The organism is Curtobacterium poinsettiae (genome assembly GCF_047226435.1).
In the GTDB taxonomy this organism is placed as follows: Bacteria; Actinomycetota; Actinomycetes; order Actinomycetales; family Microbacteriaceae; genus Curtobacterium; species Curtobacterium poinsettiae.
This window is the reverse complement of sequence record NZ_CP178434.1, coordinates 2046973-2104643: the sequence shown is the minus strand read 5'-3', so window position 1 is coordinate 2104643 and position 57671 is coordinate 2046973. Positions and strand designations below refer to the sequence as shown.

Here is a 57671-nt window from a genome sequence, read left to right as displayed (position 1 = left end):
CTGGCGACCGCGGAGCGGCTGACGGACGAGGACGGCCGCGAGGGCGTCAGCGCCCGCGTCTACCCGGCCCTCGTGCCCGAGTCGCACCCGCTCGCGAGCGTGCACGGAGCGAAGAACGCCGTGTTCGTCGAGGCTGAAGCCGCCGGTGACCTGATGTTCTACGGCGCGGGTGCCGGTGGCGTCGAGACGGCCTCGGCGGTCCTCGGCGACCTGGTCTCCGCGGCTCGTCGGCACGTCATCGGTGGCCCGGGCGTCGCCGAGTCGACGCAGTCCGAGCTGCCGGTGTTCCCGATCGGCACCGTTCGCACGAGCTACCAGATCACCCTGCACGTCACGGACGCACCCGGCGTGCTGTCGACCGTCGCGGGCGTGCTCGCCAAGCACGGCGTCAGCGTCGAGACGGTCGAGCAGACCACCACCGGCGCAGCCGAGGGGACCGCGACGCTCGTCATCGGCACCCACCTGGCGCGCGAGGCCGACCTCGCGGACACCGTCGTCGCCCTCCGCGGCGAGGACGTCGTCCTGGACGTCACCAGCGTCCTGCGCGTCGTCGGTCGCTGACGCGACCACGGGCCTCCAGGCCGACCAGCAGGCTCGCCGAGCCGAACCACCACCAGATCCACCCCACCGGACAGAGAGAGAAGCCTGATGGCCCACCAGTGGCAGGGAGTCCTGCGCGAGTACGCCGACCGACTCGACGTGACCGAGGCGACGCCCATCGTCACCCTCGGTGAGGGCGGCACGCCGCTCATCCCGGCTCGTCGGCTCTCCGAGCGCACCGGCGCCGAGGTCTACGTGAAGTTCGAGGGCATGAACCCGACGGGCTCGTTCAAGGACCGCGGCATGACGATGGCGATCTCGAAGGCCGTCGAGCACGGCGCGAAGGCCGTCATCTGCGCCTCGACCGGCAACACCAGCGCCTCGGCCGCCGCGTACGCGACGCACGCCGGCATCACCGCCGCGGTGCTCGTGCCCGAGGGCAAGATCGCCATGGGCAAGCTCAGCCAGGCCGTCGCCCACGACGCCCAGCTGCTGCAGGTGCAGGGCAACTTCGACGACTGCCTCGACATCGCCCGCGACCTGGCGGCGAACTACCCGGTGCACCTCGTCAACTCCGTCAACAACGACCGCATCGAGGGGCAGAAGACCGCCGCGTTCGAGGTCGTCGACGTCCTCGGTGACGCACCGGACTTCCACTTCCTGCCCGTCGGCAACGCGGGCAACTACACCGCGTACTCGCGCGGCTACCGCGAGGACGTCGCCGCCGGTCGGAGCACCAAGCTGCCCCGCATGTTCGGGTTCCAGGCCGCCGGCTCCGCCCCGATCGTGCACGGCGAGGTCGTCCGGCACCCGGACACCATCGCGTCGGCCATCCGCATCGGCAACCCGGCCTCGTGGCAGTTCGCGCTCGAGGCGCAGCAGGAGACCGACGGCTACTTCGGTGCCATCAGCGACGAGGCCATCCTCGCCGCGCACCGCATCCTGTCGGCCGAGGTCGGCGTCTTCGTCGAGCCCGCGTCGGCGATCGGTGTCGCCGGGCTGCTCGAGCGCGCCGACGCCGGTGTCGTGCCGAAGGGCGCGAAGGTCGTCATCACGGTCACGGGTCACGGCCTGAAGGACCCGCAGTGGGCCCTCCGCACGCCGGACGGCGGCGAGGTCACCCCGACGAGCGTGCCGGTCGACACGAAGTCGATCGCCGACGTGCTCGGTCTGGTCAGCGAGCAGTGATCTCCGACCGTTCGTCCGGACCGGGGGAGGGCGTCACCGCCCGCAGCGCTGTACCGGCCGGACGGGCGGTCCGGACACTGCCGGCCGGATCGACGGTCCGCGTCCGGGTGCCGGCCACGTCGGCGAACCTCGGCCCCGGCTTCGACTCGCTCGGCCTCGCGCTCTCGCTCTACGACGAGGTCGTGGTGCGCGTGCGCCCCGAACCCGGCGCGACCGTCACGGTCGAGGGCGTCGGCGCCGGTGAGGTCGCCACCGACGACTCGAACCTGGTCGTCCGTGCTGTCCGCCGAGGGTTCGAACACGCCGGTGTCGACCAGCCCGGCCTCGAGCTGCACGCGACGAACGCGATCCCGCACGGGCGCGGTCTCGGCTCGTCCGCCGCGGCGATCGTCGCGGGGCTGATGGCGGCCCGCGGCCTGCTCGAGGGCATCGTCGACCTCGACGCCTCGACGCTCCTGACCCTGGCCACCGAGATGGAGGGCCACCCGGACAATGTCGCGCCGGCGCTCTTCGGCGGCCTGACGATCGCGTGGATGACCGCCGAGGGCCCGGCGTACAAGCGGCTCCTGGTGCACCGCGGTGTCGCCCCGGTGGTGTTCGTGCCGACCTCGACGCTCTCGACGAAGCTCGCGCGCTCCCTGCAGCCCGAGCAGGTCCCGCACGCCGACGCCGCGTTCAACGTCTCCCGCTCGGCGCTGCTCGTCGCGGCGCTCATCCAGAGCCCCGAGCTGTTGCTCGCCGCGACCGAGGACCGTCTGCACCAGGCGTACCGCGCCAGCGCCATGCCCGAGACCGACGCCCTGATCCGGCTGCTCCGGCAGCACGGCCTGGCCGCGGTGGTCTCCGGTGCGGGGCCGAGCCTGCTCGTCCTCGGCAGTGACCCGGCACAGCGGCTGACCGCCGCCGACCTGGTCCAGCGACACGCCGAATCCGACTGGCGGCCGCTCATGCTGGCCGTCGATCTCGGTGGTGCTACAGTGGCAGCGCACTCGGCGCTCGAAGCCGAACCCGCGTAACCGTACGGATCGCTCGTCCTCCAGGACAGCTCCTACGACGTCGCAGGGTCCGGTGCGCGAGTGTGCATCTCTTTCTGATCACCGAATCCCGATCCGTCGTCTGAACGGCGGTCGATGCTCACTGCATCCGGGACGGTGGAAACTCTCCGCGTTCTGCGGTTCGAAAGGAAACACCGACCTTGACCGACAACAACTCCGCCCAGGTGGAGATCCCCAGCGACCTGCGTGCCCTCCGTCTCCCGGAGCTCCAGCGCATCGCCTCCTCGCTCGGCATCACCGGGCTCTCCAAGCTCCGCAAGGGCGACCTGATCGCCTCCATCGAGGACAAGCGCCCCGTCGACGAGACGCCGGCCGCCCCGGCCGCCGTCGTCCCCGAGACCCCCGCCGAGCCGGCTGCCACCGAGCAGCCGACCCTGCCGGAACCCGCCGAGACGCCCGCGCAGCCCGCTGCCGAGGCCCCCGTCGCCGACTCCGAGGCACCCGCCGAGTCGGCAGCCCCGAGCCGTGCCCGTCGTTCGCGCCGTGCGTCGTCCGGTGGCACCGTGAACGCCGCACCGACCTCGGCCGCCGAGCACACCAACCACGGTCAGACCGGCACCGAGGACCTCCTCGCCGGGCTCGACCAGGTCCGCGCCGAGAAGGACGCGCAGGAAGCCGCGCAGTCCGGCTCGCAGCGCCGCGGCCGTGGCCAGCGGAACGCCGAGCAGCGCACCGAGCAGCGTGGCGCCGAGCAGGGCCAGCAGGCGTCGGCACCGGCCGAGGCCGAGCAGCCGAACCAGGCTGCCCAGCAGCAGGGCCAGCAGAGCCAGCAGGCCCCGACGTCCGCCGTGCAGGCCGACCAGGACCAGAACGAGTCCGGCGACCAGAACGACCAGGGCGACCAGAACTCCGAGCAGGGCGAGGGCGGCTCGCGCCGCGGTCGTCGCAGCCGTGGTCGCGGTCGTGGCCGTGGGCAGAACGCCGAGAACGGCGAGCAGCAGAACGGCGCCGACCAGCAGAACGGTGGCCAGAACGGCGGCCAGCAGAAGCAGAACGGCGCCGACCAGAACGGCCAGCAGAACGGCGGCCAGCAGAACGGCGGCCAGCAGAACCAGCAGAAGCAGAACGGCGGCGAGCAGCAGAACGGCAAGCAGAACGACCAGCCGAAGCAGGCCGACGCCAAGCAGGACGACAAGTCCGACCAGAAGCAGCAGAACGCCGGTCAGCAGAAGCAGCAGACCAGCGGCCAGCAGAAGCAGCAGCAGCAACAGCACGCCGACGAGGCCGAGAGCGGCCGCAGCCGTCGCCAGCGCGACCGCAAGCGCGGCCGTGGCGGCCAGAACGACGACTTCGAGCCCGAGGTCACCGAGGACGACGTCCTGATCCCGATCGCGGGCATCCTCGACGTCCTCGACAACTACGCGTTCGTCCGCACCACCGGCTACCTGCCGGGCCCGAGCGACGTCTACGTCTCCCTCGGCCAGGTGAAGAAGTACCACCTGCGCAAGGGCGACGCCGTCGTCGGTTCGATCAAGCAGCCGCGTGACGGCGAGCAGCAGAGCCGTCAGAAGTACAACGCGCTCGTGGCCGTCGAGTCGATCAACGGCCAGTCCGCCGACGAGGCCGCGGCCCGTGTCGACTTCAACGACCTCACCCCGCTGTACCCGAACGAGCGCCTGCGCCTCGAGACGGAGCCGGGCAAGCTGTCGACCCGCATCATCGACCTCGTGTCGCCGATCGGCAAGGGCCAGCGCGGTCTCATCGTGTCCCCGCCGAAGGCCGGCAAGACCGTCGTGCTGCAGGCCATCGCGAACGCCGTCGCCAAGAACAACCCCGAGGCGCACCTGATGGTCGTCCTCGTCGACGAGCGGCCCGAAGAGGTCACCGACATGCAGCGCACGGTGAAGGGCGAGGTCATCGCCTCGACCTTCGACCGTCCCGCCGAGGACCACACCACCGTCGCCGAGCTCGCCATCGAGCGTGCGAAGCGCCTGGTGGAGCTGGGCCACGACGTCGTGCTGCTGCTCGACTCGATCACCCGCCTGGGCCGTGCGTACAACCTGTCGACCCCGCCGTCGGGCCGCGTGCTCTCCGGTGGCGTCGACTCGGCGGCGCTCTACCCGCCGAAGCGCTTCTTCGGCGCCGCGCGCAACATCGAGGACGGCGGCTCGCTGACCATCCTCGCGACCGCGCTCGTCGAGACCGGCTCCAAGATGGACGAGGTCATCTTCGAGGAGTTCAAGGGCACCGGCAACATGGAGCTCCGCCTGAACCGTCACCTCGCCGACAAGCGGATCTTCCCCGCCGTCGACGTGAACGCCTCTGGTACCCGTCGCGAGGAGCAGCTGCTCTCCGCGGACGAGGTCAAGATCACCTGGCGTCTGCGCCGGGCCCTCGCCGGGCTCGACCCGCAGCAGGCCCTCGAGATCGTGCTGCGGAACCTCAAGGAGACGCAGTCGAACGTCGAGTTCCTGGTGCAGGTGCAGAAGTCGGTCCCCTCGACCGGCGCCCACCACAACGGCCACCAGGAGTAACGCGTGTTCGAGTCGGTAGCGGGGCTGCTGGCGGAACACGAGGACCTGACGCAGCAGCTGTCGGACCCCGCGCTCCACGCCGATGCGGCCCGGGCGAAGAAGGTGAACCGGCGGTACGCCGAGCTCAACCAGATCAAGTCCGCGTACGAGGCCTGGCAGGCGGCGGGGGACGACCTCGCCGCCGCCCAGGAACTCGCGCGTGAGGACGCGGCGTTCGCGGACGAGGTCCCCGGGCTCGAGGAGCAGCTGTCGGAGCGCCAGGAGCGTCTCCGGCGGCTGCTCATCCCGCGCGACCCGGACGACGGCCGCGACGTCATCATGGAGATCAAGGGCGGCGAGGGCGGCGAGGAATCGGCGCTGTTCGCGGCCGACCTCCTGCGCATGTACTCGCACTACGCCGAGACCAAGGGTTGGAAGGTCGAGCTCCTCGAGCGCACCGAGTCCGATCTGGGTGGCTACAAGGACGTCCAGGTCGCGATCAAGTCGAACACGACCGACCCGTCCCAGGGCGTCTGGGCACACCTGAAGTACGAGGGCGGTGTGCACCGCGTCCAGCGTGTGCCGCAGACCGAGTCGCAGGGGCGCATCCACACCTCGACCACCGGCGTGCTGGTGTTCCCCGAGGTGGACGAGCCCGAAGAGGTCCAGATCAACCAGAACGACCTGAAGATCGACGTCTACCGGTCCTCCGGTCCGGGCGGCCAGTCGGTCAACACGACGGACTCCGCGGTCCGCATCACCCACCTGCCCACGGGCATCACGGTGGCGATGCAGAACGAGAAGTCGCAGCTGCAGAACCGTGAGGCCGGCATGCGCGTGCTCCGTGCACGCATCCTCGCGCGCCAGCAGGAGGAGCTCGACGCGATCGCCTCGGACGCGCGCAAGTCGCAGATCCGCGGGATGGACCGTTCGGAGCGCATCCGCACGTACAACTTCCCGGAGAACCGGATCGCGGACCACCGCACCGGCTACAAGGCGTACGACCTCGACCGCGTGATGAACGGTGCCCTCGAGCCCGTCATCCAGTCCGCCATCCAGGCGGACGAAGAGGCGCGGCTGGCCGCCATCGGCGACCAGGACGCGTAACCGCACACCCAGCCTGGAGGCCCGTATCACCGCCGACACGCCCCTCACGTACGCCGCGGATCGCCTGCTCGAGCAGGCGACCGCGGCGCTCGTCGCCGTCGGCGTCCCCACGCCCCGGGTCGACGCCGAGCTGCTGCTCGCGTGGGCGACCGACACCTCGCGCGGTGCTGTCCAGGCCCGGGCGCTGATCGGCGGCGGCATCGCCCCGGAGCACGTCGAGCGCTTCCGGCACGCGGTCGCCCGCCGAGCCACCCGTGAGCCGCTGCAGCACATCACTGGGCATGCGTACTTCCGCGCGCTCACCCTGGCGGTCGGACCGGGCGTGTTCGTGCCCCGTCCGGAGACCGAGGGCGTCGTCCAGTTCGGCATCGACGCCCTGCGCGCGACCGCCGTGCCCGAGCCGATCGCCGTCGACCTGGGCTCCGGAAGCGGTGCGATCGCGATCGCGATGGACACCGAGGTGCCGAACGCCGTGGTCTACGCGGTCGAGCGGTCGCCCGAGGCACTGCCCTGGACCCGGCGCAACGTCGATGCCCACGGCGGGACCGTGCGGCTCGTCGAGGGCGACCTCGCCGACGCGCTGCCGGAACTCGACGGCACCGTCTCCGTCGTCGTGTCGAACCCGCCGTACGTGCCGGACGACGCGATCCCGGTCGACCCCGAGGTCCGCGACCACGACCCGGCGATGGCGCTCTACGGTGGGCCGGACGGCCTCGACGCCGTGCGCGCCCTCGCCGAGACGGCCTGGCGGTTGCTGGTGCCCGGGGGAGCACTGGTCATCGAGCACGCCGAGCCGCAGGGCGCCGGCGTTCGGCAGGTCCTGGCGGGCCGGGGGTTCCGCACCCCGGAGACGCACGTCGACCTGACGGGTCGCGACCGCACGACCACCGCGACGCGCTAGGCGGGGGTGAGCCGCGCCTCCAGGCCGTCCTCGCCCGCCGTCGGCTGCGGTGAGACGCCGTCGTGTCGGTGAGACGCCGCGATGTGCGCGAGACGCCGCGGTGTCTGGCGGCGTCCCGACAAGACGACGGCGTGTCGGCGGGTGTGAGCGCTCGTCAGGCGACGGGGGAGGTCTCGCGCTGCGCCGCGACGAAGGCGCGGACGTGCTCGCGCAGGTCGGTGTCGTGCTCCACCAGCACCGCGTGGATGCCGACGCTCCGCGCACCGGCGATGTTCTCGGGCATGTCGTCGGCGAAGAAGGTGCGCTCCGCGGGGACCCCGTGGTGGGCGATCGCGCGCTGGAAGACCTCGGGTTCGGGCTTCCGGGCGCCGAAGTTGCTCGTCGTGTCGAGGTGCTCGCCGAAGACCTCGGGCAGGGACGGTGCCCACTCGTGGATCCACCGGCCGGCGAGCGGACCGTTGTTGGTGAGCAGCCCGACACGCCCGTGCTCGCTCGCGATCCGGACCGCCTCGATGCGTTCCGGCAGCTCGGTCATCGCGGCGCCGCGGATCCGGGCCCAGTCGGCCTCGGGGACGTCGCACTCCATCGCGCGCTCGAACGCGGCGAGGTACTCGTCGCCGTCCGCGAACCCACCGGCCTCGGCGCGCATCTCGTGGCCGCAGTCCCACCAGCGGCGTCGGAGCTCCTGGAACGCGTGTCCGGTGAACTCGGAGAGTGCGGCCATGCGCACCTTCCAGTCGTACCGGACCAGGACGTCGTCCATGTCGAAGAGGAACAGGAGCGGGGGTGCAGGCGTCTCGTTCACGATGTCCACCATTGTGTCGCACTATCATCGTCGAGTCATGGCATCCCGATACGACTGCACCGACTCCGACGGGCTCCTGACCGGGATGCGGCTCGCACGCGCCGCCCTCGGACGCGGAGAGCTCGTCGTGGTCCCCACCGACACCGTCTACGGCCTCGCCGCGGACGCCTTCAGCGCGACCGCCGTGCAGCGGCTGCTCGACGCGAAGGGCCGCACACGGCAGTCCCCGCCGCCCGTGCTCATCCCCGGTCCGCCCACGCTCGACGCGCTCGCCAGCGACGTCCCGCAGCCGGTGCGGGACCTGGTGGCCGAGTTCTGGCCCGGCGGGCTGACCGTCATCCTGCACGCCCAGCCGTCGCTCGACTGGGACCTCGGCGAGACGCGGGGCACGGTGGCCCTACGGATGCCGGACTCACGGATCGCCCTCGAGCTGTTGCAGGAGGTCGGGCCCCTGGCGGTCTCGTCCGCGAACTCCACGGGCGACCCGGCCGCGATGGAGGTCGACGCCGCCGAACGCATGCTCGGTGACAGCGTCGCGATCTACCTGGACGGCGGGCCGATCGAGGTGCACGACGGCTTCGAGGCCAGCACGGGGTCGACCATCGTCGACGCCACCGGGCTGTCGGACGGCGGGAAGCTCCGCATCGTCCGGCACGGGGTGATCCCCGACGAGGAGATCATCCGGGTCGTCGGAGCCGACCTCGTCACATGAAGTACTACCTGCTCGCGGGGGCCATCGCCGCGGTCGTGAGCTTCGTGATGAGCCTGATCGTCTGGAAGCTCGGGCTGAAGTACAAGTGGTACCCGCAGGTCCGCGAGCGGGACGTGCACCGCACCCCGACGCCGCGGCTCGGCGGCATCGCGATGTACATCGGCGTCATCGTCTCGCTGCTGGCGGCCTGGTTCCTGTTCCCGTCGATCGCGGGGACCGACTACTTCCGGTTGGTGTTCTCCGAGCCGGGCCGTGTGCTCGCGGTGCTCGGGGGAGCGACGATCATCGTGGTCCTCGGCGTCGCGGACGACATCTGGGACCTCGACTGGATGACGAAGCTCGCCGGGCAGATCATCGCGGCGGGCATCCTCGCCTGGCAGGGCGTCGCGATCGTGTCGCTGCCGATCGGCAACACGCTGGGCGTCGGCTCGTCGTACATGAGCCTGATCTTCACCGTGCTGGCGGTGGTGCTCGTGATGAACGCGGTGAACTTCATCGACGGGCTCGACGGGCTGGTGGCCGGTGTCGCGATCATCGCCGGCGGCGTGTTCTTCCTCTACACGTTCTTCATCAACCGCGTGGTCGTGCAGACCGAGTTCTTCTTCAACCTGCCGTCGCTGCTCACCGCGGTCCTCGTCGGGGCCTGCTTCGGCTTCCTCATCCTGAACTGGCACCCCGCGAAGCTCTTCATGGGGGATGCCGGCGCGCTGCTCGTCGGGTTCCTGATGGCCACGAGCGCGGTCTCGGTCACGGGCAACATCGACCCGGCGGCGGTCCAGACACGCCAGGCGCTGCTGCCGGCGTTCATCCCGATCCTGCTGCCGTTCGCGATCCTGATCGTCCCGATCCTGGACTTCGGGCTCGCGGTCACCCGACGGCTCAGCGCGGGGAAGTCGCCGTTCTCGGCCGACCGGAAGCACCTGCACCACCGCCTGCTCGACATGGGGCACTCGCACTTCCACGCGGTGCTGATCTTCTACGCCTGGACCGCGACCGTCGCCTTCGGGTGCCTGCTGTTCCTCTTCGTGGACTGGTACTGGGTCGTCGTCTTCGTGTCCGTCGGCTTCACCGTCTGCGCCGTCGCGACGTTCGCGCCGCTCGGCCGGAAGCGCGCCGAGATCGCCGCGCAGACCGCGAACCGCTCCGCCGCCGTGGTGGACGCCAGCCTCGACCCGCTCGACCGGGCCGCCAACGACCGCACGATCCCTGGAGACATCACGTGACCGCACCGAACGCGCTCGACCACGTCCGGCCGGTGTTCCGCCGCATCATCACCTGGGGAGCGGTCCTCGCCGTCGCCCTGGCGGTCGTCGGCGGACTCATCGGGTTCCTCGTCGCGGACGGCCCCGGGCTGGTCGGGGGACTGCTCGGCGCGGTGCTGAGCGTCGTAATCCTCGGCCTCACCGCGGTCAGTGTCCTCGTCGCGCTGCGGGTGTCGAAGGGCCAGATGATCTCGGGTGCGTTCTTCGGGATCGTGATGGGCACCTGGCTGCTGAAGTTCATCGTCTTCATCGTGCTGCTGGTCCTGCTCAGGGACCGCGACTGGGTCGACTTCCCGGTGCTGGCGATCGTGATCATCGCGGGGGTCGTCGGCTCCCTGGTGATCGACGTCGTCGCGGTCGCGAAGGCCCGCACCCCGATCGACGTCCGGCTGCCGGGCGACGGTCTCGACGACTCCGCGGACGCTGGGAACCCGACCCCCCGCGTCTGAGAAGCCGGGAAGCCTCTCGCACCTGATAGGCTTCTCGAAGTCCGCTACCGGAGCCTTTCGCTCGGGGCGGGCGAGCCTCCACAACGTCCACCATCGCGTGCCATGATGTGCGCGCGCCGACACAGGAGACAGCGCTGCTATCCCACGCTCTTCCCCTGTCCCTCTCCGCTGCGGTTGACACCGTCGCGGCGGGGAGCAGCAAGGCCGCCGAGTTCCATGGTCCGTCGATCAACGAGTTCTTCCCCGATGCTCTTCTGTGGGCAGGGACGCCGTTCGAGATCGATCGGCTCGTCCTCATCCGATTCTTCGCCGTCGCCGTGCTCCTGGTGTTCGCGTTCGTGGGTACCCGTGCACTGAAGCTCGTGCCGAACCGCGGTCAGGCGTTCATCGAGTACGCGTTCGACGTCGTCCGCCGCAACACCTTCGACAACCTCGGCGAGAAGGACGGCAAGCGCTTCCTGCCGCTCCTGGCGACGATCTTCTTCGGCGTGCTGTTCATGAACCTGACCGGTCTGGTGCCGTTCATGAACCTCGGCGGGACCAGTCGCATCGCGATGCCGATGATCCTGGCGATCGTCGCGTACGTCGCGTTCATCTACGCCGGTCTCCGCAAGCACCCGGGCACGTTCCTCCGGAACTCGCTCTTCCCGCCCGGTGTGCCGTGGTTCCTCTACATCATCGTGACGCCGATCGAGCTCGTCTCGACCTTCGTGCTCCGTCCCGTCACCCTGACGCTGCGACTCCTGATGAACATGGTCGTGGGGCACCTGCTCCTCGTGCTGTTCTTCTCGGCCACGCAGTTCTTCTTCTTCGACGCTTCGCTCGGCTTCAAGGCCTTCGGCGTCGGGACCATCGCGTTCGGCATCGCGTTCAGCTTCTTCGAGGTCCTCGTCGCGCTGCTGCAGGCCTACGTCTTCATGCTCCTCACCGCCGTCTACATCCAGCTGGCGCTGGCTGACGAGCACTGATTCCTCACTGACCCCCTACGGGACCGACGACCGTCGGACCCGCACCTCGAAAGGAAAACACGTGGACGCAACGACCGTTCTCGCGGAGATCAACGGCAACATCGCGACGGTTGGCTACGGCCTCGCAGCGATCGGCCCGGCCATCGGCGTCGGCATCGTCGTCGGTAAGACGATCGAGTCCGTCGCTCGCCAGCCCGAGCTCCAGGGCCGCCTGACGACCCTCATGTACATCGGTATCGCCTTCACCGAGGCCCTGGCCTTCATCGGTATCGCCACGTACTTCATCTTCACCGGCACCAACTAAGGCTCCTCGATGCACAACGCACTCATCATCGCGGCGGAGGAGACGCACAACCCGCTGATCCCGCCGTTGTACGACGTCGTCTGGTCGGCGCTTGCCTTCGTCATCATCTTCCTGGTGATGTGGCGTGTCGTCACGCCGCGCATCACGAAGATGCTCGATGAGCGCACCGAGGCCATCGAGGGCGGCATCAAGAAGGCCGAGGCCGCTCAGGAGCAGGCCGCTGCTGCGCTCGAGGAGTACAACAAGCAGCTCGCTGATGCACGTGCCGAGGCATCGCGCATCCGTGAGCAGGCCCGCGCCGACGCCACGGCGATCGGCAACGAAGTCCGCGAGCAGGCGACCGCCGATGCAGCACGCATCACGGCCAACGCCCAGGCGCAGATCGAGGCCGAGCGCCAGAGCGCCGTCCAGGCACTCCGGTCCGAAGTTGGCACCCTCGCGCTGGACCTCGCGTCCGGCGTGATCGGTGAGTCCCTCAAGGACGACGCCAAGTCCACCGCAGTGGTCGACCGCTTCCTCGCCGACCTCGAGGCCTCGCAGGCCACGAAGACGGGGGAGCACTGAGCATGCGCAGCGCTACCAGAGAAGCACTCGCGTCCACCAGGGCGGTGCTCTCGGACCTCGGTCCGAGCGCCGGCCTGGTCGCGGGTGCCGAGATCCTCGCCTCCGGGCGTGCGATCGCCGGTGCGCCGCAGCTGCTCGGGCTGCTGTCCGACCCCACGGCCGACGCGGCCGGCAAGAAGGTCCTCATAGACCGTGTCTTCGCCGGACAGTCGGACGCGACGCGTGCGGTCCTGACCGCGGTGGCCGGCTCGCGCTGGTCCTCGCAGCAGGACCTGCTCGCCGGCATCGAGGACGCGGGCATCCGCGCCGTCGCCGCCACCGCGGGTCCGGACTCGTCGATCGAGTCGGAGTTGTTCGCCTTCGAGACCGCCGTCCGTTCGGACGCCGGACTCGAGCTGGCGCTCGGCACCAAGCTCGGCAGCCCCGAGCAGAAGGGCGCGCTCGTCGAGCGGCTCCTCGGTGCCAAGGCGTCGGAGCAGACGGTCATCATCGTGTCGTCCCTGGTGCAGCAGCCCCGTGGTCGTCGCATCGGTGAGATCGTCCGCGACGCATCGCGCATCGTGGCCGAGCAGGCCGGCAAGCTCGTCGCGACGGTCGTCACGGCGACGCACCTGACCCCCGCCCAGTCGGCCCGCGTCACGCGCGGTCTGTCCGAGCGGTACGGCAAGGACATCAGCATCAACCAGGTCGTCGACCCCACGGTCGTCGGCGGGGTCCGGGTGCAGATCGGCGGCGACGTCATCGACGGCACCGTGTCCACGCGACTCTCGGAGCTCCGGCTCCAGCTCGCCGGCTAGGCGTACGGTCGAAGCCGCTCCTCCCCAAGTCCACAACGGGAACTGCCGAGTTCGGCAGCGTCACCCTCTCGGAGCCGAAGGGCCCCGGAAAACCACAAGGAAAATCCCATGGCAGACATCACCATCAGCCCCGATGAGATCCGTGATGCCCTGAAGGACTTCGTCTCGAACTACGAGCCGACGAAGGCCTCCACGGCCGAGGTCGGGCACGTCACCGACGCCGGTGACGGCATCGCCCACGTCGAGGGTCTCCCCGGCGTCATGGCGAACGAGCTCATCCGCTTCGCGGACGGCACGCTCGGCCTGGCGCAGAACCTCGATGAGGACTCGATCGGCGCCATCGTGCTCGGCGAGTTCGGCGGCATCGAAGAGGGCATGGAGGTCACCCGCACGGGTGAGGTCCTCTCCGCCCCCGTCGGCGACGCCTTCCTCGGTCGCGTCGTCGACCCGCTCGGCGCCCCGATCGACGGTCTCGGCGAGATCGCAGCCGAAGGCCGTCGTGCCCTCGAGCTGCAGGCCCCCGGCGTCATGGCCCGCAAGTCGGTCCACCAGCCGCTGCAGACCGGCATCAAGGCCATCGACGCGATGATCCCCGTCGGCCGTGGTCAGCGTCAGCTGATCATCGGCGACCGCCAGACCGGCAAGACGGCCATCGCGATCGACACGATCATCAACCAGAAGGCCAACTGGGAGTCCGGCGACGAGGACAAGCAGGTCCGCTGCATCTACGTCGCCATCGGCCAGAAGGGCTCCACGATCGCCTCCGTCAAGGGTGCGCTCGAGGACGCCGGTGCGATGGAGTACACCACCATCGTCGCCGCCCCGGCCTCCGACCCGGCCGGCTTCAAGTACCTCGCCCCGTACACCGGTTCGGCCATCGGCCAGCACTGGATGTACCAGGGCAAGCACGTCCTCATCATCTTCGATGACCTGTCGAAGCAGGCCGAGGCCTACCGTGCGGTGTCGCTCCTGCTGCGTCGTCCGCCGGGCCGCGAGGCCTACCCGGGTGACGTCTTCTACCTGCACTCCCGTCTGCTGGAGCGTTGCGCGAAGCTGTCCGACGAGCTCGGCGCGGGCTCGATGACGGGTCTCCCGATCATCGAGACCAAGGCGAACGACGTCTCGGCGTACATCCCGACCAACGTCATCTCCATCACCGACGGCCAGATCTTCCTGCAGTCGGACCTCTTCAACGCGAACCAGCGTCCGGCCGTCGACGTGGGCATCTCGGTGTCCCGCGTCGGTGGTGACGCCCAGGTGAAGTCGATCAAGAAGGTGTCCGGCACGCTGAAGCTCGAGCTGGCGCAGTACCGCTCGCTCGAGGCGTTCGCGATGTTCGCGTCCGACCTCGACCAGGCGTCGCGTCGTCAGCTGGAGCGCGGTGCACGTCTGACCGAGCTCCTCAAGCAGCCGCAGTACTCGCCGTACCCGGTCGAGGAGCAGGTCGTCTCGATCTGGGCCGGCACGAACGGCAAGCTCGACACCGTCCCGGTGCCGGACGTGCTCCGCTTCGAGTCCGAGCTGCTCGACCACCTGCGTCGCAACTCCGACGTGCTCACGACCCTGCGCGAGACGAACCAGCTCAGCGACGACACCGTCGCCGAGATGGACAAGCAGATCGACGAGTTCACGAAGAGCTTCCAGACGAGCGACGGCAAGACCCTCGGCTCCGAGCAGTTCGACGCGGCCGAGGCCGAGGACGTCGACCAGGAGCAGATCGTCAAGGGTCGTCGCTAGATGGCAGCGCAGGTCCGGGTCTACCGCCAGCGGATCAAGTCGGCGAAGACCACGAAGAAGGTCACCCGCGCGATGGAGCTGATCTCGGCGTCGCGGATCCAGAAGGCGCAGGCCCGTATGGCTGCGTCCGGTCCGTACTCGCGGGCCGTCACGCGTGCGGTGTCGGCCGTGGCGACGTTCTCGAACGTCGACCACGTGCTGACCACCGAGCCGGAGTCGTCGACCCGTGCAGCCGTCGTGCTCTTCACCTCGGACCGCGGCCTGAACGGTGCGTTCAGCACGAACGTCCTCAAGCAGGGCGAGGAGCTCGCCTCCCTGCTCCGCAGCGAGGGCAAGGACGTCGTCTACTACCTGGTCGGTCGCAAGTCCGTCGGGTACTTCGCGTTCCGTGAGCGTCCGTCCGAGCAGCAGTGGGTCGGCAACACCGACCAGCCGGAGTTCTCGACGGCCAAGGAGATCGGCGACGCCGTCGTGGCGAAGTTCCTCCAGGACACCGCTGCCGGCGGCGTGGACGAGATCCACATCGTGTTCAACCGGTTCATCAGCCTGGCGACCCAGGAGCCCCAGGTCGTTCGCCTGCTGCCCCTCGAGGTCGTCGAGGGCATCGATGAGCCCGAGGGCAACGAGCCCCTGCCGCTCTACGAGTTCGAGCCGGACGCCGACGCGGTGCTCGACTCGCTGCTCCCGGTCTACATCGAGAGCCGCATCTTCAACGCCATGCTGCAGTCGGCTGCTTCCGAGCACGCCGCACGGCAGAAGGCGATGAAGGCGGCCAGCGACAACGCCGACTCGCTGATCCGTGACTTCACCCGACTCGCGAACAACGCGCGTCAGGCGGAGATCACCCAGCAGATCTCCGAGATCGTCGGCGGCGCCGACGCCCTCTCGTCGAAGAAGAAGTAGTCCGCGTCGTTCGCGGACAGATACCCACCCTCAGGAAGGCACCAGCCATGACCGACACCGCAACCACCGCGGTCGAGACGTCGTCGGCGCCCGGTGTCGGCCGGATCGCCCGCGTCACGGGCCCCGTCGTCGACATCGAGTTCCCCCACGACGCAATCCCGGAGATGTACAACCTCCTGTTCACGACCATCACCATCGGTGACTCGTCGCAGGAGATCGGCCTCGAGGTCGCGCAGCACCTCGGCGACGACCTCGTTCGTGCCATCTCCCTGAAGCCGACCGACGGCCTGGTCCGTGGCCAGGAGGTCCGTGACTCGGGCGCTCCGATCTCGGTCCCCGTCGGCGACGTCACCAAGGGCAAGGTCTTCGACGTCCTCGGCAACGTGCTCAACACGGACGAGAAGCTCGAGATCACCGAGCGCTGGCCGATCCACCGCAAGGCCCCGGCCTTCGACCAGCTCGAGTCGAAGACCTCGATGTTCGAGACCGGCATCAAGTCCATCGACCTCCTCACCCCGTACGTGCAGGGTGGCAAGATCGGCCTCTTCGGTGGTGCGGGCGTCGGCAAGACCGTCCTCATCCAGGAGATGATCCAGCGCGTCGCGCAGGACCACGGCGGTGTGTCGGTGTTCGCCGGTGTCGGTGAGCGCACCCGTGAGGGCAACGACCTCATCGGTGAGATGGAAGAGGCGGGTGTCTTCGACAAGACGGCCCTCGTGTTCGGCCAGATGGACGAGCCGCCGGGAACGCGTCTCCGCGTGGCCCTGTCGGCGCTGACGATGGCGGAGTACTTCCGCGATGTCCAGAAGCAGGACGTGCTCCTCTTCATCGACAACATCTTCCGCTTCACGCAGGCCGGCTCCGAGGTCTCGACGCTGCTCGGTCGCATGCCGTCCGCCGTGGGCTACCAGCCCAACCTCGCCGACGAGATGGGTGTGCTCCAGGAGCGCATCACCTCGACGCGTGGTCACTCGATCACCTCGCTGCAGGCGATCTACGTGCCGGCTGACGACTACACCGACCCGGCTCCGGCCACCACGTTCGCGCACCTCGACGCGACGACCGAGCTCTCCCGTGAGATCGCGTCGCAGGGTCTGTACCCCGCGATCGACCCGCTGGCGTCGACGTCGCGCATCATGGACCCGCGTTACCTGGGTGCCGACCACTACGAGACGGCCACGCGCGTCAAGCAGATCCTCCAGAAGAACAAGGAACTGCAGGAGATCATCGCCATCCTCGGTGTCGACGAGCTCTCCGAAGAGGACAAGATCACGGTCGAGCGCGCTCGTCGTATCCAGCAGTTCCTCTCGCAGAACACCTACATGGCGAAGAAGTTCACGGGTGTCGAGGGCTCCACGGTGCCCCTCAAGGACACCATCGAGTCCTTCCGTGCCATCGCCGACGGCGAGTTCGACCACGTTGCGACCCAGGCGTTCTTCAACGTCGGTGGCATCAACGACGTGGAAGAGAAGTGGGCGCAGATCCAGAAGGAGAACCGCTGACATGGCGGGTCTCAACGTGAGCGTCGTCTCGGCTGACCGTGAGGTCTGGTCGGGCGACACCACCATGGTCGTCGCACGGACGACAGAGGGCCAGATCGGCATCCTCGCCGGACACGAGCCGATGCTCGCGATCTTGGCGCAGGGTCAGGTCCGCATCACGCGGGCCGATGGGTCGACCGTCGCGGTCGACGCTGAGGACGGCTTCCTGTCGGTCGAGCACGACACGGTGACGATCGTCGCGCGGCAGGCCGCGCTGGCGTCCTGACCGGACTGACCGTCCTGCTCCCGCCTTCGGAGACGAAGCGGGAGGGCGGGGACACGAGTCGCATGCTCGATCTGCGTGCGCTCTCGTTCCCGGAACTGGCCGATGAGCGGGCCGCGGTGATCACCGCGGCCCGCTTCGTCAGTTCCGAGGAGTCCTCGGCCAGGACGGCACTCAAGCTCGGTCCGAAGTCGATCGCCGAGCGTCTCCGGAACCTCGAGCTCGAGACCTCGGGCACCATGCCTGCGATCGAGCGGTACACGGGGGTCCTGTACGACCCGTTGGGCGCCCAGGACGCGGACGCTGCGACCCGGGAGTGGTGGGCGGAGCACGTGATCGTGCAGTCCGCGATGTTCGGGCCGATCGGTGCGGGGGACCCGATCCCGGCGTACCGGCTGTCGCACGACTCGCGGCTCGGTTCGATCCGGTTGGCCGCGCACTGGCCGGCGGTGTCGACCCGTTCCCTGCTGACCCGTGCGGACGGCCTGGTGCTCGACCTGCGGTCCGAGGGGTACCGGCAGCTCGGCCCCGTGCCCGGAGCGGTGGCACCACGGGTGGTGAGCGTCGACGGCTCCGGCCGTCGTCGAGCCCTGAACCACTGGAACAAGACGGCGAAGGGTCGCCTGGTGGCGCTGCTCGCCCGCACCGGTGCGAGCATCGGCAGCATGGGCGACCTGGTCGAGTGGGCTGCTGCGCACGGTGTCGTCGTCGAACCGAACGAGGGCGGCTGGGACCTGGTCGCCGAGAGCCTGGAGCCCGTCACGGCCTGAGCGGGACCCGCCCGGTCCGTCCTCCACAAGCGTCGTCAGCGGCGCTCCGGTCCACAGATGGCCGGGGCGCCCCTGCCTGGAGGCCCGCAGCACGTTTCGATGACGTGCATGATCCCTCTCACGGCACAGTCCGACCCCGGTTCCGCAGTCCGTTACCCTCGCGAGATCGCCGCTGCGGTCACCCTCCCCGCCGCGGCGGCCGCGCTGGTCGCGCCCGGTCGTGCCGACCTGTCGACGGCCGCTGCGACGGCCGTGGTGACAGCGTGCGGCGCGCTCGCGCCCCGGATGGCCCTGGTCCCCTTCATCGCGGCACAGGGCGCACCGGATCCCCGGTCGATCCGCGTGTTCGACCCCTTCGCCGATCCGACGCCGCCGGCGCTCCACGGGTTCGGCCCAGCGCCCGACCGTGCCAGGGTCCGGCTCGCAGGGGATCGGTGTGCTGATGCCTGGCGGCTCTGGCGGGCACAGGACGGCCCGTTCGACGGTTCGTCGGGCGCTGCTGGTGCCCTGTCGCTCGGGGCGTGGTGCGCCTGGGCGCTCGGATCGTGGGCACGGGCGGAGACCCGGGCACGCTACGCCCTCGAGACCCGCGCGGACGACCCGCTCGCGGGGCTGGTCCTGCGCTCGGTCATCGCCGGCAGTGGGCCGTCGTGGGAGCGGCGATGACCTGGGGTCGACAGGATCGTCTACGGTGGGGGAGACCACACTGGGAGGGCTCCGGTTGCGCGACGACGACATCGAGGACACCGTCATCCGGCGACCCCGACGATCGCCGGGCGGTGACCGGACGGCCGACGCCATCGGCGACACGGTCATCCGTGGCGCAGCACCGGGCGGTTCCGGCACCGGAGCGGACCCGGCGTCCGAGTCCGACGACGGGGTCCTCGGCGACACCGTCATCCGGCCCGGACACGACGGCGCCGTCCGGGTGCCGGCGCCGGCTGACGACGCCGATCCGGAGGACACCGTCGTCCGGCTGCCAGCGCGACCGGGCGCCGGGCCGGGCCCGTCCGTGGGTGCTGCCCCGGCCCTCCCGACCGTGCCGTCGGTCCCCGCAGCGCCGACGGCACGCGTGCCGTCCATCCGCATCGGCGACCGCACCTTCCGGCTCGACCACCCGGTGGTCATCGGCCGACGGCCGTCGCTGCCGCGGGTCACCCGCGGTCCGCAGCCCGAACTCGTGACCGTGCGGTCGGTGTACGGACAGGTGTCCTCATCGCACGTGCGGATGCACGCCGAGGGCGAGGCCGTCGTCGTGCAGGACCTCCGGTCCACCAACGGGACGGTCGTCCGCCCGGCCGGTGCACCCGCCTACCGCATGGCGTCGGGTGCGTCGATCGTCGCGCTGACGGGTACGGTAGTCGAGATCGGTGACGGCAACGCCATCGAGGTCCTCTCGCCGTACCTCCGGGTCGCACCGACGGCAGATGGGGCGCCTCCGGTTCTCCCGTTGCCCTCCGATCAGACAGCACACGGCACGCCCCGACCCACCAGAGAGCGATCCTGACACGTGACCGAACTCGGCCGAGCAGCCACTGCGCACGCCATCGACGTCCCCGGTGCCGACGGCGCCACCCTGACGCTCTCGTGGGGAGCCGCGACCGACGTCGGTCGACGGCGTGACCACAACGAGGACAGCTACATCGTCGGTGCGCCGTTCTTCGTCGTCGCCGACGGCATGGGCGGGCACCTGGCAGGCGACCGCGCCAGCGACGCCGTCGTGCGTCGGCTCGAACAGGTCACCGCGGAACCGTTCACCACGCGGCAGGGCATCCAGCGTGCCCTGCTCCTGGCGACGGCCGACATCGAGCGTGCAGCCGGCGGCAACGCCATCGGCGCAGGTACCACGGTCACCGGGATCGCACTCGTGGCGTCGCTCGGGCAGCCCGCGGCGCTCGTGTTCAACGTCGGCGACTCGCGTACCTACCGCATCGAGGACGGCGTGCTCCGTCGCGTCACCGTCGACCACTCGGTGGTGCAGGAGATGGTGGACGCCGGCCTGTTGCGGGCCGAGGACGCCGAACAGCACCCCGACAGCAACGTCATCACGCGAGCCGTCGGCTTCGGTGAGCCGCCGGCGCCGGACTGGTGGACCCTGCCCCTGCGGGCCGGTGACCGCTACATCGTCTGCTCGGACGGGCTGACCAAGGAGCTCGGCGACGCCGGCATCGCCCGGATCGCCGCACGCGAGCCGGGCGCGCAGGACCTGGCGGAGCGCCTGGTCGGCGACGCCGTCGTGGCCGGGGGCCGGGACAACGTCACCGTGGTGGTGCTGCAGGTCGACGCCGCACCGGACGACGGTGACCTCGAGGACACGCTGCCGCGGCACTAGCTGGCCCCCGAACTGGGGGAACACGTCGACCGGTGGGGGACCGACGTGCGGAATGTCGGTCACCCACGCTTCGTACAATGACATGGCCACGTCGAGAGAGCTGGCCGCTCGGCCGGGGGGAGGAGAGGACCATGGCGAGACGCCTGCCGTCCAACCCGCCCGTGATCGGCGGTTTCAGTCCCGTGCACGTCCTCGGGTCCGGTGGCTTCGCCGACGTCTTCCTCTACGAGCAGGACATGCCCCGGCGCCAGGTCGCGGTCAAGGTGCTGCTGGACGAGGTCGTCGACGACCGTGTCCGGCAGATGTTCCAGGCCGAGGCGAACCTGATGGCACGGCTGAGCACGCACCCGTCGATCCTCACCGTCCTGCAGGCGAGCGTCGCGGCGGACGGTCGCCCGTACCTCGTGATGGAGCTCTGCTCGTCGTCGCTCAGCGAGCGGTACCGTCGCGAACCGATCCCGGTCTCCGAGGTGCTGTCGATCGGCATCCGCATCGGATCCGCCCTCGAGACCGCACACCGCGAGGGCGTGCTGCACCGCGACATCAAGCCGTCGAACATCCTGCTGACCGCCTACGGCAACCCCGTGCTCTCCGACTTCGGCATCGCCGCGACCATCGGCGGCACCGACCCGGACGAGCCGATCGGCATGTCGATCCCGTGGTCGGCCCCCGAGGTCCTGATCGACGAGTCGCGCGGCACGATCCAGTCCGAGGTGTACTCGCTCGCTGCCACCGTCTACTCGCTCCTGGCGGGGCGCAGCCCGTTCGAGGTCCGTGGCGGCAAGAACGGTGCGAACGACCTGATGCACCGGATCGACAAGGGCGGGGTGAAGCCCACCGGACGCACCGACGTGCCGCCCTCGCTCGAGCGACTGCTCGCCTCGGCACTGTCGCGCAAGCCGCAGGGGCGCCCGGCGTCGGTGATCGAACTCGTGCGCGGGTTCCAGCAGGTCGAGGCCGAGCTCGGCATCCCGCAGACGTCCGCCGACGTCGCGGTCGAGGCCTGGGCGATCTCCACACCGACCCCACACGGCGACCGCACGATGATCCGTGAGCTGCAGCCGCCGACCCGTGTCGGTGGCCGCCGCCGGACCCGACGCGCCGTGCAGGGCGGTGTCGTGGCCGGCGGCGGCCACAGCGTCGGCACGGTGCACCGCACCGGTTCCGTGACGCGGAGCCGCCGCCGGAGCCGTTCGACCCTGGTCTGGGCGACCTCCCTCACCGTCGTCGTGGTCGCCGCCCTCGCCGTCGCCACGGTCGTCGTCGTCGGACGACTCGGCGCCGGGGCGATCCCCGTCGTCGCCGAACTCCGTGCCGAGACGTCCCCGCAGTCGGTGTCGTTCAGCTGGACCGACCCGGGCCTGCGCAGCGGCGACACCTACGTCATCTCGTCGAACGGCTCCTCGAGCCAGCAGACCGGCACGACCTTCGTCGTCTCCGGTGACCGGGGCGACGAGGAGTGCATCGCCGTCGCGGTGAACCGGGACGGCAAGACGGGCGCTGCGAGTGCGCAGAAGTGCGCGACGATCGGGAGCGCCGGGTGATCCGCGCCCTCCTCGCGAAGCACCGCTCCGCCGCGGTGACGACGGGCGTCTCGGTGCTCGTCGCCGCCGTCGTCGCGACCACCGCCATCGTGTCCACCGGGTACCACACGCAGCGCGTCGACCTCGGGGACGGCACCGTGTGGGTGCCCTCTGCCGAGTACGGCGCCGTCGGACGGGCGAACACCGGCATCCTGCAGCTCAACACCGCGGTCGAGACGGCCAGCGACGACCTCTCGGTGCTGCAGCGTGGATCCACCGTCTACAGCGTCGACGAGACGAAGGGCACCGTCGCACAGGTCAACGTCGCCGACGCCACCGTCGGTGACGCCATCACCCTGCCGGCGGGGACGCCACATGTCTTCTTCGCCGGTGACACCGCGGTCATCGGCAATGCCGACACGGGCGAGCTCTGGGCCACACCCGCGAGCGACCTCGCCGAGTTCGACGCGTCGGCCAAGGCCGACCTGACCCTCGGCGCCGACACCGTCTTCGACGCCTCCGACGGGCACGTCGCGGTCTACTCCGCGAAGACCGGGACGGCATCGCTCGTCGACGTCGGCACGACACTCACCGTCGACCAACGGTGGAAGGTCAAGATGGACCGCGGCGACGACTTCCAGGTCGCGACGTTCGACGGGCACCTCGCCGTGCTCGACCGCACGAGCGGTGCCCTGTCGGTCGACGGCCGCACCGTCGAGCTCGGTGACCGGGTGGGCTCGTCGCCGGCGCTGCAGCGTTCGTCGGACACGACGGCCCAGGTGACCGTCGCCGGCACAGCGGGCCTGGTCCGGGTCAGTGCCTCCGGTGCCGTGGACGCCACCGCGCTCCAGGTCTCCGGACGCGCCGCCCGGCCCTACGTCGACGGATCGTGCACCTACGCGGCATGGGCGGGCGGACAGGCGATCGACACCTGCGACGGCAACGCGCTGCAGCGGCTGGCGAGCACCGGCGGCACGAGCGAACTGCAGATCCTGCACAACGGCGACACCGTCGTCGCCAACGACCCGACGAGCGGCCGTTCCTGGGCCATCGACCGGAGCGGTCAGCTCATCGACAACTGGGCCGACCTGATCAAGCGGGACGACCAGCAGCAACGGGAGCAGGTCTCCGACGACGACCCCGAGGTCGACAAGGACCAGAAGCCGCCGGTCGCGGTCGACGACGAACTGGGCGCTCGTCCGGGACGCACCACGAGCCTCCCGGTCCTGCTCAACGACTACGACCCGAACGGTGACCCGATCATCGTGAGCAAGGTCGGCACCATCTCGAAGTCCGCCGGCCGCGTCGCGATCGTCGGCGACGGTCAACGCCTCCAGGTGACGCTGTCGTCGCGCGCCACCGGAACCGTGACGTTCCCGTACACGATCACCGACGGCAACGGCGGCTCCGACACCGCGACCGTCCGGGTCACCGTCCGCCCCGACAGCCAGAACGAAGCACCGCGGCAGGTGCGCGACACCTCTGCCGACGTCGTCCAGAACGGGCACGTCGTGACGAACGTCCTCGGCGACTGGGTCGACCCGGACGGCGACCCGGTGTACCTGGAGTCGGCCACGGCGTCGAACGGCGACCGGGTGTCCACCACGCCCGACGGTCTGCTCGACTTCCGGAACGACAGCGGTCGGACCGGCGAACGGTCCGTGCAGCTGGTCGTGAGCGACGGCCGCGCGGACGGCCGGGGCGCCGTGACGGTCCGGGTGGCCAAGCAGGGCACCGTCCCGCTGCGTGCCGATCCGTTCCCCGTGTCCGGCTACGCGGGCAAGGCGTTCACGGTCGAGCCGCTCGACCACGTGCGGGGCGGCAACGGCGCCGTGACGCTGACGAGTGTGTCCTCGGCGTCCGGCCTCACCGTCACCCCGAGCTACGACGCCGGCACGTTCCGCGTGCAGGGTGAACGGGCGGGCGACCACCAGCTCGAGTACACGGTGACCGACGGCGTGAAGACGTCGAGCGGCATCGTCCGTGTGACCGTCCTCGCGCCACCGGACGCGTCGACGGCGCCGATCACCACGCCGAAGACGGTGTTCGTCAACACCCTGTCCTCGAAGGACACCGACGTCACCGCGACCGACATCGACCCGGCGGGCGGCGTGCTGCTCGTGACGGCGCTCGACGGCCCCGGACGCGGCAGCGGCGTGCAGGCGAGCATCCTCGACCAGCACACGGTCCGGGTCACCCTCACGGCACCGCTCGACGGACCGGTCTCGTTCGGGTACACCGAGACCAACGGCCTGGCGTCGTCCCCTGGCACGATCACCGTCGTCGAGATCCCGAAGCCCGACCGCATCCAGCCACCGGTCGCCCAACCGGACAGCTCCACGGTGCGTGTCGGCGACGTCGCGAACATCGACGTGCTCGACAACGACACCCAGCCAGAAGGCGAGCCGCTGACGCTGCAGCCCGAGCTGGTGCAGAACGTGCCGGGCGACGGCGGGCTGCTGTTCGTCTCCGGTGACCACCTGCGGTACCTCGCCCCGAAGACGCCGGGCAACTACACCGCCGTCTACCGGGTCGCCGGGCCCGACGGCCAGTACGCCGACGCCGCCGTGTCGATCTCGGTGCGCGAGCGCGACGCCGCCACGAACAACCCGCCGGTCCCGCAGACCGTCACCGCGCGCGTCGTCGCCGGTTCGTCGGTGCGGGTCAGCGTGCCCCTGAACGGGATCGACCCGGACGGCGACTCCGTCCAGCTCGTCGGCGTGGGTTCCAACCCCGACAAGGGATCGGTCACCGACGTGGCCGCGGACGCCCTGACCTACGAGGCCGGCGACTACTCAGCCGGCACCGACGAGTTCACCTACACCGTGGTGGACGCTCTCGGCGCCCGTGCGAGCGGCACCGTGCGCGTCGGCATCGCGCCGCGCGCCGAGCAGGCGTCGAACCCCGTGGCCGAGGCCGACCACGTCACCATCCGGCCGGGCGGCTCGGTCACGGTGCGCGTCCTGCAGAACGACTCCGACCCCGAGGGCGGGCAGCTCACCGTCGCACAGGCGGAGCCCACGGCAGAGGACGTCACCGCGAAGATCCTCCGCAAGCAGCAGATCCGCGTCACGCCCCCGAAGTCGGCGAAGAGCGGTGACTTCGCGGTCCTGTACACCGTCGCGAACACCAGCGGGGGATCGAGCACGGCCTTCCTCACGGTGACCGTCGACCCGGACGCCCAGCCGCTCCGGCCCGAGGTCGACGACACCACGCTCGACCTGCAGGACATCCTGCACCGGCAGAGCGTGACCGTCGACGTGCTCGACAACGTCTTCTTCGCCGAGGGCACCGCGGCCGACCTGCGGGTCGGCGTCGTCCCCGGCTACGGCGACACGGCGAAGCCCACCGACGACGGCCGCATCACCGTGCGGTTGACCGACGACTCGCAGGTGATCCCGTTCTCGGTCGCTCGGATCGACCATCCGGACATCGTGTCCTACGGTTTCATCAACGTGCCGGGCTTCGACGATGCCCTGCCCCAGATCAACCGCAGCGCGGGCGCGGTCACGGTGAAGAGCGAGGCGACCGTGCGCATCCCGCTGCAGGACTTCGTCGTCACCGCGAACGGCAAGACCGCGAAGATCACCGACCGCGGCACGGTCAAGGCCACCCACGCCAACGGGCAGAGTCTCGTGGTGGACTCGTCGACGCTGCAGTTCACGTCGGCGAAGCTCTACTACGGCAGGGCGTCGATCTCGTTCGAGGTGACCGACGGGTCGTCGGCGAACGGCGGCAAGGGACGCGTCGCCACACTCGTGCTGCCGATCACGGTGACGCCCCGGTCGAACCAGCCGCCGGCGTTCACGGGCTCCTCGGTCGAGATGCAGCCGGGGGAGACCCGCAAGATCGACCTCACGAAGCTGACCGACTACCCGTACCCGAAGGACCTGCCGGAACTCCGGTACTCGATCGTCGGGCGGCCCGCAGCGGGGACGACCGCGTCGATCGCGAAGCAGCAGCTCACGATCTCGGTCGCCGACACCGCGAAGAAGAACACGACGGCGTCCGTCGGGATCGGTGTCGCCGACGACGCCAACGCCGGGCGTGCCGGGACGGTCACCGTCGGTGTCGTCGCCTCCACACGACCGGTGGTGCAGCCCGGTGCCGACCGCTCGGTGACCAAACGCGGGGCGACCACCACCATCGACGTGCTCACGAACGACCAGCCGACCAACCCGTTCCCGGGTGAGCGTCTGCGCGTGGTGAACATCCGCGGACTGTCCGGCGGGCTGCCGAGCGGTGTCACCGTCACCCCGAGCGGTGACCGCACCCGCCTGCAGGTCTCGGTCGCAGCCACCGCGAAGCCCGGCGACGCCCACCTGCAGTACCAGGTGGCGGACGCGACGAACGATCCCGACCGCTACGTCTGGGGCGACGTCACGATCTCGGTGCAGGACGTTCCCGATGCCCCCGGTGCGCCCAGCCGGACCGGCTCCTACGACGGTGGCCAGGCCACCCTCACCTGGTCGACGCCGCAGGGCAACAACTCGCCCATCACCGGCTACCGCGTCGTCGGGACCAACGGTGTCTCGAAGAACTGCGGCACCGCGACGGTGTGCACGCTCACGGGACTCGACCCGAAGGCGTCCTACCGGTTCCAGGTCGTGGCGACCAACGCGATCGGCGACTCGAAGCCCTCGGCCCGCTCGGCCCCGGTGAGCGCGGACTTCGTGCCGGCACCGCCGAAGGGCATCACCGTCACGCCGAGCAAGTCGACGCCGAACCAGCTCGACGTCAAGTGGGGCAAGGTGTCCGCGCCGAACAACGGCAGCGCGGTCGACGACTACATCGTGTCGATCGAGGGCCCGGGCCTGTCGACAACTCGCCACACCGGGACCGCCACGAACACCTCGTTCACCGGTGCCCAGAGTGCTGCTCAGTACAAGGTCACCGTGTCGGCCCGCAACGACGCCGACCGCAACGGCACCGTCGTGCAGTGGAACTCCGCGTCTGCGACCGGCAGCGCCGTCGGGACGCCCGGCAAGCCGACGAACCTGCAGGCGGTCGCCGGAGACCAGGCAGACTCCTCGGGTCGGTCGACCGTGACGGTGACCTGGAGCGCCGGTGATGCCGCGGGCGGCTCGGGGCTCCGCTACGCCGTGTTCCGTTCCGGCAACGTGAACTGCGCTTCGCCTTCCTCGAACTCACTCGGCAGCTCGAGTCCGACGCGCGACTCGGGTGTCGGCGGTGGGTCGACCCGGTACGCGGTGACCGTGACCAACGGCTACTTCTGCAACGTCGAGTACGTCGACGCCGTGACCTACGAACGCCCGTCGGGTACGAGCCGACCGGACGTCCGCACCACGGAGACGAGCGCCAACATCTGGAACGTGACCCTGACGGCGCCGTCACGGCCCGCGGACCACTACCAGCTCGAGACCGGGGGGCAGGCCGTGACGCTCCAGCCCGGCCAATCGTGGACGGGCGTTCCCGGCGCAGGTGGCCGGAACATCTCCTCCCAGCTGGTCCTCCGTGCCTGTGGAGGCCCGGGGAGCTCGTTCTGCACCACCGACGACCAATCGTGGACCGGCGCCGCAGCGGCGTTCGACACCCGGGTCTCCATCACGACGGCCCAGCAGGGCCAGCCCCTGTCGGTGACCGGTCCCAGCGGCGGGACCGTCCGGTACACCGCCTACTGGTACCTCGATGATGACGGCAACCTCCCGATCGGGTTCCCGGCAGGCTGGAACGCCGGTGAGACGGCACCGACTCCTCCGCTGGGGGCGAAGTCGGTGAAGGTCCGCGCCACCGTCACGACGTCCGACGGTTCGAACCTGTCGCAGACCGGTGAGGCGACCGAAGCCTTCGTCATCGCGGACGCACCCGACCCGGAACCGACCCCCGCGCAACCCGCCCCCGGCGGCTGACCCCCGCCGCCCCGACCAGCCCTCTGCCGCACCTCCCGCCACGACCGAAGGACCATCCCGCATGAGCATGACCCCGGAGCAGGCCACCTGGTTCGCCGACGTCGCAGGCCGCATCGTGACCAACGTCGAGCAGGTGCTCCTCGGGAAGACGTTCGTGATCCGCCTCGCGGTCACGGCGATGCTGAGCGAGGGGCACCTGCTCCTCGAGGACGTCCCCGGCACGGGCAAGACGAGCCTGGCCCGGGCGATGGCGCAGAGCGTGCAGGGCACCACGAACCGCATCCAGTTCACCCCCGACCTGCTGCCGGGTGACATCACCGGCATCAGCGTCTACGACCAGCGGACGCAGGAGTTCGACTTCCACCGCGGGCCGGTCTTCGCGAACATCGTGCTCGCCGACGAGATCAACCGTGCCAGCCCGAAGACCCAGTCCGCGCTGCTCGAGGCGATGGAGGAGTCCGCGATCACGGTGGACGGCGTCAACCACCGTCTCGCTGCACCGTTCATGGTCATCGCGACCCAGAACCCGATCGAGCAGGCCGGCACGTACCGCCTGCCCGAGGCGCAGCTCGACCGCTTCCTGATGAAGACGTCGATCGGCTACCCGGACCACGCCGCGACGGTGAAGATCCTGGAGACCTCGTCGGCTCCCTCGGCGTCGGTCCCGCTGGCGAGCGTCGTGCCCGCCGCGACCATCACCGAGATGGCGGCCCTGGCGCGCACCGTGCACGTCGACGCCGTGATCGCCGACTACGTCGCCCGCCTGGTCGACGCGACCCGCTCGGCGAGCGAGGTCCGACTCGGCGTCAGCGTCCGCGGTGCGATGGGCCTGATCCGTGCGTCCCGCGTCCTCGCGGCGCTGAGCGGTCGGCACTACGTCACCCCGGACGACGTGAAGGCGCTTGCGGTCCCGGTCCTCGCACACCGCCTGGTGCTCGACGCCGAGGCCGAGTTCGACGGCGTCAGCGCACCGAGCGTCATCGCACAGCTGCTGGTGGAGACCCCGCCGCCCGCCGACCGAGTCACGACGTGACGGACCGCCGGTCCGTCTCCACGCGCTCGCGCCGTCCGTCCTCGACGCGGTCGCGTCGTGGCACGACGGCGTACGAGCGCACGGGGACCGTCACCGGCATGACCAACGTCCGGACGCGCATCGTCGGTGACCGCGACGGCGTCGCAGCGGATGCGGTGATCGGGATCGTCCGGATCTGGGCAACGGCCTGGAGGTTCGTCCTGCGTCTCTGGGGCGAGGTCTCGTCCGTCGTCACCGGGCTCGGGTGGACGGTCGCCGCGCTGACGCTCGTCGCGTTCGTGGCCGGCTACCGGTTCGGCCTGCGTGAGATCGTCGTCGTCGGGTTCGCCGGTGCGGTGCTCGCGGTCGTCGCCGCGGTGGCGCTGATCGGCCGGTCGCGGCTCGCGATCCGGATGCGGTTGCCGCAGCACCGCGTCGCGGTCGGCGACGAGGCCGGTGTGATCGTCACGGCCGAGAACCCCACACGGTTGCCGTCGGTGCCGACGACCGTCGAGGTGCCGGTCGGATCGGGCCTCGTGGACGTGGCGATCCCCGCCATCGGGCCGCAGGGCACGTTCGAGCGGCAGGTTCCCGTCCCCACGCTCCGCCGCGGGGTGCTCGACGTCGGTCCCGTGACCGGGGTCCGCGCCGACCCGGTCGGGCTCGTCCGCCGCGAGGTCGTCTGGACCGCCCGCGAGCAGGTCATCGTGCACCCGCGCACGATCGCGATCCCGTCGACGAGCACGGGCCTGGTGCGCGACCTCGAGGGGCAGGCGACGACCGACCTGTCGCCGTCGGACATCGCCTTCCACGCGATCCGCGAGTACATGCCCGGTGACGACCCCCGCACCATCCACTGGAAGTCGACCGCCAAGTCCGGCGCGCTCATGGTCCGGCAGTTCGAGGACACCCGACGCTCGCACCTCGTGGTCGCGCTCGGCATCGCCCGCGGCGAGTTCGCCGACGACGAGGAGTTCGAGCTCGCGGTGAGCGCCGCGGCGTCGCTCGGTGCCCGTGCGATCCGCGACGGCCGTGAGGTCTCGGTCGTGGTGTCGCAGCGCACCCCGGAGTTCGCCAAGCGCGCCGTGTACGCCGTGCGGACGCTCCCGACCGTGACGCCCACGCGCCTGCTCGACGACTTCGCCTCGGTCGGCCTCGCCGACGCCTGCCTGCCCATCGCCGAGGTCTCACGGATCGTCGGCAGCGACACCGAGGGCATCTCCGTCGCGTTCCTCGTGGTGGGGTCCACCGTCGGCCTGCCCGCCCTGCGGCTCGCCGCCACCCGGTTCCCCGTCGGGGTCGAGGTCGTCGCGGTGATCTGCGAGCCCGAGGCCCAGCCCCGGTTCCTGCGGGTCGCCGGCCTGACCGTGATGACCATCGGCTACCTGGACGACCTCCGGCACGCCCTGCACCGATCGGCGTCGGCAGCGTGAGCGCCGCACCCGTGACCACCCCGGCACCCTCGGCGGACCGGGCGAGGCGTTCGACGCGACGGTCGGACCGTCGCGATGCCCGACGACTCGTCCCGTTCCGGCTCGCCGGCGGCACCCTGGCGGTCTGGCTGCTGCTGGCCGTCGCGAGCACGTCGTGGTGGCCGGTGTACCGCGACCCAGCGATGCTCACCGCGGCGGTCACCGCGATCGTCATCGGGACGGTCGTCGCGCTCCTCGGCACCCTGTTCCGGCTGCCGACGGCCGTCGTGGCGATCGCGACGGTCGCCGCCTTCACGGTGAGCGGTGTCCCCGCCGCCGTGCCGAGTCAGGCCAACGGCCTGCTGCCCACCGGGCGCGGATTCCTCGACCTCTTCGCGGGCGTCGCCCTCGGCTGGAAGCAGCTGGTGACCATCAGCCTGCCCGTGGGGTCGTACGAAGCGTTGCTCGTGCCGTACTTCGTGACGCTGCTCGTCGCCACGGTGACCGCTGTGAGCGTGGCGACCCGCGCCTCCAGGCAGGAACTCGCGAGCATCCCGGCACTCGTGCTCTTCGCGGTGGGCGTGGTCGTCGGGCCGAGCCGGCTCGACACGTCGATCGTGACGGCCGTCGTCCTGGTCGGCATCGCGCTCGTCTGGGCGCTGACGGTGCGGCACGCGCGTCGCGCGGTCGCGGTGGCCACCACCATCGGTTCCCGTGTGCCGGTCGCGCGATCGATCGTCCGTCCGGCGCTCGTCGGCACGGGGACCATCGTGGCCGCGGCGGTCGTCGCGACCGGTCTCGGCCTGGTCGCTCCGCCGTCCGGGGACCGCACGGTCGCGCGCACCGACGTCGTGAAGCCGTTCGACCCCCGCGACTACGTCAGTCCGCTCAGCGGGTTCCGTGCCTACGAGGAGTCGACGGCATCGGACGCCACCCAGCTCCGGGTGACCGGACTGCCGAAGGACGGGTTCGTCCGCATCGCGACGCTCGACACGTACGACGGCGTGGTCTACCGCGTCGGCGGGTCCGACGGTTCGGCCGGCTCGGGCACCTTCGAACGGGTGCCGACCGCGGTCGACGTCCGGGGTGTCCGGGGCACCACGGTCGACGTCGGGGTGACCGTCGACGGCTACCGCGGTGTCTGGTTGCCCACCGTCGGCGACCTGGAACGTGTGCAGTTCACCGGGAAGGACGCCGACGACGAGCGCGGCGCGTTCTTCTACAACGGGTCGACCAGCACCGGCGCGGTTGTGGGCGGCGTCGGCGACGGCACCTCCTACGACCTCACCGCGGTGCTGCCCGACCAGCCGACCGAACGGCAGCTCGCCACCGCCCGGCCGGGGAGCGCTGCCGTGCCCACCGCGCGGGACGTCCCCGACGCCGTCCGCGACACCGTGGAGTCGACCACGAAGGACGTGTCGGCGCCCGGGGCGAAGCTCCTCGCCGCGCTGCAGGCGATGCAGCGGAACGGGTACGTCAGCCACGGTGTCGGTGACGACCGGAAGAGCCGGTCGGGCCACGGCGCCGACCGGGTCCAGGAGCTCCTGACCGCACCCCTGATGATCGGCGACCAGGAGCAGTACGCCGCGGCCGCCGCACTCATGGCGGACGAGATCGGGTTCCCCGCACGGGTCGTGATGGGCTTCACCGCCGGGGGAGACTCGGGCCGGAACGGCACCGCACAGCGCGGGGGGACGACGACCTTCCGCGGGTCCGACGTGACGGCCCGCATCGAGGTGGACACCGCGCAGTGGGGATGGGTGATGCTCAACCCGAACCCCGAGGTGCGCGACATCCCGAACGAGCAGCAGCAGACCCCGCAGCCGGTGACCCGGCCGGAGACCGTCGTGCCGCCGCCTCCGGTGGACCAGCAGGACCAGGACCAGCAGGCGCCTCCGGAGAGCGACCGGAACACGCCGCCGGTGCAGCCGCTCTGGCTCCAGATCCTGCTCGCGGTGCTGCCCTGGGCACTCGGGACCCTCGGCGTGGTCGCACTCGTGCTCCTGCCGTTCGCCGTGATCGTGCTGCTGAAGCGACTGCGACGGCGCCGACGGCGGAACGCCGCCTCGCCGCGGGGCCGCATCGTCGGTGCCTGGGACGAGTACCGTGACCAGCTGCTCGACCGTGGGCACGACGTGCGGCGTTCCGCCACTCGTCGTGAAGCCGTCGTCGGCGCACCCGGCGAGGGCGGTACCGGACTCGCTGCGCTGGCCGACCGCGCGGTGTTCGGACCGAGCGACCCCGACCAGACCACCGCCGACCGCATGTGGTCCGCGACCGACGACGCGATCGGCTCGTTGCGCCGCGACCGCACCCGCCGGGAGCGGTTCCGCACGGCGGTCTCGCTCCGGTCCCTGCGGGGAACGCTGCGGCGTCCGACGGCGCGGGCTCGTCGGGGGACCGGCGGCCAGGGTGCACCGGGGCGCGGCGACTACGATGTCCAGAGGCCGGACGAGCGTCGTGGTCGGCCGAGTGAGGACAGAGGCACCACGTGATCAGATGCGAACACTGCGGATCGATGCTCCCGGACGGGGCGATCTTCTGCGGTGAGTGCGGCCGCGCGGTCACCGCTGCGGCGAGCCGTCGCCCGGTCGCGCCGACCCCCGTCGAGCAGGCACCGCCGCCGCCGTTGCAGCAGCCCGACGCGCACGGCCGACGATCCGACCCCGCCTCCGACGCCTGGTTGCCCGAATCCACGCTCGACCCCGCGACCCGTGCCTGGCTCACCGGTGCCGACCGCCGCGGCGAGGAACCGCCGGCCCCCGTGCCGGTGCAGCGTCCCGATGACCTCGCCCCACGACAGGCGCCCTCGCACGTGCACGGTGCCGGGTCGGGGCTCGACGACTGGTCGGGTGCGGCGGACCGGTCAGCGGCCGAGCCGGTCCTGGACCCCGACGCCTACGCGTCCGACCCGCTCGACGCCGACGACCCCGAGCGGACCCGGATCGCCCCGGCACCCGGTCGACCCGCGACACCCGCGGCGCCGGCGAACGACGCCGATGCGCCCACCGTGCAACAGCCGGTGCCGTCTCCGCCAGCCGCTCCCGTCGCTCCCGTCGCGCCTGTCGCGCCCGAGCCCTCGCTGCCCGTCTGGGCACCGCCAGCCGACTCCGCACCGCAGGCAGCACCCGCCGGTCCGTCCTGGTGGGTGGGCCGGGGCGCACCTGCCGCCGCCGAGTCACCCGCCGAGCCGGTCGTCCCGCCCATGCCAGGAGCACCGTCCGAACCGGTCGCCGAGCAGGACGCTCCGGCTTCCGCGCGTGCGTCCGAGGCGCCGGTCGTTTCCGCGCCGGAGCCAGACCACCTGACCGTCGCTGCCTCGGAGACCGCTGCCGACGACGACCAGTCGCCCGTCGTGTCGCCCCCGCAGCCCGGGGACACCGCCGTGGTCGAACCGCTGATCGACCGCCGTCCGCCGCGTCCGGCCCCGCTCGTCACACCGGGCATGCACGAGACGACCATCTGCCACGTCTGCGGCAACCGGCTCGAGCCGGACGACATCTTCTGCGGTGAGTGCGGGGCGGTCCGGCCCGCCGTGACCGCGGCCTTCACCGGCCCGGTCATGCCGTTGCCGATGACCCGGCCCGACTGGGCAGCGGACGACACCGCCGGCACCGAGACGTCCGAGGCGAGCACCGCCACGAACCAGGACGACGGGCACGACAGCAGTGCGGACGAGCCCGCGGACCCAGACGGGTCCGCCGACGTCGCCGCACTCGACGAGCCGGATGACGAGATCCAGGCGGACGACGAGTCCGTCCCCGCCGACGTGGAGCAGTCGAGTCCGGGCGGACGCCCCCGCGGGGCGCACGCTGCACCGGAGACCGAATCGGAGACACCGCGCGGGGCGCCTTTCGTCGCGGATTCGCCGATCCCACCCGTGCCGGGTTCCGTCGCCGCGCCGTCCTCGGCGCCGTCCACCACGACCACGGGCGCACCGCTCGCTGCGCCCCTGCCCCCGATCCCGGGCGTGACCGGACCGGCGCTGCCCCTGCAACCTGCTGACCGGCCGGACTCGAACGCCGGAGTCGACGACCTCGACGAGGACGTCGACGAGACCCGCATCGTCGCGAAGACCCCGACCCGGGCTCCGTTCGTGCTGCACTTCAGCACGGGTGAGCGACTCGGCGTGCACGGCACCGGGCTCCTCGGTCGACTGCCCCGACCGCAGCCGGGGGAGCGCTACGACGACCTGCTGACCGTGCACGATCCGGGCAAGTCCGTGTCGAAGACCCACCTCGAGCTCGGCCGGGACGGCGATGACCTGTGGGTCTCGGACCGGTTCTCCGGCAACGGCACGGTCGTCCGGCACATCGACGGATCCATCCGCCGCTGCGAGCCCGGTCGCCGGTACCGCGTCGAGCGGGGCGCGCGCGTCGACATCGGTGAGCAGTTCTTCCTGGTGCAGTAGGGCACTTCTCCACAGATCCGCTCCCGGGCCAGCGCCGGGCACCCGGTTCCTGGTGCGATGGGGACATGTCCCGGTTCACCGCTCGCTGCGTGGTCGTGGGGGCCGCGGTCGCGCTCGTCGTGGTCGGCGTCCTCGCGCCGCTCAGCAGCGTCGGGCACGGTGTCCTGCTCGGCGCAGGCGCGTGCTGCGCACTGGTCGACGTGGTGCTCCACCGTTCCGCGTCGGCGCTCCCGGCGGACCGTCCGGTCGTGGTCGTCGCGCCGTCGATCCCCGACCGGGTCGGTGCTCCGGGCACACCTCCTGACACGTCGGAACGCCTCCACGTGCTGCAACCGCCGGCGGCCCTCGTCCCCGACGCCGATGGTGGGTCACCCACACTCGTCCTCGGACACGGTCCCGGCGATCACGTGGTCCGGGTCGATGCGGCGTCACACGTCGCGGTCGTCGGGACCGGGGCACTGGCTCTCGCGGTGTTCCGCGGGCTCGCCGAGCAGCTCCGTGCCGCTGCCGTCCACGACGGGGACGACCTGCGGTGGGCCGTCGCGCCCGGACTCCTCGACGCCGGGGGACCGACCAGCGACGAGCCCTCGCCGTGCACCCTGCCGCGGGGCACCTCGGTCGCGGTGTGGATGGACGAGGGCGGCCGACCGCTCGGCACCGTGGTGCTCGTGGCCGGACTCGGATCGGTGCCCCGACAACGAGACGTCACCGTCGAGGTCACGCGGTACGGCTGTTCCGTCCGCCGATCCGACGACCACGACGTCGTCCGGGTCGCCCCGGCGCTCCCGCTGCTCGACCTCGACCCCGTCGGCATCGGCTGAGGAAGCGCGCCGGACGGGGGCGCCGATCGATCAGCGACGACCGAGCATCAGCGCAGCCCGGCGCCCGCGCGCACCGTCCCGACGGGCACACCGCCACCGAGGACCCGCTCACCGGTCGCCTCGAGCACGTCGGCCACCCCGTCGGCCGCGACGAGCCCGTTGCGCTCGAGCAGGGCCAGGGCTGCCAGGGTGCCGGCCCGTTGTGAGCCGTCGAGCACCTTCACCGCGACCGCCGCACCGCCGGGCAACCCCATGACCATGACGCCCTCGGCACCGAACTTCGCGAGCACCTGCAGCCGCTCGATGGTCACCGTGTTCGCACGTCCGACGCCGTCGATCGCCCACGGGTGGGCCAGGACCGCGTCGGTCAGGGCGGCGGAGTCGTCGTCGGCCCGTGCCACGACCCCGGCGAACCCGCGCGCGAGCCCGGTCAGGCTCAGCGGGAACACGGGAGCGCCGCAGCCGTCCGTGCCGACCAGGTCGACGGTCTCGTGCGTGTACTCCTCGACCACGGAACGCACCCGCTGCTGCAACGGGTGCTCCGTGTCCAGGTACGTGGCTTCGTCCCACCCGTTCACCCGGCAGGCGGCGAGCATGCCGGCGTGCTTGCCGGAGCAGTTCATGGCCAGTCGGCGGGGGCCGTCCATCGTGCGGGCGGTCCTGCGGTCGAAGGGCATGTCCGGCGGGCAACCGAGGTCGGCCTCGACGTGGTCGAAGGACTCGAGCATGTGCAGGGCGAGCGCCTGGTGCGCGGCGGTGCCGGCGTGGCTCGCGGTGGTGAGGACGAGCTCCTCGTCGGAGAACAGCGCACCGGCTCGTCGGACCGCCAGCGCCTGGAACGGCTTCATGGTGGAACGCGGGTAGATGCTCGCGGTCACGTCGCCGACGGAGTCGATCACCGTGCCGGTCGCGTCGACGACGACGCCGGCGCCGACGTGTCGGCTCTCGTCGAACCCTGAGCGTTCGAGCACCGCCAACTCGACGGAACCGTCGGCGGTGAGAGGATGGCGATCACTGCGGACTTCGGGGCTCACCGTCATGCCGCCATGCTAGCCAAGGCGAAGGGGCGCACCCGTGCACGACCACTCCTACGAGGTCTCCGTCAGCTGGACCGGCGACCGCGGGACCGGCACCTCCGGGTACCGCGACTACGGCCGCGAACACGTCGTCTCGGCCACCGGCAAGCCCGACGTCCCCGGCTCCGCCGACCCGACGTTCCGCGGGGACCGAGATCGCTGGAACCCCGAGGAGATGGTGGTCGCGGCACTGGCCCAGTGCCACATGCTCAGCTACCTGCACGTCGCGGTCACGAAGGGCTTCACCGTCGTCGACTACCGGGACACCGCGACCGCGTCGCTCCGCCTGAACCGCGACGGGTCGGGCGAGCTGACCGAGGCGACCCTGCACCCGGTGGTCACGATCCTCGAGGCCGACCGGGTGGCGGACGCCGAGGCCGCGCACACCACGGCCAACGAGCTCTGCTTCATCGCGCGGTCGGTGGCGTTCCCGGTGCACCACGAGCCGCAGCTGGTCGTCCGACCTGCGTCATTGGCAGGGGACTCTTCGGCTGGTGGGGCAGACTAGGTTCCCGTGAAGCGTCTCCGCCTGCTCCCGATCGCCATCGTCCCCGCCGTCGTGCTGGGACTCGCCGCCTGCTCCGGCTCCGGTTCGAGCGGGCCCTCGGCCTCGCCGACCCCGTCGGCCAGTGCCACGGCCTCGGCGATCACCTCGTGCCCCAACCCCGGCAAGTCGTCCGACTCGATCAAGGCGACCGGGGCGTTCGGGGGAGCGCAGGCGCCGACCGTGAAGTTCGCGTCCGGTCTGTCCGCCAAGACCCCGCAGGCCACCCGGCTCGTGCAGGGCAAGGGCGCGTCCCTCGACGAGGGCGACTACGCGCAGGTCTCCTACAGCGTGTACGAGGCGTCCGACGCCAAGAAGCTCGGCACCGTCGGCTTCGACGAGGGCAACCCGCAGGTGCTCTCCGTCGGTGGCAAGGGCTTCGGCGCGCTCCTGGCCTGCTCGAAGGTCGGCGACCGGATCGCCGCGGTCGGACAGTCCTCCGCACTCGGCTTCAACACCGGCGGCGAGATCGTCGTGGTCGCCGACGTCGTCGCGCAGACCCCGACCAAGGCGAACGGCACCCCGCAGGACCAGGACCCGGGACTGCCCACGGTCAAGGACAAGGCTTCCGGTGAGCCGGAGATCACGGTCCCGAAGGGCGTGAAGGCACCCACGAAGACCACGGTCGAGGTGCTGAAGCAGGGCGACGGCGCCGCGATCGCCGACGGCGACACCGCGCTCGTGCAGTACAAGGGCGTCGTCTACGACACCGGCAAGGAGTTCGACTCCTCGTGGTCGAAGGGCGTCCCCACCACCTTCACCGTCTCGGAGAGCGCGCTCATCAAGGGCTTCGTCACCGGGCTCGTCGGCCAGAAGGTCGGCTCGCAGGTGCTCATCGTCGCCACGCCGGAGGACGCCTACGGCGCCAACCCGCGGGAGGGCTCGGGCATCCCGAAGAACGCCACGCTCGTCTTCGTCGTCGACATCCTCGCCAAGGGCTGACCGTGACGGACGACCGCGTCGGCAGCGCCGGTCCGGAGCGTCGGCGCATCGTCGTCCTCGGCAGCACCGGCTCGATCGGCACCCAGGCGCTCGACGTCGTCGCCCGCAACCCCGACCGGTTCGAGGTCGTCGGGCTCACTGCCGGCAGCAACCGTGCACTGGTCGCCGAGCAGGCCGCCCGGTTCGGCGTCCGCGACACGGCGTTCGGTGCGGCCGACTCGGAGCAGCTCGTCCGCAGCGTCGAGGCCGACGTCGTCCTGAACGGCATCACGGGCTCCGTCGGCCTCGGTCCGACGCTCGCGGCGCTCGAGAGCGGCGCCACACTGGCCCTCGCCAACAAGGAGAGCCTGATCGTCGGCGGCTCGCTCGTGCAGCAGGCCGCGGCGCCCGGGCAGATCGTGCCCGTCGACAGCGAGCACTCCGCGATCGCGCAGGCGCTCCGTTCCGGCGCCGACACCGAGGTGCAGCGGCTCGTCCTCACGGCGAGCGGCGGTCCCTTCCGCGGGCGCACCCGTGAGCAGCTCCACGACGTCACCCCCGCCCAGGCGCTGGCGCACCCCACCTGGGACATGGGACTCGTCGTCACGACGAACTCCGCGACCCTGGTGAACAAGGGGCTCGAGGTCATCGAGGCGCACCTGCTCTTCGGCGTGCCGTACGACCGCATCGACGTCACCGTGCACGCGCAGTCGATCGTGCACTCGATGGTCGAGTTCGTCGACGGCTCCACCATCGCCCAGGCATCGCCGCCGGACATGCGGCTGCCGATCGCGCTCGGCCTGGCCTGGCCGGACCGCGTGCCCGGCGTCGGCGTCCCGCTCGACTGGACGACCGCGAGCACGTGGACGTTCGAGCCCCTCGACCAGGACGCCTTCGGAGCCGTTGCCCTCGCGAAGCGCGTGGGCGAACTGGGTGGGACGTTCCCGGCCGTGTTCAACGCCGCGAACGAGCAGGCCGTCGCCGCGTTCCACGCCGGCGCGATCGGTTTCCTGGACATCGTCGACACGGTCGAGCACATCGTCGAGGAGCACACCGCGGGGGAGCCGTCACTCGACGGCGTGCTCGCTGCGGAGCAGTGGGCGCGCACCGCTGCGGACCGCGCACTGACCCGCTGACGCGGGTCGCGCCTCCCGTCCGACGCGGAGGCGGCAGACCGCGGACGTGACGCACCGGCCTGGAGGCCCAGCTCGCCTCGCAGACGGCGCTCGGCTCCGTCATGGAATCAGTCCCGTACTCTTTCCCGGTGACCGTCGAATCCGTCCTGCTCTTCGTCCTCGGCGTGGTCGTCTTCATCATCGGCCTGCTGGTCTCGATCGGACTCCACGAGCTGGGGCACCTGTCCTTCGCGAAGCTCTTCAACGTCAAGGTGACGCAGTACTCGCTGGGCTTCGGTAAGGCGATGTGGTCGTTCAAGCGGGGTGAGACCGAGTACGGCATCCGCCCGATCCTGCTGGGCGGGTACATCTCGATGGTGGGCATGCTCAAGCCGCGCGCTTCGGGCCGCGAGATCACGAACACGGGGATGTACAGCGCGTTCGTGCAGGACGCCCGTCAGGCCAGCGCCGAGCAGATCGCGGACTCCGGCGGCGACGACTCCCGCGCCTTCTACCGCCTGACGCCGTGGAAGCGGATCATCGTGATGGTCGCAGGCCCGGCGATGAACCTGGTGATCGGCATCGTGCTGTTCGGCGTGCTGCTGTGCGGGTTCGGGGCACCGACCACGACCTTCACGTCGAGTGTCGGCTGCGTCCTGCCGAACAGCCGGACGACCGAGTGTTCGCCCGGCGACGCCGTGTCCCCGGCGAAGCAGGCCGGCATCGAGTCCGGCGACGTCGTGCTCTCGGTGAACGGCGAGCAGGACCCCACGATCACGCGCGTCTCCCAGGTCTTCCAGGAGTCCGCGGGTGAGCAGGTCACCGTGGTCGTCGACCGCGACGGCGCGCGGAAGACGCTCGAGATCACCCCGACGACCGCCACGCGTGACGTCTACGACGCCGAGGGGAAGGTCGTCAAGAACGACGACGGCACCACGAAGACCCAGCGCGTCGGCGTGGTCGGCGTCAGCATCGGTCAGTCCCTGGTGCGGCAGTCCCCGGCCGCGGTCCTGCCCGCGACGGGCGCCCAGATCGCCGCGTCGGCGCACCTGATCATCGACCTGCCGCAGCGTCTGGTCGCGGTGTGGAACGCCGCGTTCGGTGCGCAGGAGCGGTCGCAGGACAGCCCCGTGTCGGTGGTCGGTGTCGGTCGTGCGATCGGGGAGGTCTCGTCGATGAGCGGTGTCCCCGTGGTAGACAAGGCGTACACGATCCTCGGGCTGCTGGCCTCGCTCAACATCGGCCTGTTCGTGCTCAACATGGTGCCGCTGCTGCCGCTCGACGGCGGGCACATCGCGGGCGCGCTGTGGGAAGCGATCAAACGACGGTCGTTCAAGCTCGTCGGCAAGGCCGACCCGGGGCCCATCGACCTGGCGAAGACGATGCCGCTGACGATGGTCGTCGTGGTGCTGCTGGCGGGCATGAGCGCGCTGCTCATCTACGCCGACATCGTCCGACCTGTGAACCTGTTCGGGTAGCGCTCGGAGCCACTACGCTCAGCGCATGAGCACAGCCGCCACGAACCCTCCCGAGGTTCGCGCCGTCGAACGACAGGGGCTCGACGTCATCGCCGAGTCGGATCGGAAGGGCTCCCCGAGGGGGCTGTTCTGGCCGTGGTTCGCGGCGAACATCTCCGTCCTCGGCATCGCGTACGGGTCGTTCGTCATCGGGTTCGGTATCTCGCTGGCCCAGGCGACGATCGTCTCGGTCATCGGGGTGGTGTTCTCGTTCCTGCTGTGCGGCATCGTCGCGATCGCCGGCAAGCGCGGTTCGGCGCCGACCATGGTGCTGAGCCGAGCGGCGTTCGGGGTCCGCGGCAACCGGGTGCCCTCGTTCCTCAGCTGGGTCCTCACCGTCGGGTGGGAGACCTCGCTCGCCGCGCTGGCGGTCCTGGCGACCTCGACCGTCTTCACCGAGCTCGGTTGGGACGGCGGGGTGCTGACGAAGGTCGTCGCGCTGATCGTCGTCGCAGCGCTCGTGGTCGGCGCCGGGATCGCCGGGTTCGACGTGATCATGCGCCTGCAGACCGTGATCACCGTCGTCACCGCCGTGTTGACCGTCGTCTACATCGTGCTCGCCGCGCCGACGATCGACTTCGCGGCGCTCGGTGCCCTGCCGTCCGGCAGCACCCAGAACGTCATCGGGGCGCTCGTGCTCGTGATGACCGGGTTCGGCCTGGGCTGGGTGAACGCCGCCGCCGACTACTCGCGGTACCTGCCGCGGGGCGCGTCCACCGGTGGCGTCGTCGGGTGGACGACCCTCGGTGGCGCACTGGCACCGGCGATCCTCGTGGTCTTCGGCGTCCTGCTCGCCGGGTCCTCGCCGGACCTGAACGCGGCGATCCAGGACGACCCGATCGGCGCGCTCACCACGATCCTGCCGATCTGGTTCCTCGTCCCGTTCGCGATCGTGGCGATCCTCGGGCTCGTCGGGGGAGCCGTCCTCGACATCTACTCGTCGGGCCTCGCGCTGCTCAGCGCCGGCGTGAAGATCCCGCGGCCGGTCGCCGCCGGGGTCGACGGCGCGTTCATGGTCGCCGGCGCCGTGTACATCGCCTTCTTCTCGGAGAGCTTCGTGAAGCCGTTCCAGGCGTTCCTCGTGACCCTCGGGGTGCCGATCGCCGCGTGGGCCGGCATCTTCGTCGCCGATGTCCTGCTCCGTCGTCGCGCCTACGCCGAGGCGGAGCTCGACGATCGCCGCGGGCGCTACGGAGACGTCCGGTGGCTGCCGATCGCGCTCGTCGTGCTCGGCACGGTGCTCGGCTGGGGTCTGGTCACGAACACGTACGGCGTCCCCGCGTGGCTGAACTGGCAGGGCTACCTGCTCGGCCCGTTCGGACTCGGCGGACGCGGAGGGGCCTGGGCGTACGCGAACCTCGGCGTGCTCGTGGCCCTGCTGGTCGGGTTCCTCGGCACGCTGCTGTTCGCGCGTGGGTCGATCCGCCGTCAGGAAGCACTGAGCACCCCGGAAGCACTCGGCACCCCGGACGACCTGCGATGAGCGCGGAGGTCCCCGACGACGCCTGGCTCGTCGTCATCGACATGCAGCAGGTCTTCACGGGCGAGAACCCGTGGGCGGCACCGCGCTTCGACCACGCCGGCGCCGGCATCGAACGGCTCCTGCCCCGGTTCACCGGTCGCACGGTCTTCACCCGCTTCGTCGCCCCGGTCCAGCCCGAGGGTGCGTGGGTGCCGTACTACCGTGAATGGCCATTCGCTCTGCTCCCGGACGCCGACCCGCTGTACGCGCTCACCGAGCCCTTCGCGTCTGCTGCCGCGGACCGGAACGACCCCGTCGTCACGGAACCGACCTTCGGCAAGTGGGGGACGGGCCTCCAGGCCGTCGTCGGCGACCATCCGCACCTGGTGCTCACGGGGGTGTCGACCGACTGCTGCGTGCTGTCGACCGCGCTGGCGGCGGCGGATGCCGGCGCGACGGTGACGGTCGTGGCCGACGCCTGCGCCGGCGCCAGCGACGCGGACCACGACCGGGCCCTCGCGGTGATGCGGCTCTACGCCCCGCTCATCACGGTCGTGGACTCGGTCAGGGAGCTCTGAACGGACCCACGGGGGCCGGAGCAGGCATGGTCAGACCGAGCGCGTAGAGTGCTCACGTGCCCGCAGTCAACCTCGGTATGCCCAAGTCCCCCGAAACCCTCGCTCCGCGTCGCAAGTCGCGGCAGATCCGGGTCGGCAAGGTGCTCGTGGGCGGCGACGCCCCGGTGTCCGTGCAGTCGATGACCACGACGCAGACCACCAACATCAACGCGACGCTGCAGCAGATCGCCGAGCTCACGGCGTCGGGCTGCGACATCGTCCGGGTCGCCGTGCCCACGCAGGACGACGCCGACGCGCTGGCGATCATCGCGAAGAAGTCGCAGATCCCCGTGATCGCCGACATCCACTTCCAGCCGAAGTACGTCTTCCAGGCGATCGACGCCGGCTGCGCGGCGGTCCGCGTCAACCCGGGCAACATCCGCAAGTTCGACGACCAGGTCGGCGCGATCGCCAAGGCTGCCAAGGACGCCGGCGTCTCGCTCCGCATCGGTGTGAACGCGGGGTCGCTCGAGCCGAGCCTGCTCCAGAAGTACGGCAAGGCCACCCCCGAGGCGCTCGTCGAGTCCGCCGTGTGGGAAGCCTCCCTGTTCGAGGAGCACGACTTCCACGACTTCAAGATCTCGGTCAAGCACAACGACCCGATCGTCATGGTGAAGGCCTACCGCCAGCTCGCCGCCGCTGGTGACTGGCCGCTGCACCTCGGTGTGACCGAGGCCGGGCCGGAGTTCCAGGGCACCATCAAGAGCGCCACCGCGTTCGGCATCCTGCTGGCCGAGGGCATCGGTGACACCATCCGCGTGTCGCTCTCGGCCCCGCCCGCGCAAGAGGTCAAGGTCGGCCTGCAGATCCTGCAGTCGCTCAACCTGCGGGAGCGCAAGCTCGAGATCGTCTCCTGCCCCAGCTGCGGCCGCGCCCAGGTCGACGTCTACCAGCTCGCGAACGACGTCACGAAGGGGCTCGAGGGCATGACCGTCCCGCTCCGCGTGGCCGTCATGGGCTGCGTCGTGAACGGACCGGGCGAGGCGCGTGAGGCCGACCTCGGCGTCGCCTCCGGCAACGGCAAGGGGCAGATCTTCGTCAAGGGCCAGGTCGTCAAGACCGTGCCCGAGGCCGAGATCGTCCAGACGCTCATCAACGAGGCGAACCGCATCGCGGACGAGATGGGTCCCGCGGCCGCCACCGGCACGCCCCAGGTGATCATGGCGCCGTAGGCGCGACCACCATCCTGACCGGAGGCCCGGTGCCAGCTGGCACCGGGCCTCCGGTCCGTCGTCGTGCGGTGCTGGTGCCGGCGCCGGTCTGCACGGTGCGGGCTTCGCGCTTCCGTGTGGGGTTGATCGCCCCGTGCGAGCCTGCAGGCGCGCACGGAGCGGCTGGTGCCGCACCTGCCGATCAACCCCGCACCGTGCAGCGCTGCTCCGCGACGCCGGCGACGCCGGCGACGTCGGCGACGTCGGCGACGCGCCTGCCGCACCGGGGAACGGCCTGGAGGCCCGGCGCGGCTGGTCGACGTGCGTCCCGTCGGCACGGTGCGGACTTCGCGAGCGGCAGCCGGGTTGATCGCCCCGTGCGAGCCTGCAGGCGCGCACCGAGCGGCTCGTGCCGCACGAGCCGGCGAACCTCGCACCGTGCCGAGCGGCGATCCTCGCGCACAGCGGCGGGGACACCGTAGGGAGCCCGCGCCGCCAGCCCGCCGCCACTAGGCTTGCCCCGTGGTCACACGGCTTTCGCATCTGTTCCTCCGTACGCTCCGCGACGACCCCTCCGACGCCGAGGTGACGAGCCACAAGCTGCTCGTCCGCGCCGGGTACGTCCGTCGCCAGTCCCCGGGGATCTTCGCCTGGCTGCCGCTCGGCCTCCGGGTGCGCGCCAAGATCGAGGCGATCATCCGCGACGAGATGGTCGCAGCCGGTGCGCAGGAGGTCCTGCTGCCAGCGCTCCTGCCGCGTGAGCCGTACGAGGCGACGAACCGCTGGACCGAGTACGGCGACGGCATGTTCCGCCTGCAGGACCGCAAGGGGTCCGACTACCTGCTCGCCCCCACGCACGAGGAGATGTTCGCGCTCCTGGTGAAGGACCTGTACTCGTCCTACAAGGACCTGCCGGTCACCCTGTTCCAGATCCAGGACAAGTACCGCGACGAGGCCCGGCCCCGCGCCGGCCTCCTGCGCGGCCGCGAGTTCACGATGAAGGACGCCTACTCGTTCGACCTCACGGACGAGGGGCTCGAGCGCAGCTACCAGGTCATGCGCGATGCGTACGAGAAGATCTTCGCCCGCCTGGGCCTCGACTACGTCATCGTCAAGGCCGACGCCGGCGCGATGGGCGGCTCCAAGTCCGAGGAGTTCCTGCACCCGATCGGCGTCGGCGAGGACACCTTCGTCCGCAGCGCCGGCGGTTACGCGGCCAACGTCGAGGCGTACGTCACCCCGGTCCCCGAGTCCCTGCCGATCGAGGGCCAGCCCGAACCCGTGCTCCTGCCGGCGTCGGACACCCCGACGATCGACACCCTCGTCGCCCACGCCAACCAGGTCGCCCCGCGCGACGGCGCACCGTGGACCGCGGCCGACACGCTGAAGAACGTCGTCCTCGCGCTCACGCACCTCGACGGCACGCGCGAGGTCGTGGTCGTCGGCCTGCCCGGTGACCGCGACGTCGACCTGAAGCGCGCCGAGGTGTCGTTCGCCCCGGCCGAGGTCGAGGCCGCCGGCGACGACGACTTCAAGAAGCACCGTGGCCTGGTGAAGGGCTACATCGGCCCGCAGGTCCTCGGTGCCGACAGCGCCACCGGCATCCGCTACTTCGTCGACCCGCGCGTGGTCGACGGCACGAGCTGGATCACCGGCGCCAACGAGCGCGGCGTGCACGTCTCCGGCCTCGTCGCCGGCCGCGACTTCGTGGCCGACGGTGTCGTCGAGGTCTCCGACGTCCGTGCCGGCGACCCGTCCCCGGACGGCTCCGGCCCCCTCGAGACCGCCCGCGGCATGGAGATCGGGCACGTCTTCCAGCTCGGTCGCAAGTACGCCGAGGCGCTCGGCCTCAAGGTGCAGGACGAGAACGGCAAGCTCGCCACGGTGACGATGGGCTCCTACGGCATCGGCGTGACCCGCATCCTCGCGATCCTGGCCGAGTCCCACAACGACGAGAAGGGCCTGGTCTGGCCGAAGAACGTCGCACCGTTCGACGTGCACATCGTCGCCACGGGTCGCGACCAGGTCGCCTACGAGCTGGCATCCTCGGTCGTCGCCGAGCTCGAGGGCGAACGGTTCGACGTGCTCTACGACGACCGCCCGAAGGTGTCGCCCGGCGTGAAGCTCCGTGACGCCGAACTGCTCGGCATGCCGATCGTCGTCGTCGCGGGTCGCGGCGCCGCCGACGGCGTCGTCGAGCTGTGGGACCGTGCGACGGGCGACCGCCGCGACGTGCCGGTGGCCGAACTGCTCGACGCGGTCCACGCGATCTGACACGACGCCGTCGTGTCCGCTGGACACCGCCGATCCGACGAGACGCCGCCCAACCGGGCGGCGTCTCGCGCATCTGGCGGCGTCTCGGCGAGACGACGGCGTGTCACGACCTGGACGTGACCACCTGGCGGACAGGAGGCCCGTGGCGACGCCGCCACGGGCCTCCTGTCCGCCGTCTGGTTCTGGGGTACGCTTGTGGCCGACTTCTGCGCAGTTCCACCCCGCAGGAGCGACTCATCTGAATACGGAGGCACCTCGGTGAAGATCGATCTCGCAGTCCTGCGACTCATGGAGCGCGAGCGGGAGATCCCGTTCGACGAGCTCGTCCAGATCATCGAATCTGCCATCCTGACCGCCTACCAGAAGCACGCCGACGAGAACGGCGAGCCGGCCCACGCGCAGTCGCGTGTGGAGCTCGACCGCAAGTCCGGCGAGGTCAGCGTCTACGTCCCCGAGCTCGACGACGAGGGCACCGTCATCGGTGAAGCCGTCGACCAGCCGAGCGACTTCGGGCGCATCGCGGCCTTCGCGGCGAAGCAGGTCATCAACCAGCGCCTGCGCGACATCGGCGACGACAAGATCCTCGGCGAGTTCCGCGGCAAGGAAGGCGACATCGTCGCCGGCGTGGTCCAGCAGGGCCCGAACCCGAAGATGGTGCACGTCGACCTCGGCACGATCGAGGCGATCCTGCCGCCCGAGGAGCAGGTGCCGGGGGAGTCCTACACGCACGGCTCCCGCATCCGCGTCTACGTGACGAGCGTCGCCCGCGGCAACAAGGGTCCGCAGATCACCGTCTCGCGCACGCACCCGGGCCTGGTCCGGAAGCTCTTCGCGCTCGAGGTCCCGGAGATCGCGTCCGGCGTCGTCGAGATCACCTCCCTCGCCCGCGAGGCTGGTCACCGCACGAAGATCGCCGTCAAGGCCAACGAGCCCGGTGTCAACGCGAAGGGCGCCTGCATCGGCGAGCTCGGCGCACGTGTCCGGTCCGTCACGAACGAGCTCGGTGCCGAGAAGATCGACATCGTCGACTACTCGTCCGACCTGGCGTCGTTCGTCGCGAGCGCCCTGTCGCCGGCCAAGGTGACGAGCGCGTTCGTGCTCGACGCCTCGACCAAGGCCGTCCGCGCACTCGTGCCGGACTACCAGCTGTCGCTCGCGATCGGCAAGGAAGGCCAGAACGCCCGCCTCGCCGCGAAGCTCACCGGTGCACGCATCGACATCCAGCCGGACTCCATCCTGGACGGCGAGGACTAGGACGATTTCGCCCCCGGCGTGCCCCTCGAGGGCGCGCCGGATCGCGCACGTCCGAGGCAAGGAGTAGAGTGGTTCCCGTCAGAACGTGCATCGGCAGTCGCCGTCGCGCTTCCCGATCCTCCCTCCTCCGAGTCGTCGCCCTGAGCGATGGCCGTGTCGTGGCGGATCCGAAGGCAGTCATGCCGGGCCGGGGAGCATGGCTCACACCGACCGTCGATGCCTACGATCTGGCCGTCAAGCGCAGGGCTTTCCGCCGTGCGCTCCGGTTGGATCGCGATCCCGACACGTCCGCGGTGCTCGACCACATCGCCGGTCTCCCACAGGAACCGGCCGAGCGCCCGGACATGACAGAACAGGCTGAACGGCTTATGGACAACTGATGAGCGGCTCGAAGTGAGACCCGTCATCCATTGAGTCCTGCCCCTTCACGGGGTGGGACCCGTGAAGGAGAACAGTGGCTAAACCACGCGTACACGAGATCGCAAGCGAACTCGGCGTCGACAGCAAGACCGCACTCGAAAAGCTCAAGGAGCTCGGCGAGTTCGTCCGAGGTGCCAGCTCGAGCATCGAGCCCCCCGTGGCACGGAAGCTCCGTGCCGCCCTGCAGGCAGACGGCGTCCCCGCGTCGAAGCCCGCCGACTCGGCGTCCGCGCCGAGCGCACCCGCCAAGGCCAGCGCGCCGAAGTCGAGTGCACCCAAGCCCGGCGGCCCCCGTCCGGGTCCGGCTCGTCCGGCCCCCGCGCCGGAGCCCGAGGCCCCGGCAGCACCCGCTGCCGACGTGCCGGCACCGGCCGCACCGAAGTCCGTCGCCCAGCGACAGGCCGAGGCCGAGGCCGCGCAGAAGGCCCGTGCCGAGAAGCAGGCCGCTGAGCAGCAGGCCGCCGCGCAGGCCGGCGACTCGACCGACGAAGCACCGAAGTCCGACGCGGTGAAGCCGGGCAGCAGCCCGAAGGCTCCCGCGGCGGCCGGTCCGAAGCCGGGTGGCCCCAAGCCCGGTGCACGTCCGGGCAACAACCCGTACTCGTCGAACCAGGGCATGGGCTCGCGCCCGCCGCGCCCCGGCAACAACCCGTACTCCTCCAACCAGGGCATGGGCCAGCGCCCGGCCGCCGGCGCAGCCGGTGGCGGTGGCATCCCGCGTCCGCAGCCCCCGCGTCCGGGCACGCCCCGTCCGGGTGCTCCGCGTCCTGGTGGTCCCGGTCAGGGCAACCGTCCCAACGGCTTCGGGCAGCGCCCGGGCCAGGGTGGTGGCCGTGGCGGCCCCGGTGCCCGTCCGGGTGCCGGCGGCGGTGCCGGTGGCGGCTTCCCGCGTCCGGCCTTCAGCGGCCCGCGTCCCGCCGGTGGCGGTGGCCGTGGTCGTGGCCCCGGTGGTGGTACCGCCGGTGCGTTCGGTCGCGGTGGCGGCAAGAGCCGTGCCCGCAAGTCGAAGCGGACGAAGCGCGCCGAGTACGAGATGCGTCAGGCCCCGTCGCTCGGCGGTGTGCAGGTCCCTCGTGGCGACGGCAACACGGTCGTCCGACTCCGTCGTGGTGCGAGCATCTCGGACTTCGCGGACAAGATCGACGCCATGCCCGGCAACCTCGTGACGGTGCTGTTCCACCTCGGTGAGATGGCGACCGCGACCGAGTCGCTGGACGAGGCCACGTTCGAGGTCCTGGGCGACGAGCTGGGCTACAAGATCCAGATCGTCTCGCCCGAGGACGAGGACAAGGAGCTCCTCGAGGGCTTCGACATCGACCTCGAAGCAGAACTCGAGGACGAAGACGACGACGTGCTGCAGCAGCGGCCGCCGGTTGTCACCGTCATGGGCCACGTCGACCACGGCAAGACCCGCCTCCTCGACGCGATCCGCAACTCGAAGGTCGTCGAGGGCGAGGCCGGTGGCATCACCCAGCACATCGGTGCGTACCAGATCGTCGCCCAGCACGAGGGCATCGACCGCCCGATCACCTTCATCGACACCCCGGGTCACGAGGCCTTCACGGCCATGCGTGCTCGTGGTGCCCAGGTGACGGACATCGCGATCCTCGTCGTCGCGGCGGACGACGGCATCATGCCCCAGACCATCGAGGCGTTGAACCACGCGCAGTCGGCCGGTGTGCCGATCGTCGTCGCGGTCAACAAGATCGACAAGGAAGGCGCGAACCCCGCCAAGGTCCGCCAGCAGCTCACCGAGTACAACCTGGTGGCCGAGGAGTACGGCGGCGACGTCATGTTCGTCGACGTGTCGGCGCGGCAGAACATCGGCATCCAGGAGCTCCTGGACGCCGTGCTGCTCACCGCGGACGCCGGTCTCGACCTGCGTGCCAACCCCGACAAGGACGCACGTGGTGTGGCGATCGAAGCCCGACTCGACAAGGGTCGCGGTGCAGTCGCCACGGTCCTCATCCAGTCCGGCACGCTCCACGTCGGTGACGCCATCGTGGCCGGCACGGCGTACGGCCGTGTCCGTGCGATGACGGACGAGAACGGGGTCGCGGTCAAGGCTGCGACGCCGAGCCGCCCCGTCCAGGTGCAGGGTCTGTCCTCGGTGCCCCGCGCCGGTGACACCTTCCTCGTCACGGAAGAAGACCGCACGGCCCGTCAGATCGCTGAGAAGCGTGAAGCGGCCGAGCGCAACGCCCTGCTGGCGAAGTCGCGCAAGCGCATCTCGCTCGAGGACTTCACCCGTGCGCTCGAAGAGGGCAAGGTCGAGTCGCTCAACCTCATCATCAAGGGTGACGTCTCCGGTGCCGTCGAGGCACTCGAGCAGTCGCTCCTGGACATCGAGGTCGACGACAGCGTCCAGCTCCGCATCCTGCACCGCGGTGTCGGTGCGATCACGGAGTCGGACATCGACCTCGCCACGATCGACAACGCCATCGTCATCGGCTTCAACGTCCGTCCGGACGTCAAGGCCCGTGAACGTGCGGCGCGCGAAGGCATCGATGTGCGCTTCTACTCGGTCATCTACAACGCACTCGACGACATCGAGCAGTCCCTCAAGGGCATGCTCAAGCCCGAGTACGAAGAGGTCCAGTCGGGCGTCGCCGAGATCCGCGAGGTGTTCCGTTCCTCGAAGTTCGGCAACATCGCGGGTGTCATCGTCCGCTCCGGCACGATCACGCGCAACGCCAAGGCGCGCGTCATCCGCGAGGGCGTCGTGGTCGCCGATGGCCTGGCCATCGAGTCGCTGCGTCGCTTCAAGGACGACGTGACCGAGGTCCGCACGGACTTCGAAGCCGGTATCGGTCTGGGCAAGTTCAACGACATCCAGATCGGCGACGAGGTCGAGACGACCGAACTCGTCGAGAAGCCGCGCGACTGATCGCGTGACTCCTCTGGGCCCCGGCCTCCCCACGCGGGAGGCCGGGGCCCGACCCCTTTCCCACGCAGGACCACCGGCGGGAAGCGTCCCGCCACTGCCTCAGGAGGCACCCACATGGCCGATCCGCAGCGCGCACGCAAGATGGCGGACCGCATCAAGGAAGTCGTCGCACGTCGACTCGACAAGGGTCTGCGGGACCCGCGACTCGGGTTCGTCACGATCACCGACGTCCGTGTGACCGGTGACCTGCAGCACGCGTCGATCTTCTACACCGTCTACGGCACCGACGATGAGCGCGCAGACTCCGCAGCGGCGCTCAAGGCCGCGACCGGCATGCTCCGGTCCGAGGTCGGCAAGAACATCACCGCGCGGCTCACGCCGTCGCTGGAGTTCATCGCGGACGCCCTGCCCGAGACGTCGGCGCACATGGAGGACCTGCTCGTGCAGGCCCAGGTGCGCGACGAGCAGGTCCGTGCGGCCTCGGTCGGCGCGACGTACGCCGGCGACGCCGACCCGTACAAGCGCGACGAGGACGACGAGGACGACGACTCCGAGGACGACGGCGCCGCCGAAGCCCGTTCCTAGACCCCGGGCAGCTGGTAGCCGCTCGCGTCGTCGCCGACGGCGAGACCGTCACGCAGCAGCGACGCGAGCGCCCGGTCGCGCTGGTCTGCGTCCGGCCACACCGGTTCGATCTCGGACCGGGTGACCGGCACGTCGCTGGCGCGCAGCTCGGCCATGATCAGACCGCGGACCTGCCGATCACTGCCGGCGAACTTCGCCTGGCGCGGTGCCCGCGGTCCGTCGTGCTCCGGGTAGCCGGCAGCACGCCAGGCGCAGCGGTCCGCGATCGGGCAGGCGTCGCACGCGGGGGAGCGTGAGACGCACACCAGGGCGCCGAGCTCCATCACGGCGGCGTTCGTGGCCGCGGCGTCGTCACGGTCCACCGGCAGGACGGACTCCATCAGCGGGAGGTCCTGCTTCGCCTTCGCCGGCCCGGGTTCGCCCTGGCCGAGGACCGCCCGTGCGAGCACGCGGCGAACGTTGACGTCGACGACCGGGTGCCGGTCGCCGTAGGCGAAGACCGCGACGGCCCTTGCGGTGTAGTCGCCGATGCCCGGCAGCGCGAGCAGGGCGTCGACGTCCCGAGGCACCACGTTGCCGTGGTCGGTCGCGATCGCGGTCGCCGCGGCGTGCAGCGCGAGCGCGCGTCTCGGGTAGCCGAGCCGGTCCCAGGCGCGCACCGCCTCGGACGGAGGCGATTCTGCGAGGTCGCGAGGCGTCGGCCACCGGGTGAGCCACGCCTCCAGACGGGGGATCACGCGCGCGACCTGCGTCTGCTGCAGCATGATCTCGCTGACCAGGGTGCCCCAGGCGGGGAAGCCGGGGCGGCGCCACGGCAGGTCCCGCGCGTGCTGCCGGAACCACGCGATCAGCGGGGTGGCGATGTCGGGCTGTTCCGGCGTGGCCGGTTCCTGCACACCGGCTCCCGCGGTCGGGTTGTCCACATTCTGTCTGGAGGCCCGACTCGCGTTCACCACGACAGCCTACGGTGGACGCATGGCACGCTGGGCACCCGAAGAGACCGACACGATGGCCGCGATCGCTGCAGAGGCGATCGCGCAGGTCGGCACCAACCGCACCGTCATCGGCATCGACGGGCAGGACGGCACCGACCTCGAACGGGTCGCCGCCGCGCTCGTCTCCGGGTTCGAGCAGCACGGGGTCTCCGCCATGGCGGCCGCTGCGCCGTCGGCCGACCAGGACACGCTCCGGGCCGATCTGGTCACGCCCTTCCGCACGACCGGCGCCGGCGACGGCGTGTTGATCGTGCACGGGCGGGGCCTCCTCGCCCCCGGGGTCCGCACCCTGTGGCGCTGGTCGCTGTGGGTGGAGCAGGAAGCCGGGCGGCTCGAGCGCCGGGCCGACGTCAAGATCGCGGCCTCCGCGGTGCTCGACGTCACCGATCCCGAGCACCCCCGCCGTGAGTGGAACGACGCCTGCTGACCGGCGCTGGTAATCTCTCCTGGTGCTCGAAACCGCGCCGGACGGCATCCTCCTCGTCGACAAACCGCAGGGGATCTCCAGCCACCGGGTGGTCTCCATCGCCCGCCGGCGAATCGGCCTGAAGAAGGTCGGCCACGCGGGCACCCTCGACCCCATGGCCACCGGGCTGCTCCTGCTCGGCATCGGGCCGTCAACCCGGTTGCTCACGCACCTGGTGGGGCTCGACAAGACGTACACGGCGACCATCCGGCTCGGTGTGTCGACGGACTCCGACGACGCCGACGGCACGCCCACCACGGCTCCCGGTGTGACCGCTGCCGACGTCTCGGAGGCCGCCGTCGAGGCCGCCGTCAGCGAACAGCGCGGTGTGATCGACCAGGTCCCGTCCACCGTCAGTGCGATCAAGGTCGACGGGCGCCGCGCCTACGACCTGGCGCGGAAGGGTGAGGCGGTCGAACTCAAGTCCCGCACGGTGACCGTCTCGCAGTTCGACGTCACGAACCGCAACGACCGGACCGTCACCGTGGACGGCACGGACGTCGCCGTGGTGGACTTCGACGTCGTCGTCACCTGCTCCTCGGGCACCTACGTCCGTGCGCTCGCCCGTGACGTCGGCGCGACGCTCGGCACCGGCGCACACCTCGTCGCGCTCCGTCGGACCCGGGTCGGACCGTTCGACGTGCAGGACGCGATCGACCTCGAGGACGATGCCGTCGACGTCCGCGCCGCGCTCGCACGTCCTGCGGACATCGCCCGTCGACTGTTCTCCTCCGTCACCCTCGATGCCGCGTCGGCGAAGGACCTCACCGACGGCAAGCGCGTGGCCGCGGAGCACCCCGACTCGGCCGGGCCGGTGGCAGCGGTCACCGCCTCCGACGACCGGCTCGTGGGCCTGGTGTCCGTTCGGCGCGGGCTGCTCCGGGTCATCACCAACTTCCCGGCGCCCGGTGCGTCGTCCTCCTCGCAGACCGGAGCGCGCGCGTGATCGAGTGGTTCATGTGGGTGCAACTGGTGCTCGCGGTCGTGGTGGGGCTCTTCGCGGTCGTCGTGGGGTTCATCGGCTGGAAGCCGAACGACTACACCGTCGGCGCACTCGTGCTGATCGAGCTGCTGCTCCTGGTGCAGGGTGTCATCTCGATCGTGCTGCCGGCGACGGGCAGCCCGCCCGACGGCAACGCACTCGAGTTCGGGGTGTACGCGGTGTCGGTGCTCCTCGTCCCACCGGCCGCGGTCGTGTGGGCGCTGATCGACCGGACGAAGTGGAGCACCGTGGTGCTCGGCGCCGGGGCCTTCACCGTCGCGGTGATGGTCTACCGGATGTACCAGATCTGGTTCGCGCTGAACTGACGTCGCAGGTCATGCGCGCAGCCGCGCGTCGGTAGAATCGGTGCAATGGCGACCAGATCCTCACTCGCGACCGGCATCGGCCGCGTCCTCATCGCCGTGTACGGCATCCTCGCGCTGGCGGCGACCGGACGCAGCGTCGTGCAGATCATCGAGAAGTTCTCGTTCGCACCGTTCGCGTACACGCTCAGCGCCGTCGCCGCGGTGGTGTACATCGTCGCGATGATCGCCCTCATCGTGCCCGGTCGGTTCTGGTACCGGGTCGCCTGCGTCACGATCGCGTTCGAGATGACCGGGGTGCTCGTCATCGGCACCCTGTCGCTGTTCGACCGTCAGCTGTTCCCCGACGACACCATCTGGTCGTACTACGGCATGGGCTACGCCTTCGCGCCGCTCGTGCTCCCGATCGCCGGGCTCTGGTGGCTCCGCAAGCACCACCGCACCGCGGTCGCCGAGCCGACACCGGTTGCGTCCTCGTCCACTGCCCCGGCGAGCGAGTAGGGGCCGCCGTGCAGTTCTACGAGGACACCGCCGACGTGGCGGACGGGTTCGGGCCGAGTGCGGTCACCATCGGCAAGTTCGACGGTGTGCACGTCGGGCACCGAGCCGTCATCGCGCACCTGGAGCGTGCCGCGCGCGAGCACGACCTCGTGGCGACCGTGGTGACGTTCGACCGGCACCCACTCAACGTGATCGACCCACCGCACGTCCCGCCGGCCCTGACGAGCACCGCGCAACGCCGCGAACTGCTCGAGGACGCCGGGGTCGACGCGACCCTGCTGCTCCGCTTCGACCAGGAACTCCAGTCGAAGTCGCCCGAGGCGTTCGTGTCCGAGATCCTCGTCGACACCCTGCACGCCCGCCTGGTGTTCGTCGGCAGTGACTTCCGCTTCGGCGCGAAGGGCGCCGGTGACGTCTCCCTGCTGCGTGTCCTGGGGGAGCAGCACGGGTTCACGGTCGAGCTCATCGACGACGTGGACCTGATCGACGACGTCCGACCCGACGACGAGCGCCGGGTGTCCTCCACCTGGATCCGTGAGCTGCTCGGCCAGGGCCGCGTGGCCGAGGCCGCACGGCTCCTCGGGCGTGAACACGCCGTCCGCAGCGTCGTGGTGCACGGCAACCAGCGCGGCCGCGCGATGGGGTACCCCACCGCGAACCTCGATCCGGCGTGCGAGGGGTTCGTCCCCGCCGACGGTGTCTACGCTGCGCGGGTGCTCCACGACGGCACGGTCTACCCGGCCGCGGTGTCGGTCGGCAACAACCCGACGTTCGAGGGCGTGCCGGCCAAGCAGATCGAGGCACACCTGCTCGACGTCGACATCGACCTGTACGGCGACCGGATCTCGGTGCTCTTCGTGTCGTACGTTCGCGGCATGGTGAAGTTCTCGTCGATGGACGAGCTCGCCGCGCAGATGCGCCAGGACGACCTGGACATCCGACTGCTCCTCGGGCTGCCCGCGCCGGTCTGAGCCGCGTGTCCGCCGTCCCCGCGATCACGCTGATCCGGCCTGCACGCTGATCCGGCCTGCACGCTGAGTCGGCCTGCATGCTGTGCTCGGCCCGCACGACGACGCCCCCGTGACCGTTCCGGTCGCGGGGGCGTCGTGGGTGGTGCTGCGGCTCAGCCGCCCAGGGCGTCGAGCCAGATCTTGCGGGCGTCGAGGGCTTCCTGCGCGTCCTTGATCTTCCGGGCGTCACCGGTGGCCTGGGCCGCGGCGAGCTCGGACTGGAGCTTGCCGATGGCGTCCTCGAGCTGGCTCGCGAGACCGTTCTGACGGGCCTTGCGCTCCGGGTTCGATTCCTTCCAGTGCGCGTCCTCGAGCCCACGGACGTGGTCCTCGATCGCGCGCAGGCGGTCCTCGACACGACGGACATCGGCGCGGGGGACCTTGCCGATCTCGTCCCACCGGCGCTGGATCCCGGTCAGGGTCTTGCGCGCGGCGACCCGGTCGGTCGCCTGCAGGAGCGGCTCGGCCTCGGTCAGCAGGGCCTGCTTCGCTTCGAGGTTGGCGGAGAACTCTTCGTTCTCGGCCGCGCTCTCGGCGTGGCGCTGCTCGAACAGCACGTCACCGGCGGCCTTGAAGCGGGCCCAGAGTGCGTCGTCGTGCCGCTTGCCCGCACGCCCGGCGTTCTTCCAGTCGTCGAGGAGCTGACGGTAGTCCGGGATCGCGTCGGAGCCGCGGGGTGCGAGGGCCTCGGCCTGCGCCACGAGCTCCTGCTTGCGGGTCCGGGCGTCACGGTGCTGTGCGTCCAGCTCGGAGTAGAAGGCACGACGGTGCTGGTCGACGGTGGACCGCGCTGCGCGGAACCGCTTCCAGAGGTCGTTCGCCTCGTTCTTGGGGATCCGGGGCCCGTCGTGCTGGTGCTGCTGCCAGCGTGCGAACACGTCGTCGAGCTGCGCCGTGATCTGCTTCCACTGCGCGCGCGCCGGGTCGACCGCGGCGAGTGCCTCGGCTTCCTCCACCAGGGCGGTGCGGTGCGCCAGCGCGTCCTGCAGGGCCTGCTGCGCCTGCTCTGCCTGCTCCTTGGTGAGCGAGCCGAGCTGCTCGGCCAGGACACCCACGCGGGTCTCGAGCGACTTGATGTCGCCCACCACCCGTGCGTCGGCCACCAGGGCCGTCAGGTGCTCGACCGTCCGGGCGACGTCGTTCGCCGACGCGCCGCGCTGGACGCGCTGCTCGGCGATCTTCACCTGCCCCTCGAGGTCGGCGTACTTCCGCGCGAAGTAGGCGAGTGCTTCTTCGGGGGTGGCGTCCGGGTACTCACCGACAGCACGTTCGGTCTCTTCGTACCGGACGTACACGGTCCCGTTCTCGTCGACCCGCCCCCAGGTCGTTGCTTCGTCAGATCCCACAGGTCTCGCCTCGATCGTGGTCGTGCATCGCCGACGTCACCGTCGGCACGGTCAGGTCGTCAGCCTATTGCACGGACGGGCTCCGCCGCCCGACCGGTGCGACGGGTTGTGGACTACTTCTGCTCCGCGATGGTCGCGTCGGTGATCTTCGTCGTCACCTTGGGCTCGCCGGTGCCGTCGCTGCCGGGGGACGCGATGCCCTTCGCAGCGATCTCCGACTCGAGCTCGGACAGGCCGCTCGTGACCTTCCCGACGACCGTGTAGCCGCCTGTGGAGCCGTCGAGCGTGGTGTCCCCGTAGACGATGAAGAACTGCGTCGACTGCGAGTAGGGGGAGTCCGACCGAGCGATCGCGATCGTGCCCTTCTCGTAGACGCCGTCCTTCGGCACGTTCTCGAGCGGGCCGTACTCGAAGCCCGCGTCGCCGGTACCGTCGCCGTTCGCGGATCCGCACTGCAGGAACTTCAGACCGGCGCTGTCGGCGAGTCGGTGGCACGTGGTGCCGTTGTAGAACTGGTCGCGGATCAACGAGATCTCGGCACTCGCGGCCTGCGGTGCCTTCGCCC

At 70.7% G+C, this 57671-nt stretch carries 50 protein-coding genes (2 of these 50 only partly in view); 45 read left to right on the top strand and 5 right to left on the bottom strand.

The window, feature by feature from the left end:
• The 6 genes from ACL00U_RS09925 to prmC all read left to right on the top strand — a co-directional run.
• Positions 1-561, top strand: partial view of a homoserine dehydrogenase gene (locus ACL00U_RS09925; RefSeq protein ID WP_412873344.1) — the final stretch only. The gene continues 747 nt to the left of window position 1, outside the view; only the last 561 of its 1308 coding nucleotides appear in the window; the start codon falls outside the window, past its left edge; the stop codon is at positions 559-561.
• Positions 562-648: 87 nt separating this feature from the next.
• Positions 649-1728, top strand: a complete 1080-nt coding sequence (gene thrC / locus ACL00U_RS09920) for a threonine synthase (RefSeq protein WP_017885759.1) — start codon at positions 649-651, stop codon at positions 1726-1728.
• 77 nt (positions 1729-1805) lie between these two features.
• Entirely contained in the window at positions 1806-2744 is a 939-nt protein-coding gene (thrB, locus tag ACL00U_RS09915) for a homoserine kinase (protein ID WP_071251731.1), read from the top strand.
• A 179-nt stretch (positions 2745-2923) separates the two neighbouring features.
• Positions 2924-5257: a transcription termination factor Rho gene (gene rho, locus ACL00U_RS09910; RefSeq protein ID WP_263136382.1), complete on the top strand. Its 2334-nt coding sequence runs from the start codon at positions 2924-2926 to the stop codon at positions 5255-5257.
• A gap of 3 nt (positions 5258-5260) precedes the next feature.
• Positions 5261-6343, top strand: a complete 1083-nt coding sequence (gene prfA / locus ACL00U_RS09905; protein WP_017885756.1) for a peptide chain release factor 1 — start codon at positions 5261-5263, stop codon at positions 6341-6343.
• Between the two features lie 25 nt (positions 6344-6368).
• Positions 6369-7244 (top strand): peptide chain release factor N(5)-glutamine methyltransferase, encoded by an 876-nt coding sequence (gene prmC, locus ACL00U_RS09900; protein ID WP_412874067.1) that lies wholly within the window; start codon positions 6369-6371, stop codon positions 7242-7244.
• Between the two features lie 154 nt (positions 7245-7398).
• On the opposite strand, the gene ACL00U_RS09895 is transcribed toward prmC, so the two are convergent.
• Entirely contained in the window at positions 7399-8049 is a 651-nt protein-coding gene (locus ACL00U_RS09895) for an HAD family hydrolase (RefSeq protein WP_159557995.1), read from the bottom strand.
• Between the two features lie 37 nt (positions 8050-8086).
• On the opposite strand from ACL00U_RS09895, the gene ACL00U_RS09890 reads away from it, so the two are divergent.
• From ACL00U_RS09890 to ACL00U_RS09785, 22 genes are all read left to right on the top strand, one after another.
• Positions 8087-8761, top strand: coding sequence for an L-threonylcarbamoyladenylate synthase (locus ACL00U_RS09890; protein ID WP_214519873.1), 675 nt, complete (start codon positions 8087-8089; stop codon positions 8759-8761).
• The gene (locus ACL00U_RS09885; protein ID WP_017885752.1) at positions 8758-9984 is read left to right on the top strand and encodes an MraY family glycosyltransferase; all 1227 of its coding nucleotides are present in this window, start codon (positions 8758-8760) and stop codon (positions 9982-9984) included. The genes ACL00U_RS09890 and ACL00U_RS09885 overlap by 4 nt, the downstream gene beginning before the upstream one ends.
• Positions 9981-10472 (top strand): hypothetical protein, encoded by a 492-nt coding sequence (locus ACL00U_RS09880; RefSeq protein WP_412873343.1) that lies wholly within the window; start codon positions 9981-9983, stop codon positions 10470-10472. Before ACL00U_RS09885 ends, ACL00U_RS09880 begins: the two co-directional genes overlap by 4 nt.
• A 107-nt stretch (positions 10473-10579) precedes the next feature.
• Entirely contained in the window at positions 10580-11440 is an 861-nt protein-coding gene (atpB, locus tag ACL00U_RS09875; protein ID WP_017885750.1) for a F0F1 ATP synthase subunit A, read from the top strand.
• 61 nt (positions 11441-11501) lie between these two features.
• Positions 11502-11744 (top strand): ATP synthase F0 subunit C, encoded by a 243-nt coding sequence (atpE, locus tag ACL00U_RS09870; RefSeq protein ID WP_017885749.1) that lies wholly within the window; start codon positions 11502-11504, stop codon positions 11742-11744.
• Between the two features lie 9 nt (positions 11745-11753).
• Entirely contained in the window at positions 11754-12308 is a 555-nt protein-coding gene (locus tag ACL00U_RS09865) for a F0F1 ATP synthase subunit B (RefSeq protein ID WP_017885748.1), read from the top strand.
• Between the two features lie 2 nt (positions 12309-12310).
• Positions 12311-13105, top strand: a complete 795-nt coding sequence (locus ACL00U_RS09860; RefSeq protein WP_031259114.1) for a F0F1 ATP synthase subunit delta — start codon at positions 12311-12313, stop codon at positions 13103-13105.
• 108 nt (positions 13106-13213) lie between these two features.
• A complete protein-coding gene (atpA, locus tag ACL00U_RS09855) occupies positions 13214-14842 on the top strand; it encodes a F0F1 ATP synthase subunit alpha (protein ID WP_017885746.1) in 1629 nt (542 codons plus the stop codon).
• Positions 14843-15745 carry a F0F1 ATP synthase subunit gamma gene (locus ACL00U_RS09850; protein WP_017885745.1) on the top strand — a complete coding sequence of 301 codons (903 nt, stop codon included), beginning with the start codon at positions 14843-14845 and terminating at the stop codon, positions 15743-15745.
• 47 nt (positions 15746-15792) lie between these two features.
• Entirely contained in the window at positions 15793-17247 is a 1455-nt protein-coding gene (gene atpD / locus ACL00U_RS09845) for a F0F1 ATP synthase subunit beta (protein WP_017885744.1), read from the top strand.
• A 1-nt stretch (position 17248) separates the two neighbouring features.
• Entirely contained in the window at positions 17249-17512 is a 264-nt protein-coding gene (locus ACL00U_RS09840; protein ID WP_017885743.1) for a F0F1 ATP synthase subunit epsilon, read from the top strand.
• Positions 17509-18279, top strand: coding sequence for a YaaA family protein (locus ACL00U_RS09835; protein WP_307360823.1), 771 nt, complete (start codon positions 17509-17511; stop codon positions 18277-18279). Before ACL00U_RS09840 ends, ACL00U_RS09835 begins: the two co-directional genes overlap by 4 nt.
• Positions 18280-18387: 108 nt before the next feature.
• On the top strand, positions 18388-18945 hold the full coding sequence (locus ACL00U_RS09830; protein ID WP_017885741.1) for a hypothetical protein: 558 nt from the start codon (positions 18388-18390) through the stop codon (positions 18943-18945).
• 25 nt (positions 18946-18970) lie between these two features.
• Positions 18971-19786 (top strand): FHA domain-containing protein, encoded by an 816-nt coding sequence (locus ACL00U_RS09825; RefSeq protein WP_412873342.1) that lies wholly within the window; start codon positions 18971-18973, stop codon positions 19784-19786.
• Positions 19787-19789: 3 nt separating this feature from the next.
• Positions 19790-20611, top strand: coding sequence for a PP2C family protein-serine/threonine phosphatase (locus tag ACL00U_RS09820; protein ID WP_017885739.1), 822 nt, complete (start codon positions 19790-19792; stop codon positions 20609-20611).
• 131 nt (positions 20612-20742) lie between these two features.
• The gene (locus tag ACL00U_RS09815; protein WP_031259111.1) at positions 20743-22155 is read left to right on the top strand and encodes a serine/threonine-protein kinase; all 1413 of its coding nucleotides are present in this window, start codon (positions 20743-20745) and stop codon (positions 22153-22155) included.
• Complete coding sequence (locus ACL00U_RS09810) at positions 22152-28004, top strand: Ig-like domain-containing protein (RefSeq protein ID WP_412873341.1); 5853 nt, start codon at positions 22152-22154, stop codon at positions 28002-28004. The genes ACL00U_RS09815 and ACL00U_RS09810 overlap by 4 nt, the downstream gene beginning before the upstream one ends.
• A 61-nt stretch (positions 28005-28065) precedes the next feature.
• Positions 28066-29037, top strand: coding sequence for an AAA family ATPase (locus tag ACL00U_RS09805; protein ID WP_027465773.1), 972 nt, complete (start codon positions 28066-28068; stop codon positions 29035-29037).
• A 98-nt stretch (positions 29038-29135) separates the two neighbouring features.
• The gene (locus tag ACL00U_RS09800; protein WP_040418733.1) at positions 29136-30449 is read left to right on the top strand and encodes a DUF58 domain-containing protein; all 1314 of its coding nucleotides are present in this window, start codon (positions 29136-29138) and stop codon (positions 30447-30449) included.
• On the top strand, positions 30446-32923 hold the full coding sequence (locus ACL00U_RS09795; protein WP_412873340.1) for a DUF3488 domain-containing protein: 2478 nt from the start codon (positions 30446-30448) through the stop codon (positions 32921-32923). Before ACL00U_RS09800 ends, ACL00U_RS09795 begins: the two co-directional genes overlap by 4 nt.
• A complete protein-coding gene (locus ACL00U_RS09790) occupies positions 32920-34839 on the top strand; it encodes a zinc-ribbon domain-containing protein (protein ID WP_412873339.1) in 1920 nt (639 codons plus the stop codon). The genes ACL00U_RS09795 and ACL00U_RS09790 overlap by 4 nt, the downstream gene beginning before the upstream one ends.
• Before the next feature lie 65 nt (positions 34840-34904).
• Positions 34905-35660, top strand: a complete 756-nt coding sequence (locus tag ACL00U_RS09785) for a hypothetical protein (RefSeq protein ID WP_412873338.1) — start codon at positions 34905-34907, stop codon at positions 35658-35660.
• 47 nt (positions 35661-35707) lie between these two features.
• Here ACL00U_RS09785 and ACL00U_RS09780 read toward each other — a convergent pair whose 3' ends face one another.
• Positions 35708-36700 (bottom strand): asparaginase, encoded by a 993-nt coding sequence (locus ACL00U_RS09780; protein WP_194590518.1) that lies wholly within the window; start codon positions 36698-36700, stop codon positions 35708-35710.
• 34 nt (positions 36701-36734) lie between these two features.
• Here ACL00U_RS09780 and ACL00U_RS09775 point away from each other — a divergent pair, with 34 nt between their 5' ends.
• From ACL00U_RS09775 to rbfA, 12 genes are all read left to right on the top strand, one after another.
• Positions 36735-37244 carry an OsmC family protein gene (locus ACL00U_RS09775; RefSeq protein ID WP_017885731.1) on the top strand — a complete coding sequence of 170 codons (510 nt, stop codon included), beginning with the start codon at positions 36735-36737 and terminating at the stop codon, positions 37242-37244.
• A 6-nt stretch (positions 37245-37250) separates the two neighbouring features.
• On the top strand, positions 37251-38222 hold the full coding sequence (locus ACL00U_RS09770) for an FKBP-type peptidyl-prolyl cis-trans isomerase (protein WP_412873337.1): 972 nt from the start codon (positions 37251-37253) through the stop codon (positions 38220-38222).
• 2 nt (positions 38223-38224) lie between these two features.
• Entirely contained in the window at positions 38225-39337 is a 1113-nt protein-coding gene (dxr, locus tag ACL00U_RS09765; RefSeq protein ID WP_194590520.1) for a 1-deoxy-D-xylulose-5-phosphate reductoisomerase, read from the top strand.
• A gap of 128 nt (positions 39338-39465) precedes the next feature.
• Positions 39466-40794: a M50 family metallopeptidase gene (locus ACL00U_RS09760; RefSeq protein ID WP_175470761.1), complete on the top strand. Its 1329-nt coding sequence runs from the start codon at positions 39466-39468 to the stop codon at positions 40792-40794.
• A gap of 25 nt (positions 40795-40819) precedes the next feature.
• Entirely contained in the window at positions 40820-42316 is a 1497-nt protein-coding gene (locus ACL00U_RS09755) for a purine-cytosine permease family protein (protein WP_214563189.1), read from the top strand.
• The gene (locus ACL00U_RS09750; RefSeq protein WP_017885726.1) at positions 42313-42873 is read left to right on the top strand and encodes a cysteine hydrolase family protein; all 561 of its coding nucleotides are present in this window, start codon (positions 42313-42315) and stop codon (positions 42871-42873) included. Before ACL00U_RS09755 ends, ACL00U_RS09750 begins: the two co-directional genes overlap by 4 nt.
• Positions 42874-42929: 56 nt before the next feature.
• Positions 42930-44084 carry a flavodoxin-dependent (E)-4-hydroxy-3-methylbut-2-enyl-diphosphate synthase gene (gene ispG, locus ACL00U_RS09745; RefSeq protein WP_171907786.1) on the top strand — a complete coding sequence of 385 codons (1155 nt, stop codon included), beginning with the start codon at positions 42930-42932 and terminating at the stop codon, positions 44082-44084.
• Between the two features lie 501 nt (positions 44085-44585).
• On the top strand, positions 44586-46337 hold the full coding sequence (locus ACL00U_RS09740) for a proline--tRNA ligase (RefSeq protein ID WP_412873336.1): 1752 nt from the start codon (positions 44586-44588) through the stop codon (positions 46335-46337).
• A 258-nt stretch (positions 46338-46595) separates the two neighbouring features.
• Positions 46596-47591, top strand: coding sequence for a transcription termination factor NusA (nusA, locus tag ACL00U_RS09735; protein WP_031259736.1), 996 nt, complete (start codon positions 46596-46598; stop codon positions 47589-47591).
• 68 nt (positions 47592-47659) lie between these two features.
• A complete protein-coding gene (locus ACL00U_RS09730) occupies positions 47660-47971 on the top strand; it encodes a YlxR family protein (RefSeq protein ID WP_042540193.1) in 312 nt (103 codons plus the stop codon).
• A 74-nt stretch (positions 47972-48045) separates the two neighbouring features.
• On the top strand, positions 48046-50898 hold the full coding sequence (infB, locus tag ACL00U_RS09725; protein WP_042540195.1) for a translation initiation factor IF-2: 2853 nt from the start codon (positions 48046-48048) through the stop codon (positions 50896-50898).
• A 114-nt stretch (positions 50899-51012) separates the two neighbouring features.
• Complete coding sequence (gene rbfA / locus ACL00U_RS09720; RefSeq protein ID WP_412873335.1) at positions 51013-51483, top strand: 30S ribosome-binding factor RbfA; 471 nt, start codon at positions 51013-51015, stop codon at positions 51481-51483.
• On the opposite strand, the gene ACL00U_RS09715 is transcribed toward rbfA, so the two are convergent.
• Positions 51480-52406 (bottom strand): A/G-specific adenine glycosylase, encoded by a 927-nt coding sequence (locus ACL00U_RS09715; protein WP_412873334.1) that lies wholly within the window; start codon positions 52404-52406, stop codon positions 51480-51482. The two genes, rbfA and ACL00U_RS09715, sit on opposite strands and share 4 nt — an antisense overlap.
• Before the next feature lie 52 nt (positions 52407-52458).
• Here ACL00U_RS09715 and ACL00U_RS09710 point away from each other — a divergent pair, with 52 nt between their 5' ends.
• From ACL00U_RS09710 to ACL00U_RS09690, 5 genes are read left to right on the top strand one after another with little or no spacing between them, the layout of a single operon-like run.
• Positions 52459-52905 (top strand): hypothetical protein, encoded by a 447-nt coding sequence (locus ACL00U_RS09710; protein WP_052481889.1) that lies wholly within the window; start codon positions 52459-52461, stop codon positions 52903-52905.
• 22 nt (positions 52906-52927) lie between these two features.
• Complete coding sequence (gene truB / locus ACL00U_RS09705) at positions 52928-53890, top strand: tRNA pseudouridine(55) synthase TruB (RefSeq protein WP_412873333.1); 963 nt, start codon at positions 52928-52930, stop codon at positions 53888-53890.
• On the top strand, positions 53887-54252 hold the full coding sequence (locus ACL00U_RS09700; protein WP_017887160.1) for a hypothetical protein: 366 nt from the start codon (positions 53887-53889) through the stop codon (positions 54250-54252). The genes truB and ACL00U_RS09700 overlap by 4 nt, the downstream gene beginning before the upstream one ends.
• 45 nt (positions 54253-54297) lie before the next feature.
• Positions 54298-54750, top strand: a complete 453-nt coding sequence (locus ACL00U_RS09695; RefSeq protein WP_017887161.1) for a hypothetical protein — start codon at positions 54298-54300, stop codon at positions 54748-54750.
• Between the two features lie 8 nt (positions 54751-54758).
• On the top strand, positions 54759-55721 hold the full coding sequence (locus tag ACL00U_RS09690) for a bifunctional riboflavin kinase/FAD synthetase (protein WP_017887162.1): 963 nt from the start codon (positions 54759-54761) through the stop codon (positions 55719-55721).
• Between the two features lie 152 nt (positions 55722-55873).
• Here ACL00U_RS09690 and ACL00U_RS09685 read toward each other — a convergent pair whose 3' ends face one another.
• Both ACL00U_RS09685 and ACL00U_RS09680 read right to left on the bottom strand, forming a co-directional pair.
• Positions 55874-57106 (bottom strand): DUF349 domain-containing protein, encoded by a 1233-nt coding sequence (locus tag ACL00U_RS09685; protein ID WP_017887163.1) that lies wholly within the window; start codon positions 57104-57106, stop codon positions 55874-55876.
• A 113-nt stretch (positions 57107-57219) separates the two neighbouring features.
• Positions 57220-57671: the 3' portion of a peptidylprolyl isomerase gene (locus ACL00U_RS09680; RefSeq protein WP_412873332.1), read on the bottom strand. 361 nt of this gene lie beyond the right edge of the window; 452 of the gene's 813 nt are visible here — the last part of the coding sequence; its start codon lies beyond the right edge, outside the window — the gene reads right to left on this strand; it ends in the stop codon at positions 57220-57222.

Bases quoted from the DNA above. Each gene is read 5' to 3' on its own strand.
- rbfA (WP_412873335.1), top strand. From the start codon at position 51,013: ATGGCCGATCCGCAGCGCGCACGCAAGATGGCGGACCGCATCAAGGAA.
- ACL00U_RS09800 (WP_040418733.1), top strand. From the start codon at position 29,136: ATGACCAACGTCCGGACGCGCATCGTCGGTGACCGCGACGGCGTCGCA.
- thrC (WP_017885759.1), top strand. From the start codon at position 649: ATGGCCCACCAGTGGCAGGGAGTCCTGCGCGAGTACGCCGACCGACTC.
- ACL00U_RS09890 (WP_214519873.1), top strand. From the start codon at position 8,087: ATGGCATCCCGATACGACTGCACCGACTCCGACGGGCTCCTGACCGGG.
- ACL00U_RS09805 (WP_027465773.1), top strand. From the start codon at position 28,066: ATGAGCATGACCCCGGAGCAGGCCACCTGGTTCGCCGACGTCGCAGGC.
- ACL00U_RS09710 (WP_052481889.1), top strand. From the start codon at position 52,459: ATGGCACGCTGGGCACCCGAAGAGACCGACACGATGGCCGCGATCGCT.
- ACL00U_RS09885 (WP_017885752.1), top strand. From the start codon at position 8,758: ATGAAGTACTACCTGCTCGCGGGGGCCATCGCCGCGGTCGTGAGCTTC.
- ACL00U_RS09840 (WP_017885743.1), top strand. From the start codon at position 17,249: ATGGCGGGTCTCAACGTGAGCGTCGTCTCGGCTGACCGTGAGGTCTGG.
- ACL00U_RS09865 (WP_017885748.1), top strand. From the start codon at position 11,754: ATGCACAACGCACTCATCATCGCGGCGGAGGAGACGCACAACCCGCTG.
- ACL00U_RS09750 (WP_017885726.1), top strand. From the start codon at position 42,313: ATGAGCGCGGAGGTCCCCGACGACGCCTGGCTCGTCGTCATCGACATG.
- ACL00U_RS09755 (WP_214563189.1), top strand. From the start codon at position 40,820: ATGAGCACAGCCGCCACGAACCCTCCCGAGGTTCGCGCCGTCGAACGA.
- ACL00U_RS09780 (WP_194590518.1), bottom strand. From the start codon at position 36,700: ATGACGGTGAGCCCCGAAGTCCGCAGTGATCGCCATCCTCTCACCGCC.
- ACL00U_RS09860 (WP_031259114.1), top strand. From the start codon at position 12,311: ATGCGCAGCGCTACCAGAGAAGCACTCGCGTCCACCAGGGCGGTGCTC.
- ACL00U_RS09830 (WP_017885741.1), top strand. From the start codon at position 18,388: ATGATCCCTCTCACGGCACAGTCCGACCCCGGTTCCGCAGTCCGTTAC.
- ACL00U_RS09850 (WP_017885745.1), top strand. From the start codon at position 14,843: ATGGCAGCGCAGGTCCGGGTCTACCGCCAGCGGATCAAGTCGGCGAAG.
- atpA (WP_017885746.1), top strand. From the start codon at position 13,214: ATGGCAGACATCACCATCAGCCCCGATGAGATCCGTGATGCCCTGAAG.
- ACL00U_RS09695 (WP_017887161.1), top strand. From the start codon at position 54,298: ATGGCGACCAGATCCTCACTCGCGACCGGCATCGGCCGCGTCCTCATC.
- atpD (WP_017885744.1), top strand. From the start codon at position 15,793: ATGACCGACACCGCAACCACCGCGGTCGAGACGTCGTCGGCGCCCGGT.
- ACL00U_RS09815 (WP_031259111.1), top strand. From the start codon at position 20,743: ATGGCGAGACGCCTGCCGTCCAACCCGCCCGTGATCGGCGGTTTCAGT.
- ACL00U_RS09785 (WP_412873338.1), top strand. From the start codon at position 34,905: ATGTCCCGGTTCACCGCTCGCTGCGTGGTCGTGGGGGCCGCGGTCGCG.